This is a genomic window from Billgrantia sp. NRB1 (assembly GCF_056921725.1).
Genome location: NZ_CM167783.1, coordinates 1358984 through 1415352, shown reverse-complemented (window position 1 = coordinate 1415352; position 56369 = coordinate 1358984). Strand labels below are relative to the sequence as shown.

Sequence of the window (56369 nt, the reverse complement as noted above, 5' to 3'; positions counted from 1 at the left end):
GTGGAGGTGCCACTGATGCTGGCCCTGGTGCGCATCGCCAACAAGACCCGGCACCACTTCCCCGAGGCCGCGGCCCAGGCCCCCGCCGAGGCCAGGGGCTAACCCATGGCGAGGGAGCATCCCGAGCAGGCCGCTGCCCTAGGCGCCGAAGGCCTCGCTGAGTGACCCCTGATAGCGCCAGCCCTCCGGCACCCGCAGCTCATGACTCTGGCTACCGGCGAGGCGGCAAATCGCCACGCCGGGCGGCGTGCCGCCGATGCCGATATTCGCCGTCTCAAAGGTCAGCCAGTCGCAAGGGGTGATAAGGCCGCGCTTCTGGTCCGCGAAGGCGATGTCCTCGACATTGCCTTCCCAGTCGAAACGCAAGCCCAGCGCCACCAGGCGCTCTACCAACCACCGCACCTCGGCCGGATCGAACAGGCTAATGCTGACCAGCTCATCGTCGGAGCAGACGCCCTGGGCGGGCAGGCTGGCGCTCAGCGCCTCCCAGCCACCCGGGATTCGCGCTTCCACCGCCGCCGCGCGGACGATCACCGCCGTGGCTTCTACCAGTACCGCCATGCATCTCTCCCCCACGGAGCGGATGGCCATCTCGACGTGTCTCGCCGCCAGACAGCCCCAGTATTGATCCAAAGCAAGTTTTATCGCTTGTCGGGCATCTATTCGACTAAAGATCGTGGCAGCGGCTCCGTCTCTTTGCCAGGCTTCCCTCTAGACATATGGCAATGCACATATAACCATAACAATGATAGCGGACGAATTACCATGCCGCACCGTGACACCTACTCCGATCCTACGCCTAGGCCTCTCACGCCTATGGGGGTCCCACTTGGCTGGGTCGCCACGCGATGCCTGCAGGCGCCGCCGCATCCCTTGGCCTGCACCCGCTGCGTCGACGCCTGTCCAGTCGAGGCTCTCGCCTTTCAAGAAGATAGCCAAGGTGGCACTGCCCTGCTGGCCAGCGACGCCTGCCATGGCTGTGGACAGTGCATCCCGGCCTGCCCCAGCGAAGCCCTAGTCAGCGCCGAGGTCGACGCCCTCCTGTCAGGTCAGGCGGAAGGTGAGCCGCTGCAGCTGGGCTGTCACCGTGCCCAGGATGCCTCCGACTTGGTCCGCCTGCACTGCCTGCGCACCCTGGGCCCCGACCTACTGGCCTGGCTAGCAGCACAGGCAATGCCCAAGGCGGTCACTCTTACCCTGCCCGAGGGCTGCCGAGACTGCACCGCCGCCCCCGAACAGGGCTTCGACCCCTGGCGCCGCGAGGCCGAAACGCGGGCAACGATCAGCGAGGAGCCTGCCGACAAAGATTTCCGGGCCGCACGCCCAGCGGTGAGCCGTCGCGAGCTGCTGCGCGGCCGGCCTGCACCGCGACTGCCGGCCATTCCCGCCGATGATGCGGCTCCCGGGGCGCGACGACCAGAGCGACTGCGGACCGCCTCCGAGAGGCTAGGCACCCAGGGGCTGACACCGCCACTGCCGGGGCTCAGCCTGGATCTCGATGCCTGCCGAGCGCACGGTGTCTGTGCCCGGGTCTGCCCCACCAAGGCCCTGCAGGCGTTACGGGAAGGCGAGCTTGTCTTCGACCCCAGGGCCTGTCTCGACTGCGGCCACTGCCTGAGCACCTGCCCCGAGCAGGCGCTGAGCATGAGCCATGCGCCTGCCCCAGTCACCGTTACCCTGCGCCACGCACAGACACTGGCGTGCTTCGAGTGCCGGCGACCCTTTTCCGCGAGCCGCGACGCCATGGCGTCGGACACCCCGGTCTGCCCCGCCTGCCGTCGGGAGCAGGCCCTGCTCCAGGAGAGTTTTCATGACCTGTTTGGCTGAACTCGGCCGAATCCGGCTGGCGGGTCGGCACGGCAGCGCGCGCTGACCTCATTTTCGACCACTTCAACACGCCCCAAGAGTAGAAGAACAACGCAGTCACCACCCGAAAGCGTAGCGACCCGAGAACAAGACGTGCATCCCGAGGGAGACTCCATGAAACTGTTTCAGTCATTGATCAATCGGCGCCGATTCCTGCAGTCGACCGCGGCAGTGGGTGCCTCGGCCGGCGCCGTGACGGCAGGCATCACCGGGCTGACCGGGCTCACCCCCGTCAAGGAGGCCCGCGCCCAGGCCCCTCGCGGCGAGACAACGATCACCAAGAACATTTGCGCCCAGTGCCCGGCGCGCTGCGGCATCGATGTCTATACCACCGACGGCCGGGTGCATGCGATCTACGGCGACACCGGCAACCCCATCGCCAACGGCAAGCTCTGCCCCAAGGGACACCTGGGCAGCTACTTTCTCTACGACCCGGACCGCTTCAAGGGACCCATGAAGCGCACCAACCCCAATAAGGGGCGCGATGAGGATCCCGGCTTCGTGCCGATCTCCTGGGACGAGGCGCTGGATATGGTCGCCGAGCGGCTCAACGGGCTGCGCGAACGGGGGGAATCCCATCGCTTCGCGCACTTCTACGGGCGCGGCTGGGGGGCCTCCGATGCCGGCCTCTACGGCGACTTCGGCAGGCTCTACGGCACGCCCAACTCGGCCATCGGCCACGCCTCCATGTGTGCCGAGGGCTCCAAGCGGGCCAAGCGCGCCACCGACGGCAACGACTCCTACAACTCCTACGACTACCGCCATACCAACTACCTGCTGATCATGGGCGCGAGCTTCCTCGAGGCCTTCCGCCCCTACAACAACGTGATGCAGATGTGGGGGCATATGCGCAGCAAGAGTCCCAAGACCCGCGTCACCTGTGTCGACGTGCGCATGAACCCCACCATGGCGGCCGCCGATCGGGCGCTCTACATCAAGCCGGGCACCGACGGCGCCTTCGCCCTGGCGGTGGCCCATGTGATCCTCACCGAGGGGCTGTGGGACAAGGAGTTCGTCGGTGACTTCTACCAGGCCTCGCGCCGCTTCATCAGCGGCGAGACGATTCCCGAGGATTCCTTCGAGGAGAACTGGGTCCATGGCCTGACCGAGTGGTGGAACCAGGAGCTCAAGGACCGCACCCCCGAGTGGGCCGAGGACATCACCAGCATCCCCGCCCGTCACATTCGCCAGACCGCCATCGAGTTCGGTTCGACCCGCCCCGCCGTGGCGCTGTTCGAACGCGGTCCTACCGGCCATACCAACGGCACCTACAACGGCATGGCCATTCACGCCCTCAATGCCCTGGTCGGTTCTCTGTTCGCCAAGGGCGGGCTCGGCTACCAGATGGGCGTGCCCTACGGCGACCTGCCGGTGAGCGCCGACGACTATCTCGACGACTATGCCCGCAACGGCGCCTGGCGAGATCAGCCGCGCATCGACATGGCCCGCACCGAGCGCTGGCCGATGACCAGCCACATGATGCAGGAGACGGGCCCCAATCATCTGGCGGGCGCCCCCTACACGCTCGACACCGCCATGTTCTTCTACACCAATCCGATCTGGACGGCACCGGATCCCAAGGTGTGGGAAGAAGCCTTCAAGGATCTGTTCATCATCGACACCTCGCCGTTTCCCGGCGAGACCGCCATGTACGCCGACCTGATCCTGCCGGATTCGACCTACCTGGAGCGGCTCCAGGACTCGCCCACCTACCCCTTCGAGGGCTGGCCGATGACCGCCCTGCGCGTGCCGGCGGTGGACCCGATCTACGACACCCGCCACTTCGGTGACATCCTGATCGGCATCGGCAAGCGCCTCAACGGCCCGGCGGGGGAGTACTACCGGGCACTCGACAGCGTCGAGAACGTGCTGCGCCACCGCGCCGCCGGCTTCGCGCAGAATCCCGGCGACAACGGCGTCAACGACTTCGAGAGCTGGAAGGAGAAAGGCGTCTGGTACAAAAAGCCCTATCACTGGCGGCTGCACCGCGGGCGCTTCTATGAGTGGGACGGTCTCGATTACAGCCTGCAGATGAGTCCCGAGGAGGTGAAGGCCAAGCTGCTCCGGACGCCTTCCGGAAAGTTCGAGTTCAAGTCTGGCTTCCTGGAAGAACACGCCGCCTACATCGAGCGGGAAATGGGCATTCCCCGCGATCGCGCGGGCCTGATCCAGTGGGTCGAGCCGCAGCACAGCGGCGGCGACGGCGACCTCTATTTCGTGACGCCCAAGACTCCGCTGCACGCCGAGGGGCGCGGCGCCAATATCCCTCACAACATCGCCATCCACCAGCCCATCGTCGGCGGCCGCGACACCGTCTATCTGGAGGTGCACCCGCGCACGGCCCGCGAGCGCGGCATCCGCAACGGCGATCGGGTCAGGATCACCTCGGACCTGGGCATCATCGAGGCGGAGTGTCGCTTCGTGGCGGCCCACCGCCCCGACACCCTGGTGCTGCCCTTCGAGTTCGGGCACTGGGCCCAGGGCCGCTGGGCCGCCGGTCGCGGCCCAGGGCACTCCGGCGAGGTGACGGCCAATGTGTCCGATCCGATTTCGGGGCTCGCCAGCTACTACACCGGCAAGGTCAGACTCGAGCGCGCCTGATCCACGGACACAGAACTCTTGAGGAGTCATCACCATGGCAAAATGGGGAATGGTCATCGACCTGGACAAGTGCACCGGCTGTCAGGCCTGCACCACGGCCTGTTCGATGGAAAACAACACCCTGCCGGGCGAAAGCTGGCAGGACGTGCTCTTCTACCACGAGGGCGAATATCCCAGCGCCCAGATGAAGTGGCTGCCGCGGCCCTGCATGCAGTGCGAAAACCCCTCCTGCGTGCACGTCTGCCCGACCCGGGCCACCTACAAGGACCCGGATGCCGGCGGCATCGTCTTCGTCGACTGGAACAAGTGCATCGGCTGCAAATACTGCATGATCGCCTGCCCGTACGGCGTGCGCTTCTACGCCGACGAGAAGCCGCTGATCGAGCCGGACGTCCGTGAGGCCTTCCCCGGCGAGAATGGCCAGCTGTGGAGCCCGCCCTACCAGAGCCCCGAGGAGGACTGGCGGCGCGGTATCGGCATCCAGCCCAAGGGCGTGGTCTCCAAGTGCACCTTCTGCTACCACAAGGTCCGCCATGCCCCCGAGGGGGTGGCCGACCTGGACGAGGACAACCCCGAGCTCAAGGAGTACGTGCCGGCCTGCGTGCGCACCTGTGCCCCCAAGGCGCGCTACTTCGGCGATCTGGACAATCCCGAGAGCCAGGTCAACCAGCTGATCGGTGACAAGCGCGGGGTGCGTCTCAAGGACCATACCGGCAATCGTCCCCAGGTCTACTATCTCGGTGCCGGCGCCGGCGTGCCCGCCTTTACCCCCGCTGACAGGGAGAATGACGCATGAGTGCCTCCATCCAACCCAATGCGCTGCAGGGCAAGCTGGGCTCGCTGCTGCTGCTGGCTGCCTCGCTGGTGTTCCTGGTCAGCCTCGGCTACGGCGTGGCACAGCTGGCAACCCAGGGCCACACCTCCTTCAACACCAGTTCCACCCTGCCCTGGGGCCAGCCCATCGCCACCTATCTCTATTTCGCCCTGGCGTCATCGGGGCTGGGGCTGATCGCCTCGCTGCCGCTGGTCTTCGGCTTCAAGCAGTACTACCCCATCGCCAAGCGCTGCATCTTCCTGGCCTTCATCGTGCTGATCTCGGGGATGGCGGTCCTGGCCCTGGAGCTTGGCAACGTCTTCCGCATGCTGTGGGCCATCCCGCTCAACCTGCAGGTGCAGTCGGCAATGTTCTGGATGGGGGTCTTCTATGCCCTGGACCTGCTGTTTCTGCTGTGGAAGTTCAGCAAGCTGCAGAACGGTGAATGGGACAGCAAGACCAGCAAGCAGGTGGGTATCGCGTCGTTCATCGGCGTGCTGCTGGCCAGCGGCAACCTGGCGCTGATCTTCGGCATGATGAGCATGCGCCCCTTCTGGTTCGATGCCCTGCTGCCGATCTACTTCTACTTCACCGGCGTAACCAGCGGCGTGGCCGCCCTGGTGTTCTTCGTCTACCTGGCCTATGGCTTCCAGCGCGAGCGCATGCCCGCTGCACTGCAGTCGCTGCTCACCGGCGCCCTGCCCAAGCTGTTCGCCGCGCTGATCGGCGGTACGCTGCTGTTTATCGCCGCCCGCGCCATCACCGGGCTGTACAGCAACAACCCGGAAATCAGCCTGGTGTGGTCCGACTACCTGTTCGCCTCGCCGCTGTATAACCTCTCGCTAATCGTCGGCCTGCTGGTGCCCTTCGCCCTGATGCTGAGCGCACAGTGGCGCAGCCGCATGGATATCCAGGTGCTGGTCGCTTGTCTGGTCTTCCTGGGGCTGTTTGCCGAGCGCTTCTACTTCGTGGTGGGCGGCCAGGTGGTGCCGCTCTTCCAGGGCACCTGGGTGCCCAACCTGATCCGCTATACGCCCTCTGCCACCGAGTGGGCGCTGAGCATTGCCGGCTGGTCGCTGTTCTTCGTGCTCTACCTGCTGGGCGAGAAGTTCCTCGACCTGGGCGACATGCCCCGGCAGCTGGCCGACTCACCGACGGCCGCCCCCCAGCCGGCCGGAACCTGATGCCATCGCCAGCTGCCAAGGCCTCACGGCCCGCCCCCAGGGGCGGGCCACTTCCAGGGAGTGACCATGAACCGAGACATCGACCCCTTGGCCTCGGCGGAGCTCTATCTCTGCCTGTCGCAGGCCTTCCTGACCCCGATCAACGGTGTCACCCTGAGGGCGCTGCGCGAGGGTCTGCTGCCCGACCTCGAAGAGCTCGCCGAACGGCTGCCGGCGATCGACGCCGAGTGGCTGGCCGCATTTCGCAGCACCCTCGAGGGCGTTCCCTCCTCCGAGCGACTGCTGGTCGGCTACAGCCGGCTGTTTCTGACGCCGCCGGCACCGGCACCGCTGAACCTGGGCGGCTATCTGGACGGCGGCCTCATGGGCCAAGGCAGCCGGCGGATCGAGGCCCTCTATTATCGCCACCGGCTAGGTCGGGACGCCGGCTTCCACGACCTGCCCGACCACCTGGCCCTCAACCTGCAGTGGTTCGCCTGGGTGCTGAGCCGCTGGGAGCAGGAGCGCTCAGCGCCGTCCACCGATGCCGCGATAGCGGTTACCTGCCTGGCCGATCTGCTACATATGGCCGCCGACATCACCCTGCCCGCCGTCGTCCAGATGCACCAGAAACTTACCGGCATGGCCGATGGGGCCCCGGCCGAACAGCGCCTCTGGCACCTGCTGGTGCAGCTGACCCGCCGGCAGCTGCAGCGGGATCTCGCCGAGTGGGCACCACTCGCCCGGGAATCGAATGCCTCATCGCCGCCACTGTTTCACGAGGCGCACCACCAGTCAGCGCCAGAGGCCCCGACCGTCCAGGCGAACGACCGCACCTACGGCAGGACAAACCTCACATCGACACCGCTGGCCTGCCGAGTCTGCGGGACCCCTTTCACACCGGACGCCACCCTGACGGAAATGCGGCAGCGGCTGGAGACCGCCGGGCTCGACGCCGCTCACCTGGCGGTATGTCCGCCTTGCAGCGAGGTGGACACCTCTCGACACGCCGTGTCGGGAGCGGCGATCACACCGCCAGCCGCAAGGCAACCGGCACGAGGGAGGGAGGGATGAAGATTCATGATCTATGCGAGGTTATCGCCGACTACCGCCTGACCGACGCCGAAGGCGAGCGGATCGCCGAATCGACGCCCGCTAACCCGCTGCACTACGTGCACGGAACCGGGCAGATGCTCCCGGCACTGGAGACACGGCTGATGGGCCGCCAGGAGGGCGACACGCTGACGGTGACCCTGACGCCGGAAGCGGCCTACGGCCCCCACCGTCCCGAACTGGTCTTCGAGGCGGTACGCGAGAACCTGCCGCCGGGCCAGGCACTGCGCGTCGGCATGATCCTGACGCCGGGCGGCCAGCGGGGAAAATTCTCACTCAAGGTGGTGGGCCTCACCGAGCGCGGCGCCATGCTGGATGGCAACCATCCGCTGGCCGGCAAGACAGTCACCTGGCAGCTGCACATCCGCAGCGTTCAAAAGCCACCTGCTGCGACCCAGGCCGGGCTTGATTACCAGCCGATTCGCTGGGTGGAAGCGGAGTAGCAGCCGTTCGAGAGAGAGTCGGTCAGCACATCGCCAGGCGGCGCTCGGGACGGTTGCCCATGCGCGACAGGCGCCGCTGCAGCTCGCCAAGCGGCCTGTCCTGGCCCCGATCGGCGGCAGTCAGCACCTCGAGCACCCAGGCCGGCAGATCGTCCGCCAGGCGATAGTAGACCCACTGGCCGTCGCGGCGGTCACTAAGCAGCCCGCAGGTGCGCAGCTGGGCCAGGTGCCGCGACACCTTGGGCTGCGACGCCTCCAGCGCATGGGTCATTTCACAGACGCACAGCTCTGCCTCACGCTGAATCAGCAGAATCAGCGTGAGGCGAGTCTCGTCGCCCAAGCATTTGAAGAAACGAGCAGGTTCCAGCGTCAAGCGAGCCCCCGGGACAGGCAGCGGAATGTCATGACGATTCTACGGCAAGCAGACGCCACCGCCCAGCGAAGGCGCCTCCCCGGCTCAGCCGTAGCGGCCGGTGATGTAGTCCTCGGTCTGCTTCTTCTCGGGCTCGGTGAAGATCGTGTTGGTCTCACCGAACTCCACCAGATCCCCCAGGTACATGAAGGCCGTGTAGTCGGAGACCCGGGCCGCCTGCTGCATGTTGTGGGTGACGATCAGGATGGTGTACTGCGTCTTGAGCTCGTTGATCAGCTCTTCGATCTTCAGCGTCGAGATGGGGTCCAGCGCCGAGGCGGGCTCATCGAGCAGGATCACCTCGGGCTCGATGGCGATGGCCCGGGCGATCACCAGGCGCTGCTGCTGGCCGCCGGACATGCCGAAGGCGTTGTCGTTCAAGCGATCCTTGACTTCATCCCAGAGGGCGGCGCCGCGCAGCGAGCGCTCCACCACCTCGTCGAGCACCGCCTTGTTGTTGACCCCCTGCAGGCGCAGGCCATAGGCCACGTTCTCGTAGATCGACTTGGGGAAGGGGTTGGGCTTCTGGAACACCATGCCCACCTTGCGACGCAGCTCCGCCACGTCGACGCCGCGGGCGTAGATGTCCTCGCCGTCCAGCAGAATCTGCCCCTCGATGCGGCAGATATCCACCAGGTCGTTCATGCGATTGAAGCAGCGCAGCAGCGTCGACTTGCCGCAGCCTGAGGGGCCGATGAAAGCGGTGACCTGGTGACGCGGGATATCCAGGCTGATGTTCTTGAGCGCCTGGTCCTTGCCGTAGAAGAGGCTCAGGTCGCGCACCTGGAAGGTCAGGTCCTGCATGCCTGTCGGCCGGGCATGGCCGGCAACGGGGCGGGGCGCAGTGGTCATGGAGGTCATGGTCTCGTTCCTGGTGTTCCGGTAAGCGGCGGCCACAGCCGCCGCTCGACGTTCGGTGTAGATCAGTCGGAGGCGGCGCGGTAGCGCTCGCGCAGCCGATTGCGGATGCTGATGGCGGTCAGGTTGAGCACGATGATCAACAGCACCAGCACCAGCGCCGTGGCATAGACCAGCGGGCGGGCGGCCTCGACGTTGGGGCTCTGGAAGCCCACGTCGTAGATATGAAAGCCCAGGTGCATGATCTGCCGATCCAGGTGGATGAACGGGAAGGTGCCGTCGACGGGCAGGGTCGGCGCCAGCTTGACTACCCCCACCAGCATCAGCGGCGCCACCTCGCCCGCGGCGCGGGCAATGGCCAGAATCATGCCGGTCATCATCGCCGGGGTGGCCAGGGGCACCACCACCTTCCACAGGGTCTCGGACTTGGTCGCCCCCAGGGCCAGGGAGCCCTGGCGCACCGCGGAGGGGATCCGTGCCAGGCCCTCCTCGGTGGAGACGATCACCACCGGCAGGGTCAGCAGCGCCAGGGTCAAGGAGGCCCAGATCAGCGCCGGAGAGCCGAAGGTGGGCGACGGCAGCCGCTCCGAGTAGAACAGCTCATCGATGGAGCCACCCAGGGTATAGATGAAGAACCCCAGGCCGAAGACGCCATAGACGATGGAGGGCACCCCGGCGAGGTTATAGACCGAGATACGGATCAGGCGCAGCAGCGGTCCTTGCCGGGCATATTCCCGCAGGTAGATGGCGGCCAGCACGCCGAAGGGACTGACGATCATCGACATCAGCAGCACCATGGTCACGGTGCCGAAGATCGCCGGGAAGATGCCGCCGGCGGTGTTGGCTTCGCGGGGCTCGCCGCTGACGAAGGCCCAGAACTGCTGCACGTACTCGACCATTTTCGCGGGCAGCGAGAGGCTGTTGGGCTGCACGGCGCGCACGATCTCGCCGATGCGAATCTGCACCTCCTGCCCGCCGGCCACCGTGGCCACTAGGGTGTCGCGATGGAGCTCGCGGCGCAGCACATCGATCTCACCACGCAGCGTCTGGAACGCCTCCTGCAGGCTGGCCTGACGCGCCGTGATAGCCTCCAGCTCGACCTGACGCGCCTCGGGGTCGATGTCGGGGTCCCGCTGCAGGGCCCGCTCGCGCAGGCGCAGCTCCTCCATTTCCGCGCTGATCACCCCGACGTCGTTGCGCTCGATCCGGCGCAGCTCACGAAACAGCCTATTGGCACGCTCGACGCGAGCCTGCAGCGCCTCCCACAGGCCTTCGCCTTCGGCGACCACCTCGCCCTCTTGCAGCACGCGCAGCGGATAGCCGTAGAAGTCACCCCATTCGCGGCGCTCCAGACGCATGGCATCCGGGGGCGAGCGCCATTCGGACATCTGCAGCTCGGCATACCAGGCGAAGTCCTGACCGGTCACGTCGCGGTTGCCCTGCTTGATCAGATGACGGGTGACCAGATCCCCCATGCCCAGCTCGGGCGGCACATTGATCCCGGCATCCCGCGCCACGGCCACGGGAATGGTCTCGGAGCGTACATGCTCGCCCATCACCATCTGGCCGATACCCCGCTCAGGATCGCCCACCTGAAATTCGACGATCTCGCTCGGGTAGAAATGGCTGAGGCCGCGGACGGCGATCAGGCCGATCAGCCCCAGCACCATGATGATCGAGATCGCCACCGCGCCGGCATTCAACCAGACCCAGGGGGCACCGCTTTTCCACCAACGTTTCATCGAAGTCTCCCGGAATCAGAGGTTGCCGTAGCGCTTGCGCAGGCGCTGGCGAATGATCTCGGCCAGGGTATTGACCACGAAGGTCATGGCCAGCAGGACAAGGGCGGCGAGGAACAGGACCCGGAAGTGGCTGGAGCCCACGGCGGATTCGGTGAGTTCCACGGCGATATTGGCCGACAGGGTGCGCATGCCCTCGAAGATATTGAAATTCATGATCGGGCTGTTGCCGGTCGCCATCAGCACGATCATGGTCTCCCCTACCGCACGGCCGAAGCCCATCATCACCGCCGAGAACATGCCGATGCTGGCCGTGGGCAGCACCACCCCCACCACGGTCTGCCAGCGGGTGGCACCGAGGGCCAGCGACCCCTGGGTCAGGTGCTTGGGCACGTTGAACACCGCATCCTCGGCGATGGAGAAGATCGTCGGGATCACCGCAAAACCCATGGCGATACCCACCACCAGGGCGTTGCGCTGGTCATAGCTGATGCCGTTGTCGGTAAGCCACTGGCGCAGGCTGCCGTCGAAGAAGGCGATCTCCACGTAGGGGCTCGCCGCGACACAGGCCCAGCCCACCAGAATGACGATCGGCATGAGCAGCACCGCCTCCCAGCCGTCGGGCACCCGGGTCCGCAGCCGTTCGGGCAGGCGACTCCACAGGTAGGCAAAGGCCAGCATGGCGATGGGCATCATCAACAGGACGCTGAACACCGCCGGCAGGCGATTCTCGACGAAAGGGGCGAGCCACAGGCCGGCCAGGAAGCCGAGGATCACCGTGGGCAGCGCCTCCATCACTTCGATGGTGGGCTTGACCTTGCCGCGCAGCTTGGGCGACATGAAATAGGCGGTGTAGATAGCCCCCATCAGCGCCAGCGGGGTGGCGAACAGCATGGCGTAGAAAGCCGCCTTGAGGGTGCCCAGGGTCAGCGGCACCAGGCTCATCTTGGGCTCGAATTCGTCACCGCCCGCCGAAGACTGCCAGACGAAGCGTGGCTGGCTGCTGCCCTCGTACCACACCCGCTGCCACAGCGAGGAGAAGGAGATATCGGGGTGGCGATTGCTGACGCTGGCCACCTGCAGCTGGCGGTTCTCGTCGACAAGCAGCGCCATCGAGTTGACCGGCGAGATGGCGATCCGCGCAAGCGGCCCCTGTGCCATCCGGGCATCGAAGACATCGGCCGAGGCGGTGGCGTGATGGATCCCCAGGTTGCCCTGTGCATCGCCCACCAGAAAGCCCCGCCGCGAATACTCCGCCTCGATATGGGTGATCGGGGCTTGATAGCGGGCGAAGTCGCGAATATGCGTCAGGTCGTGACGGTTCTGGTCATCCCGGACCGGGAAATACTGACGCACCTGGCCATCTGAGGTACCGGCAATGACCGATACCGTACCATTGAGCAGGGCCATATGGGTGACATAGCCGCTGTCGGTGACCGGCACCGCCCCACGGTATTGGGGGGCGCGCAGGTTGCCGATATCGTAGTGATGGATATAGCCGGCGTCGTCGGCGACGTAGAGGTGGCGAAAACGGTTGTCGATGAGGATCTGCCGGGCGCGGCCGTCGAAGCCGGGCAGCTCGGCGGTGGTCTGCTCCACGCTCACTTCCCCGGTCATGATGTTTTCCCGGCGGTCGAAGGAGGTCACCATCAGGGTGCCGTCCTCGAGCTCGGCCGCCGCATAGATGCCGCGGTCGCTCACCTGCAGGCCCAACACCTGGATGGCGCGGCCCTCCTCGTCCAGGGTCAAGGGTGCCTCGTCGAGGGGAAAGCGCAGCTCCGGCTCGATATGGCGCAAGTTATCCGGGTAGGTGATCGCGTATTCGATCTGCCCGAGGCTGATCTCGCCGGTGTCATAGCCATAGGCGAAGGCCCGCGTCGTGGCGAAGCCGGTGGCGAAGGCCGTCGTCTGGGCGGCCTCCGGGCGCGGCATCTCGAAGGCGGCGCGCCCCGCACCATCCTCCAGCTCGAAGAAGGTGATGCGCCCCCTGTCCGTGAAGCTCGCCCCCAGGGTGTCGTAGCGATCAACGGTCAGGTGCTCGAGTGTCTCCCCTTCTTCCAGTCCGGGCGTGGCATAGGTCTGCTGGGTCGATACCTGGGCCGACTGGAAGAGCGGCATGATCTCGGAGAAGAGATAGACGAAGATCATCCCCAGGGCGAGCACCACGCCGATGCCGGCGGCGCCGATGCCGTAGCGGGAGGCACCGTCCCGAAACGCACGCTTGCGCCGCAGGCGCTCGCGCTGTTCGGGGCTGGGCAGCAGCGATCTGCCTTTCGCCGAGGCGGGGAGCTGGGACAGGTCATTCATGATGGCTGGGCAATCCCGACAGGTGGAAAGATAGACAGAGGGTAAGCAGCCACCATGACAGCCATGTGACAGCCCACCCCAAAACGCCAAAAGGGGCGCCGAAGCGCCCCGGTACATCCCTGCATGACGAACGGTCAGTCGATGCCCAGCTCGCCGCGCACCCGGCTGGCCACGCTCTCGGGCAGCGGGATGTAGCCATCGCGGGCGGTCACTTCCTGCCCCTGCTGGGAGAGCACCATGCGCAGGAACTCGGCCTGCTGCGGCGCCAGGTCCTCATTGGGGTGCTTGTTGACGTAGACGAACAGGAAGCGGGAGAGCGGGTAGTTCTCGCTGTCCACCGGGTAGGCCTCCTCGCCCTCGTCGCGGGCCACCGGCACGGCACGCACCTGAGAGGTGATATAGCCGATGCCCGAGTAGCCGATGCCGTTGATCGACTCGCTCACGCCCTGCACCACCGAAGCGGAGCCCGGCTGCTCGTTGATGGTGTCCTTGAAGTCGCCGCCGCACAGCGCGTTCTCGGCGAAGAAGGCGTAGGTGCCGGAAACCGCGTTACGGCTGTAGAGAGTGAAGTCACGATTCTCCCAGGCACCGTCCAGGCCCAGCTGGCCCCAGCGGGTGATGTCCTGGTCATAGCCGCAGCGGCGGGTGTCGGAGAAGATGGCATCGACCTGCGGCAGGGTGATGCTCTCCAGGGGGTTGTCCTGGTTGACGTAGACCGCCAGGGCGTCGATGGCCACCGGCACCATGGTCGGCGGATAGCCGAAGCGATCCTCGAAGGCCTGGATCTCAGAGGTACGCATCTCGCGGCTCATGGGGCCGAACTGGGCGGTGCCCTCGGTCAGGGCAGTGGGGGCGGTACCCGAGCCGGCCCCCTGGATCTGGATGTTGATATTCGGATAGAAACCGGCGAATTCCTCGGCCCACAGGGTCATCAGGTTGTTCAGGGTGTCGGAGCCGATGCTGGTCATGTTGCCGGAGATGCCACTGACGGGCTCATAGGCGGGCAGGTTGGGGTCGACGCGATCCGCCATGGCAGCGGTGGTGACAAACGAGGCACCGATAACGGCAGCAGCGATGAGCTTGAGTTTCATCTTGGTCTCCAGGGTTCGTGCGCTAATGAGTCGCAGCGTTGTGGTCTCGGTCCGCTCTACGTGAACCGATGGCTGCGACTATAGGGAGACCGGATGACACTTCAGTGACATTTGCCGGCGGTTTGATGAACCTTGTGTGACAGTGACCCTAAGGGCTTATATCAATAGCCCCAGTGCCGCCAGGGTGCACAGCGCAAGCGATACTCCCTGCAGCAGGCGCCGGTCGAGGCGGTGAGCAATGCGGTTGGCCAGCGCGGTGCCCAGCAGCACCGCCGGCGAGAGGCTCAGCGCCAAGGCCAGGTGCCACAGGCGGACCTGCCCCGCCAGGGCCAGGGTGGCCAGGGTCATCAGCGAGGTGATGATAAAGAAGGCAGACAGCGTACCGCGCAGCCGATTGGGCGACAGCCCGTGCATCAACAGCACCATCGGCGGCCCGCCGATGGCTGCCACCGTTCCGAAGATCCCGGAGAGCACCCCGGCACCGAAGAGGGTGCCCGAGTTGACCGGCAGCCGAAAACGAAACAGCGTCACCGCCACGGCGAACAGCACGCTGCCGGCGATAAGCGTCTCCAGCACGGCCATGGGAGCGGCCAGCAGCAGCCAGAGGCCCAGGGCGTTGCCGGGCACACGCCCCACCAGCGCCATGCCGATCTCGCCGATGCGTACCTCCTGAAGGTAGTGGCGCACGGTGAGCAGCGACACCGTGAACCCGAACAGCACCAAAATCACCGGCACCAGTCGCGGCTCCAGCATCAGCAGCAGGGGCGCCCCCACCACCGCCAGGCCGAAGCCGGTAGCGCGCTGCACGAAGGCGCCGAGCATCAGCGTCAGCGCGCAGCCGAGCCAGGTCGCCAGCGACAGATCGAACCAGGCAAGCAGGCCGTCAGGCATGAGCCGGCGTACCCGCCAGGCGTCTCAGGCCGGCATTGCCAATCAAGGATGCCGCCAGCATGGTCAGCACCATGGGCCAGAGGCTCTCGATCTCGAAGGCGCCCACCATGACCCCGGCCAGGGCCGCAGCACCGAACTTGATGCCGCCCATCATCGCCGTGGCCGTGGCACTCATATGGCCGAACTGATCGAGCAGCAGCGACATGGCGTTGGGGGTGATCAGGCCGATCATCCCCGAATAGCACATGACCAGCACCACCACCACCGGCAGCGACGCCACCCCCGCCACGGCGGCCAGTACCAGACATAGCGCCATCGTCAGCTGAACGGCAAGCCCCAGCAGCAGGTTTTGCAGCGGCGAGCGCCTGTGCAGCAGCTGGATGTTGAGCTGATTGGAGAGCGCAATGACGATCACGTTGATCCCCAGCACGAAGGGGTAGACCGCCGGCGACAGCCCGAAGTGCTCCAGGTAGACATAGGGCGAGGCGGTCACGAAGGCGAAAAGCCCGCCGAAGGAGGCCGCCACCGCGCAGATATAGCCTACCGCCTCGCGATGACCCAGTACGCTGGCGTAGTTGCGCAACACCTGGCGAAAGGAGGCGGCGGGCTGCCCCGGCGCCCGGGTCTCAGGTAGCCGGGTGCCCATCAGCCACATCAGGAAGGCCGCATAGACCGCCAGGAACACAAAGATCAGCCACCAGTCGGCGAGATAGAGCAGCCCACTGCCCACCAGCGGTGCCACCAGCGGCGCCAGCATCATGATCATCGCCATGGTCGACATGACGCTGGCCGCCTGGCGGCCGCTGAAGCAGTCGCGCACGATGGCGGCCGAATTGACCACGCAGGCCCCGCCCCCGAGCGCCTGCACGAACCGCCAGACCAAAAGCTCGGTCAGCGAGTCGACCGTGGTGATCGCCAGGCTCGCCAGCAAGAAGGCCAGCAGCCCGGCGAGCAGCACCGGCTTGCGGCCCAGACGGTCGGAGAGCGGCCCGAACAGCAGCTGGCCGATGGCAAAGCCGGCCAGGAAGGTGCTGATCGACAGCTCGGTGTGATGAATGCTGGCGCCTACATGGTCGGCCAGCACGCTCATGGCAGGCAGGTAGGCATCGATGGCAAAGGGGGCCAGGGCGGTGTTGGCCGCTACCAGCAGCGCCACGCGACGAGGGTTGAGGCTCAAGGCGGCTCCCGGGTCGAAGAAAGAGGAAAATAGCTAGGCCGCTAATGATAGCCCAGATAACCCCCGCCCGCCTCCCCGCTGGCCTGCCGCTGTCAGCGGGCCGGGCGTCTTGTTAAAGTGGGAAGACGCTTACCACAATGAATTGGAGCCTTCCCATGGCCGACGACCTGCTGTCGCAACTCAAACAGATGACCACCGTGGTGGCAGACACCGGCGACCTGGACGCGATTCGCCGCTTTTCGCCCCATGATGCCACCACCAATCCGTCACTGATCCTGCAGGCCGCCCAGCAGGAGGAGCGGCGCGCCCGCCTGGCCGAGATCGCCCGCCACGCCACCGATATCGACGATGCCCTGGATGCTGTGGCGGTGGAGATCGGCAGCGAGATCGCCGGCCTGGTGCCGGGCTATGTCTCCACCGAGGTCAGCGCCCGACTCTCCTTCGACAGCGATGCCTCCCTGGCCCGCGCCCGCTCGCTGATCGAGCGCTATGACCGCCACGGTGTGGGCCCCGAGCGCATCCTGATCAAGGTGGCCGCCACCTGGGAAGGGATTCGCGCCGCCCGCCAGCTGGAGCGGGAAGGGATTCGCACCAACCTGACCCTGCTGTTCAGCTTCGCCCAGGCCCAGGCCTGCGCCGACGCCGGAGTCACCCTGGTCTCGCCCTTCGTGGGACGCATCCTCGACTGGCACAAGGCGCGCCAGCCCGAGGCCGATTTCTCCGGCGAACGCGACCCCGGCGTGCAGTCGGTGCGGCGAATCTACGAGCATTACAAAGGCCATGGCTACCGGACCATCGTGATGGGCGCCAGCTTCCGCAACAGCGGCGAGATCCTGGCACTGGCCGGCTGCGATCGGCTGACCATTTCCCCGGGGCTGCTCGGTGAGCTGGCCGAGAGCCGCGGCACCCTGAGCCGACGCCTGACCCCGGTGGGCGCCGACACCTCGGCGCCGGAGCCCCACGACGAAGCGGAATTCCGCTGGGCCCTCAACGAGGACGCCATGGCCACCGAGAAGCTCGCCGAGGGCATCCGCAAGTTCACCGACGACCAGCGCAAGCTGGAAGACCTGCTAGGCGAGCTGCGCAAAGGAAAGAGCGCATAAGGGGGCATCCCTTTCCCCTGCCGGGCGACTGGCCGTCACCGGCAGGGGGGAGGCACTCGGATAACAGCCATCGCGCCGAACGGCGAAGAGGAAGGGAGGCGGGATCAGTGGCCCTGGGAGGCCGCCTCCTGGGCTTCGAGCATCTCCACCAGGGGCTGAAACTCCTCGCGGTTGTGCTCGTTCATGCGCATCAGGATGCGGTGTGCCTCGAGAATGCGCCGGCGAGTGGCTTCCATGTCGGCGGGCACCTCGGGCAGGTCGCAGAGCTCGCAGGCCTCGGTGATGGGCGCGTCCACCAGGGTGAAGAACTGGGCAAACCCCATCACCTCGAGCATGCGCTGCACATCGGGATTGTCGGCCACGATGGTGGGCTTGTGCTCGATCTTGTCCCTCACCGCCATGGCCACCTTGGCCAGAAACCCCAGGGCGGTGGAGTCCACGTTGGTGGCCTCGCGCAGGTCGATGATCAGCGCCTTCAGCCCCGGGGTTTCCGAAAGCTGCTCGGCCTGGCTGTCCAGGGTGGCACAGAGGGTCAGTCGCACATCGCCACACAGCTTGAGCACGAAGACACCGGAGTCGAACGCCGCCTTGACGCGGCCTTCATTTATGATCATCGCCAAATCCGCTCAACATCATGATCGTCAGGTCGTCTGGCAGATCCTCGCCGCTGTGGCCCCCTCCAACGTCGATGTCCCGAGGGAGCTCCAGGGCCAGGCTGTCTCGCAGTTCTACCAACGTCGTGCAGTTCAGGACACGTTGCTCGAGTTCCCTGAGCCGCATGTCGAGCGTCTCGCCCGGCAGGCACTCCAATACTCCATCCGAACACAACCATAGCCTGAAGTTCGGCGGGAGACTATGACACAAACGTGGATAGTCGACCTCCGGAAAGAGCCCCACCGGCATGCCATCGCCGGGCAGCTCTTCGACGCGGTCATCGCTGACCAGCAGCGGTCTGGGCAGCTGCGCCCCCAAGGAATAGTGGAGGCAGCGCTCGCGATGGTCAATGACTCCCACGAACAGCGTCATGTGCTTGCCGATACCGGTATCCAGCAGCTCCCGATTCAGCGCCCGAAGCCAGCGTGCGGGCAGCTGGTCCGGCTGTTCGCCGTCCCATTCGTTCAGCCAGCGATTGCACAGGTACTTGAGTAGCACCGTTACGAAGGCCGAGGAGGCCCCGTGGCCCGAGACATCGGCAAAATAGAAGACGCTGAAGCGCTCATCGAAGCGCTGGAAGTCGAGAAAATCGCCGGACAGGTAGAGCGACGGCACGAGCCAGTAGTCGCAGCGAACCCCCCCTAGCGTCTGATCATGCGGCGGCAGCAGCTTGCGCTGGATCTGTCCGCCGGCCTGCTGGTCCAGCCTCAGCAGCGCCAGGTGGGTCTCCAGGCTCTCGTTAAGCTCAGCCAGCCGCTCGCGGTCGCGGTCACGCTCCTCCTCCAGCTGGCGCAGCTCGATAGCCTTGCGAATCATGCGCCGCAGCAGCTGGCCATGGCGCATGGGTTCGACGACATAGTCCACCAGCCCCACGTCCACCGCCGTCAACAGGTCGGCATCCAGACGCGAGTCGCTGACCACCACCGTGGGCAGCCGCTCGGTCAAGCTCGCCCACTCCAGGCTGGGAATCGCCCGGGCATGGGCGACCACCAGCGAGGTGTCCGCCGGCAGGTCCTCGAGCCGCTCGGCAGCCAGCACCGCCAGCCCATCACGGGCGATGGTGTCGGCCAGGGCATCGCGGTAGTCGCCGGGCTCATCGAGTACGCCGATCAACGGCTTGGGGACATCCATGGGCAAGCTGCCTCAGTCAGCGAAGTCTGAATCATCGAAATCCGCATCGTCGAAATCGAAGTCGAAGTCATCGCTGGCGAAGGGGTCGTCGCCCAGTTCGCCATCGCTGACCTCGAAGCGGCGTCGCTGCAGATAGGCATCGCGAATGAAGACATAGCGGTCGCCACGAATCAGCTCCTCCTGATCGAGCAGGCCAGCCCGCATGTCCACCACCCTGAGTGCCGTCAGCCCATAGCGTAGCCTGTCGTCATCCACGTAGGTAAGCGGATAGGTGTAGGTATCCGCCGGCAGACCGGTGGTGTCGCGCAGCGTGCTGGGGCCGAGAAACGGCAGCACCAGGTAGCGCGACTCCTCCCACCCCCAGACCGCCAGGGTCTGGCCGAAATCCTCGTCACGACCGGTGATCTCCATGTGGGTGGCAAAGTCCCACAGCCCGCCGATACCCACGGTGGTATTGATCAAGAACCGTGAGGTGGCGATACCGGCGTTACCCGGCTTGCCTTGCAGCAGGCTGTTGAGGACCGTGCGGATCTCGCCGAGGTTGGAGAAAAAGTTGCCCACCCCGGTCTGCACCGGCTGCGGCGTAACGGTCCGGTAGCCCCGCGACACCGGCTTGAGCACCGCCCGGTCGATGGCGTCGTTGAACACGAACACCTGCCGATTGAAACCCTCCCACGGGTCGTCCGGATGGCGATCCTCGACGGGGATGTTGCCGGCGCAGCCCCCCAGCACGGCCACCAGGGCCAGCGTCATCAGGGTCCGCATGAGTGAACCTGTCCGAGCGTAATCCATTGATACCGCCTCTCTGTCCGGCAGCGCCTGCCGCGACCTCATTGACGACGCACCACGACGCTACCGGCGCTGTAGCCGGCGCCGAAGGAACATACCACGCCCAAGGCGCCCGGGGCCAAATCCTCACGGTGCAGATGGAAGGCGATGATCGAGCCGGCCGAGCTGGTGTTGGCATAGCGGTCGAGGATGATCGGCGCCTGGTCGGGTTCCGGGTCATGGCCCAGCACGCGCCGCGCGATCATGTCGTTCATATGGCGGTTGGCCTGATGCAGCCACAGCCGCGCGAGGTCGCCGCCGGCGAGCTCGAGGCTCGCCAGGTGCTCGCCGATCAGCGCCGCCACCATGGGGCAGACCTCCTTGAACACTCGCCGCCCCTCCTGGACGAATAGCTTGTCGGCCGCCAGCGGGTCGCTGTCGGTCACGCGGTTGAGGAAGCCGGCGTTGTTGCGAATGGCGTTGGAGAAGCGCGTGACCAGCCGGGTGCCGAGCACCGCAAAGCGGGCGTCGGCGGTGGCGACGTCGTCGGCCTCCAGCACGATGGCGGTGCAGGCATCGCCGAAGATGAAGTGGCTGTCGCGGTCGCGAAAATTGAGATGCGCGGAGCAGATCTCGGGGTTCACCACCAGCGCCCGCTTGATGCTGCCGGCGCGGATGGCATTGGCGGCGGTCTCGATGGCGAAGGTGGCCGAAGAGCAGGCCACGTTCATGTCGAAGGCGTAGCCGCCGGCGCCAAGAGCCGCCTGCAGCTCCACGGCCACCGCCGGATAGGGCCGCTCCAGATTGGAGCAGGCAACGATCACCAGGTCGATATCGGCGGCCGCCACCCCGGCGGCGGCCAGGGCGTTGGCGGCCGCGGCCCGGCCCATCTCGCACTGCAGGGAGGGCTCGTCATTGCCCCGCCGCGGCAGGCGCGGGCGCATCCGCTGGGGATCGAGGATACCCTCGGCATCCATCACGTAGCGGCTGTGAATCCCCGAGGCCTTGACGATGAACTCGCTGCTCGAATGGGCCAGGGGGTCGCGCTCACCCGCTGCGATAGCCGCGGCATGGTGGGCATTCTCTTGATCGACCCAGGCATTGAACGCCGCCACCAGGGCATCATTATCGATAGCGTGCGCCGGCGTATAAAGCCCTGTGCCGGTGATCACGACGTCTGTCATGGTGTTCTCCATTAGGCGGCCCGCTGGCCGCATTGCTCACATCGGATATCGACCGATGCGCGTGTTTCCTTAGGCTCTGCCGCGAACGGCGACGCCCCTGGGCGTCAGTCGGTGATCTCGGCCCAGCGCTTCTCCAGCCGCTTGACGGAGACCGGCATCCGGGTACCCAGCTGCTGGGCAAACAGCGAGACCCGCAATTCCTCGATCCACCAGCCGAACTCGACCAGCGCCGGGTCCTCGTAGCCGCCGCGTCGCTGGCATTCGCGCCGCGCGGCCAGGCGGGACTCGAAGTCCTGAACCGCCTGCATGTGCATCTGGTCGCGCATGCGCTCCCGCGGCGCCTTCTCCAGGCGGATCAGCGCGGCCTCCATATAGCGCGGGTACTCCTCGAGCCACTCGCCGGCCTCGGTCACGAAGCCCGGATGCACCAGCCGCTGCATCTGGGCCTTGAGGTCGCTGTAGACCAGCGCCAGGGCCAGGCTGAGGTTGCCCTTGAGCGCCTTGGTGACCGCCAGGTGACCCTCCAGGGCCGCCTGCAGGGTGGCCACCTGGGCCTCGGCATGGGGCACCAGGGTCTCCTCGACCTCGGCCAGGCGCTCCGCCAGCTCATCCTCGGCGCGCGGCAGCGGCGCCTGAGCCACGCGCTGGAGAAAGACCGCCTCGACGAAGTCTTCGTTGAGCTGGCGCTTGCTGCCTACCTTGGCGAACAGCAGCGCGCAGGTATTGAGCCCCTTGAGCCGCTCGATGGCGCGCACCACCTCGGGTCGTCGCGCCATGGCCAGCCGCGCCACGCCGCGCCGGTGAGCCTGCACCGCCTTGCCCGGATGGTCAAACAGTTCGATACGAAACGCCTCGCCCTCGGGCACCAGCGCCGGGTAGGCCTCGACACGAATGCCCGCCTGGGTGGTCACCCGCGACTCGGGCAGCGGCGTCTCGGGCAGCGAGGTCACGTCGGGCTCGCCGCCGGCCTCGGCGGCCAACGCCCTAGCGCCCTCCCCGGCCGCTGCCTCGAAGCGGCGCTCTAGCTCGCGGGCATCGCGCCCCTGCCCCAGCACCTTGCCGTGATGGTCCACCACCTTCAGGTTCATCACCAGGTGGGGCTCGAGCTGCTCGGTATGCCAGTCGTCGGGATGCAGGCGCACCCCGGTCTTGACCCGCAGAAACTCGCCAAGCGCCTCGGTCAGGGGCACGTCTTCGGGTACCAATGCCTCGAGGGCGGCATCCACCCAGTCGGGAATCGGCACCACCTGGCGGCGAATCGACTTGGGCAGCGACTTGAGCAGGGCGATGCACTTGTCGCGCAGCAGGCCCGGCACCAGCCACTCCAGGCGCGCCAGGGGCAGCTGCGGCAGCATAGCGGCGGGCACCGTCAGGGTCACACCATCGTCCGGCGCGCCGGGCTCGAAGCGATAGGCGAGCGGATAGCGCACGCCATCGAGCACCAGCGCGTCGGGATACTGGGCCTGGGTGACCTCCTCCGCCTCCCGGGCCAGCAGCTCGGCGCGATCGAACTTGAGCACCTCGGGGTCGTCGCGCTCGGCCTGCTTGCGCCACTGCTCGAAGCCCTTGCCGGTGGTGATCCCCTCGGGAATCCGCGCGTCGTAGAAGGCGAACAGCGCCTCTTCGTCCACCAGGATATCGCGCTTGCGGGCGCGATCCTCCAGATCCTCGACCTCTTCGATCAGCGCCCGGTTGTGGGCGAAGAACTCACCGCGGGTGCGAAACTCACCCTCGACCAGGGCGCGACGGATAAACAGCTCCCGCGCCTCGACGGGGTCGACGGGACCGTAGTGCACCTTGCGCCCGGCGACGATGGGCAGCCCGAAGAGGGTCACCTGCTCCTTCGCCACCACCTGGGCACGCTTCATCTCCCAGTGCGGCTCGCTGTAGCTACGCTTCACCAGGTGGCCGGCCAGCGGCTCGATCCACTGCGGATCGATCCTGGCCACGGTGCGGGCGAAGAGCCGTGAGGTCTCCACCAGCTCGAAGGCCATGACCCACTTGGGCGGTTTCTTGGCCAGGCCGGAGCCGGGATGGATCATGAACTTGCGGTTGCGCGCCCCCAGGTACTCGCGATTCTCGGTGAGCAGGCCCAGGTGCGAGAGCAGCCCCGGCAGCAGCGCCCGGTGCAGCGTGGCGGCCTGGCGGCGGCGCGCCTCCTGAAGCGCCTTCTCCGCACCGCCCTCCTCGGGGACGGGTCGTGGCGCCGGCGGCGGCACCTCGATCTGCATCTCGCGCAACAGCTGGCGCAGCTGGCGGAAGGTATCGTGCCACTCGCGCAGGCGCAGGTAGTTGAGATAGTGCTCCTTGCACCAGCGCCGCAGCCGGTTGCCGGAGAGCTCGCCGCGGGCGGCCTCGAAGCCGTCCCACAGGTTGAGCAGCGCCACGAAATCGGAGTCGGGATCGCGCCAGCGCCGGTGCGCCTGGTCGGCGGCCTCGCGCTTGTCCGCCGGACGGTCGCGAGGGTCCTGCACCGCCAGCGCCGACACCACGATCAGCACCTCACGCAGCCCGCCCTGCTCGGCCCCGGCCAGCACCATGCGTGCCAGGCGCGGGTCGATGGGCAGCCGCGCCAGCTGGCGTCCGGTCGGGGTCAGGCGATTGCCGGCGTCCACGGCGCCCAGCTCGAAGAGCAGCCGAAAGCCATCCTTGATGAAGCGCGCATCGGGCGGGTCGACGAAGGGAAACGCCTCGATGCTGCCCAGCTTCAGCGACAGCATGGAGAGGATCACCGAGGCCAGGTTGGTGCGGCGGATCTCGGGGTCGGTGAATTCGGGCCGGGCCAGGAAATCCTCCTCGTCATAGAGGCGGATGCAGACCCCTTCGGCCACCCGGCCGCAGCGGCCCTTGCGCTGGTCGGCACTGGCCTGGCTGATCGGCTCCACCGGCAGGCGCTGGATCTTGGCCTTGTAGCTGTAGCGGCTGATGCGCACCAGCCCCGGGTCGATCACGTAGCGGATACCGGGCACGGTGAGCGAGGTCTCGGCCACGTTGGTGGCCAGCACGATGCGACGACCGGCATGGGGAGCGAAGACCCGGTTCTGCTCGGCGTTGGAGAGCCGGGCATAGAGCGGCAGCACCTCGGTGCTCTTGAGGTCGGCGCGGCGCAGGGTGTCGGCGGCCTCACGGATCTCGCGCTCGCCGGGCAGGAAGATCAGGATGTCGCGGGGGCCGTGAAACCAGCGCTTCTCCCGCTCGATGGCCTCGATTTCCTCCACCGCATGGAGGATGCCCTCCTGCAGGGTGCGGTCGGCCTCATCCTCGGCGTCGCGCACCAGCGGGCGGTAGCGGACCTCCACCGGGTAGGTGCGGCCCGAGACCTCCACCACCGGGGCGGGCGTGGGGTCGCCCTGCGCTTCCCCCTTGCGCTCCCCGGGCAGGGCGAAGTGCTCGGCGAAGCGCGCCACGTCGATGGTCGCGGACGTGATGATCACCTTGAGGTCGGGGCGGCGCGGCAGCAGGCGCTTGAGGTAGCCGAGCAGGAAATCGATGTTGAGGCTACGCTCATGGGCCTCGTCGATGATGATCGCCTCGTAGCGCATCAGATCCGGGTCGTGGCGGGTCTCCGCCAGCAGGATACCATCGGTCATCAGCTTGACCAGGGTGGCCTCGTCGGTCTGGTCGGTAAAGCGCACCTGATAGCCGACCTGCTCGCCCAGCGGGACCGCCATCTCCTCGGCCAGGCGCGCGGCCACCGAGCGCGCGGCGAGGCGCCGCGGCTGGGTATGGCCAATCAGCCCGCGACGCCCCAGGCCGAGCTCCAGGCACAGCTTGGGCAGCTGGGTGGTCTTGCCGGAGCCGGTCTCGCCGGCCACCACGACCACCTGATGATCGCGCAGCGCGGCCAGGATATCCTCGCGACGCTCGGCCACCGGCAGCGCCTCGGGATAGGCCAGGGTGACGGGGCGAGCGGCGCGCCGCTCGACCTGGGCCGCCGAGCGTGCCACTGCCTGGGCCACCTCCGCCAGGCCGCGGTCCACGGGCTTGTCCTGGGCCATCCGCCGGGCAAGCCCGCCCAGCCGCCGGCTGAGCTTGGCACGGTCATGCAGCATCACGCCGTCGAGCGCCTGACGCAGGCGCTCGAGCTCGGTGGAGGCGTCACGGAGGGGGGCGGAGTCAGGGCGAGTGGCGGTGGTCACGACATCCTCGAGCAGTGGAACAAAACCTGCCCGCCCCGGCTAAGCCGGGACGGGCAGGATATTGTAACGCCGGCAAAGCAGCGGCGGCTAATTCTGACGATTGCGGCTCGCTATCGCGCGGCAAGGCCGCCGCTATGGCGTCACGCCTGCTCGGCTTGCTGATCCTTCTGGATTTCCTCGTCGCGAAGCTGGCGGCGCAGCACCTTGCCGACGTTGGTCTTGGGGAGCTCGTCGCGGAACTCGATGACCTTGGGCACCTTGTAGGCGGTCAGCTCCTTCTTGCACCAGTCGCGAAGGGTCTCGGCGTCGAGGCTCTCATCCTTGGCCACCACGAACAGCTTGATCACTTCGCCGCTGTTCTCGTCGGGGATCCCCACCGCCGCGGACTCCAGCACCCCGGAGTGGGCCGCCACGACATCCTCGATCTCGTTGGGATAGACGTTGAAGCCGGAGACCAGAATCATGTCCTTCTTGCGATCGACGATACGGATATAGCCGTCTTCCTGCAGCACGGCGATATCACCAGTGTGGAACCAGCCGTCTTCGGTCATCACCTTGGCGGTTTCCTCGTCGCGGTTCCAGTAGCCCTTCATGACCTGAGGCCCCTTGACGCAGAGTTCACCCGGCTCGCCGAACGGCAAGGCATTGTCATCGGCGTCCACCACCTTGACCGCCGTATCGGCCACCGGCTTGCCGATGGTGCCCAGTTGGATGGCATCGATGGGGTTGAAGCTGACGATGGGCGAGGTCTCGGTGAGACCATAGCCCTCGGCGATGGGGCAGCCGGTGATCTCTTCCCAGCGCTGTGCCGCCGCCTTGGTCAAGGCCATGCCACCGGAGATCGTCAGGTGCAGCTTGGAGAAGTCGAGCTGGCGGAAATCCTCGCGGTTGCACATGGCGTTGAACAGGGTGTTCAGGCCGATAAACCCGGTGAACTGCAGTCCCTTGAGCTCCTTGACGAAGTTGTCGAGGTCGCGGGGATTGGTGATGAGCACCGAATGATTGCCGGTTTCCATCAAGAACAGACAGTTCACCGTAAAGGTATAGATGTGGTAGACGGGCAGCGGCGCGATCACCACCTCCTTGCCCTCGTCGAGGCCAGGACCGATGGCTTGACGGGCCTGTAGCATGTTGGCCACCAGGTTGCGGTGGGTCAGCATGGTGCCCTTGGGCAGGCCGGTGGTCCCGCCCGTGTACTGCAGCGCGGCGATGTCATCCAGCTCGCGCTCGACCTCGCGGTGCTGGCGCGCGGCGCCCGCCTTGAGGGCCTGACGAAACGGCACCGCCATGGGCAGCGAATAGGCCGGTACCATCTTCTTGACGTACTTGACCACGGCGTTGATCAGCAGCCGCTTGGGGAAGCCGTGCAGGTCGCCCAGCTCGGTGACCAGCACATGCTCGATATCGGTACGATCGAGTACCTTCTCCAGCTTGTCGGCCATGTTGGCCAGGATGAGAATGGCCCTAGCCCCGGAGTCCTTGAACTGGTGAGCCATCTCGCGCTCGGTATAGAGCGGGTTGGTGTTGACCACCACCAGCCCCGCGCGCATGGCGCCGAACACCGCCACCGGGAACTGCAGCACATTGGGCAGCTGGATGGCGATACGGTCGCCCGGCTGGAGGCCGGTCTCATGCTGCAGCCAGGCGGCGAAATCGGCGGATAGCCGATCCAGATCCGCGAAGCTCAGGGTCTGGCCCATGCAGCTAAAGGCCGGGTTGTCGGCGAAGCGCTTGACGGCGGCATGGAAGACCTCCATGACCGAGCGGTAATCCTCCATGCCCTCCAGTTGAGGACCGTTCAGGATCGGAGCGCTGGCGTGTTCACTCATAAGCAGTTTCTCCACGGCATCGTCGATGTCGTGGGCCACCCCCGAGCATCGACAGTTGTTGTTCTGCAATGAACCCCTACGATATACCAAGCGCCGGCGGACTGTAAAACGACCGATTGAAACAGTCGTTCACGGGCCATTGCATTCGATTCCCAACAGCCGCTGTCGCCTTCAACGTGGGCAATACGGCGGCGAAAGGCAAGCCGCCCCCTCCACGCTGACACAACCCTCAGGGAGTGGCATAGCGCGCCAGGATCCTGCCTTGTCGCCACACCAGCAGCTCACCCGGCAGCATGCGCACCCACTCCTCGTTGCTGGTCAGGGGTTCGGTGGCCACCACCGACACGATGTCGTCGGGCGTAGTGTGTTCGGCGAAGTTCACGGTCAGTTCGGCATCGGAGAGCTCCGCCTTGCCGAACGGCGCGCGGCGGGTGATGTGTGCCAGCTTGGTCGAGCAGTAGGTATAGAGGTAGTCGCCATCCGCCAGCAGCAGATTGAAGACCCCCAGGCCACGCAGTCGTTCGCAGAGCCGATGCAGCAGGCACCACAGCGCCTCCCGCTCGCCCTCCTCGGGGGCCTTGGGAAAGTGCTGGCGCAACTCGCCCATCAGCCAGCAGAAGGCGTGCTCGCTATCGGTATCACCCACCGGGCGGTAGAAGGAGAGCGGCAGCGATGCCCAGTCCGCCAGCTGGCCGTTATGAGCATAGCACCAGGTCTGCCCCCACATTTCGCGGGTGAAGGGGTGGGTATTGGCGAGCCGCACCTCGCCCACGTTGGCCTGGCGAATATGGCTGATGACGATATGCGACTTGATCGGGTAGTCACAGATCAGCCGGGCGATCGGCGAACGCACCGACGGGTGGGGGTCGCGAAAATCGCGGTAGCCGCCCGCTTCGTAGAAGGCGATTCCCCAGCCGTCGCGGTGAGGTCCAGTGCCACCGCCACGATGCAAGAAGCCGGTAAAACTGAAACAGATATCGGTGGGCACATTGGCACTCATGCCCAGTAGCTCACACATACGGCTCCTCCCGGTGATAACCCCTCGTCGCCCGGCGCCGGCGGCGCCACCGCCACCCCAGCAGAACCGCCCCGAACACCACCAAGAGCGCCGCCCAGAGCCGAGGATCACCGCCATAGGTGTCCCATAGCCGCTGCCGCGGCGCCGCCGTGCCGTGCCACTGACGCCAGGCCCGCTGCCAGAGCCCATCGATCAGGTCGACGACGCGGTCCGCCGCACTGAGGGGCGCGACCGGCTCGGGTTCCCGGACCGGCGCCAGCTCCTCATGAAAGCGCTCCACCACCACGGCCGGGGCGGTATCGGCCCGATCGATGCCGGTCGGCCCATCCGGAAACAGCATCAGGCGCGGCAGGCGAAGCTCGCGAGAGCGCCCCTCGAGGGTAATCTGTGCCCGCAGCATCAGCGGCTGACTGAGCTCGGTGTCCAGGTCGGGCAGCCGCATGGCCCAGCGCCGCCTCTCCACCGCTTCAGCCGCCAGACGCTCGCCCTGCAGCTCCCCGTGCAAACGGGTGTTGTCGCGGTGCAGCAGGGGGTGCTCGGCCCTAAGCAAGACGCGATGGGCCGCCACCTCATGGTGCGCCGTGATGGCCGGCTGGACATTCACCGGCTGAAGGCGCTGACGGCGTAGCCCCTGCGCCTCTGCACGCACCACCAGCTGCGCCGTACCGGTCAGGGCCGGCGCGGGCAGCACGCCAACGAAGCGGCCCCCATCGGGCTGCAGCACCTTCGCCGACTGGATCCGCCCCGCCTCGTCACGCAGCTCGGCCGTCACCTGCAGGTGGGGCGGCAGCGCTTCGCCGGTGAGCCGCTCGCCCTCCCGCGCCAGCCAGGCCTGAACCGGCACGTCGAAACCGAGATACAGGGTGCCCGGCAACCCGGCGGTCTGCAGGCTCAGCGGCGACACCACGGTGATGCGGCTCTCATGCCCAACGTCACCCTCGATCTGCCACTGCCCCGGCATCGGGTCAGGTACCTGGATCAGGTCATAGCGAGGCTCGCTGCGCCAGCGCCAGCCGTCCGGCGGGGCAGCGGCTTGGTGACGGCTGCCGTCCGGGGCGACCAGTACCGGCGGCGTCGCCTGGTGAAACAGCAGCGCCGAGAAGCTCTCCAGCCCGGGCTCGATCAGGAAACGATCGTCGCTCAGCGGCACTCGGTCCGCGGGGAAGATTCGATCGACGATATTCAGGAAGGCGCCAAGCAGCGCCTCGGGCGTATTGACCGGCGCCGAGAGCCCCCCGGTCTGCCGGGCGAGCCGCTCCACCAGCGCCAGGTCGGCCTCCTCGGAGAAGGCGATGCCATGGACGACCACGCCCTGCTCGGCCAGCCGCGGGACCAGCTCATCCAGCAGGGCCTGGCGCGAGGCGGCGTCGATGTCCGGCTTGGCGCCTCGCCAAGGCGGCAAGTCGATCATGCCGTCGGTCAACAGCACCAAGTGTCGCCAGCCTTCGGCCTCGGCCCGGGCGGCTTCACGCACCGCCGCCTCGATATCGGTGAACGGCTGGTAGTCCACCAGCCGTGGCCTCAAGGCCAGCGCCCGCTGGCGCCACTCGGCATCCACCTGCCCCAGCGGCAGCGGATTGGCCACCCTTTCACCGAAGGTCCAGACACCCGCGGAGACGCCGCTCGGCAGCAGGGCGACCAGCAGCTCCAGAGCATCGGCCGCCAGCTGCTCGGGGTCGTTGTGACGCATGCTCCCCGAGACATCGACGATCAACCGAACATCCGGCGCCTCCTGCAACGGTGACGCCATCAGGCTCCCCGTCAGCAGGGTCGCCGCAACGAGCGCTGCCAGCCGCCGACATCGGCGTCTCCCGTACCCGCCCATGGGGGCTCCCTAGCCGATTACCGGCTCCCGGCGCTCGCGCGGCTCGCGGGATCGTCCGCCGTCACGGCCATCGCGCCCTTCATCATCCATATCACGATAGGTATCCTCCGGGCGAAAGGCCCACCACTGGGCCAGCCCCAACGCCACGCCCAGCAACGCCCCGGCGGCGACCAGCAGGCCCGAGGTGGTCAGTACCGGGGTGTTGCGCTCGAGAAAGGCGACAGAGGCCACCACCAGGGCCGGCGCCATGCCGGTGTAGAACTCCCCCTCTTCCACCAGCGGCAGGCGAAAGCGCGTGGGCACCCAGAGCATGCCCGCCACGGCCCAGGTAATCGGCAGCCGTAGCAGACGCGGCATGAAGGCCAGGCCCAGGTAGCCGGTCAGCAGCACAATCAGCGACAAACCCAGATAGGTCAGCCATAGTAGGGACATCGAATCAGAAGTCAGCATCGACACCTTCGGTAACACCTCCCGGTAGCATCACGCCGGCCATCCGGCCGGTTCGCGACGAATGGAAACCCTTGTCTATTATGGTACACGCCACCCAATGAAAGCACAGCCGCCGAGTGAGACTGCCCCGACACCTCAGCCAAGCGAGACACCGGTCGAGCGCTTCCGGCGCCCCGATGACCCGGCATGGCACTGGCTGGAACACCGCGAGGATCCCGAGGTCGCCGCCTTCCTCGAGGCCGCCAACGACGAATCCCGCGACTGGCTGCATCCCCTGGCCGATCTAGTGGAGCGCCTTTACCACGGCCACCTGGCCCGCCGGGATCTTGCCGTCCATGGCCTGCGCAGCGCACTGGACCATTACACCTACTGGAGTGAAACCGCCGTTGAGGCGGACTATCCGGTCTGGTGGCGTCACCCTAATGGCGCGCCCGATGCGCCCGAACGAATCCTCGACCTGCAGGGGCGAGCCGCCGGGCATGCCTTCCTCGACGCCGGCGACATGGCGCTCTCGCCGGATGAGCGCTGGCTGGCGTGGACCGAGGATACCAGCGGCGATGAGCGCTTCTCGCTCTACCTCAAGCGGCTGCCCGATGGCGAGGCCGTCCGACTGCTGGAGGAGATCGGCCCCGAGCTGACCTGGGCCGAAGACAACGCCACCCTGCTGTTCACCCGCTTCGATGACACCCAGCGCCCCGACAGCGTCTGGCGCCTGCGCCTACATGAGGGCAGGTGCTGCGAGGAGGCCCTGGTCCTGCGTGAGCAAGACCCGGAATTCTGGCTGGGGCTAGGCAAGACCCGCTCCCGTGAGTGGCTGATCGTAGAGAGCGCCTCCAAGGATACCAGCGAGTGCCACCTGCTCCCCGCACGCGCCCCAGACACGGCGCCGCGCTGCTTTCGCCCCCGGGAAAGCGGGGTCGAATACGGTATCGATCATCGCCCCGGGCACTTCTATGTGCTGCACAACCGGCACGCCGTCCATTTCCGCCTCGACACGGTACGGGAGAACGCCCCCGATGCCGACTGGCGCCCGCTGATCGACCACTGCAGCGAGGTCACCCTGGAAAGTGTGGATGCCTTCGCCTGGGGGCTGGTGGTCGGCGAGCGCGACCATCGGCAGGCCCAGGTGCATGTGCGCATTCTCGAGCTGGATGCCGAGCACAGCGTCACCCGCGACCAGCGGCTGGCGCTACCGGAGGTTCCCTGCAGCCTCGCCCTGGGGGATATGCCGCACTTCGACAGCCGGCGGCTGCGACTGCGCGAGGAGTCTTTCGTTCTGCCACCGCGCTGGCAGGAGCACGACCTGGACAGCGGCGAGCAGCGGCTGATCAAGGCGCAGCGTATCTACGGTGACCTGCCCCCCGAATCGCTGTGCTGCGAGCGCCTCTGGGCCCAGGCCCATGACGGCGAACGCATTCCCGTCTCGGTGGTGATGCGCGCCGACCTGGCAGGCCACCCGCTACCCACGCTGCTCTATGGCTACGGCGCCTACGGGGAGGTGCTCGACCCCTGGTTCTCGGTCGCCCGCCTGGAGCTGCTGAATCGCGGCGTGGCCTTCGCCGTGGCCCATGTGCGCGGCGGCGGCGACCGGGGCGAGCCCTGGTACCTGGCCGGCAAGCTGGAGCACAAGCAGAATAGCTTTCGCGACTTCCTCGCCGCTCGAGATGCCCTGGTGGAACAGGGCATCAGCGACGGTGAACGGATCGCCGCCTACGGCGCCAGCGCCGGCGGGCTGCTGGTCGGCGCCAGCCTCAACCTGTCGCCTCAGGCTTTCTGCGCCGCGGTGCTGGACGTGCCCTTCGTCGACGTACTGCGCACCATGGAAAATCCCGATCTGCCGCTGACCACCGCCGAATACAGCGAGTGGGGCAACCCGGGCGACCCCGCGGCGCATCGACACATCCGCAGCTATTCACCGCTGGACAACCTCTCGCCTCAGCCCTACCCCACGGTCTTCCTGCAGGGGAGCTGGCACGACACCCGGGTGCCCTACTGGGAGCCGGCCAAGCTGTACGCAAGACTGACCGAGCTGGGTACCGCGCGAGGGCCGGTGCTGCTGCATACCGACATGGAAGCCGGGCACGGCGGCGCCTCGGGGCGGTTCAAGGCGTGGCATGAGAATGCCCGCCAGGACGCCTTTATCCTCTGGGCCTTGGGGGTTGAGCCGCGGCAGAGCTGACAAGCCCCCACGAGAAAGCGGGCTCGACCTTGGCCGAGCCCGCTTGACGCTATCCGAACAGCGTCTTAACGCTCTGGCAAAGCTCAGACACTGCCTCCGCCAGCACCCCCTCCAGGGCCACCGCCAGCGCCGCCACCAGAGCTACCTGAGCCCCCGGCACCACTGCCTCCTGCGGAGCCACCGCTGCCAGAACCACCACCGCTTGAGCCGCCGTTACCGGAACCGCCCCCGCTGGAACCTCCGCTGCCGGAACCTCCGCCAGCACCGCCACCACCGGCACCACCACCGGCACCGCCGCCTCCGGCGCCACCGCCTCCGGCACCACCGCCGCCACCGGCACCACCTTCTCCACCACCGCCGATGCCGTTACCGTTGTCGCCGTTGTCGCCGTTGTCGCCGTTATCGCCGTTATCGCCATTGTCGCCGTTGTCGCCGTTGTCGCCGTTATCGCCGTTGTCGCCGTTGTCGCCGTTATCGCCGTTGTCGCCGTTATCGCCGTTGTCGCCGTTATCGCCGTTATCGCCGTTGTCGCCGTTATCGCCGTTATCGCCGTTATCGCCGTTATCGCCGTTATCGCCGTTGTCGCCGTTGTCGCCGTTATCGCCGTTGTCGCCGTTACCGTTGTCGCCGTTGTCGCCAGGCCCGGGATCCACTGCGCCGACCGTAATGGCCTCGCCATCGCCTCCACCAAAACTGCCAACACCGCCGATGGCCCCACCGGCACCAGTAGGCGGCAGTCGACGCAGCAGCAGATCCAGCTCTTCGTCGGTCAGCACCTCGCCCTCGTTGATCAGCCGATTGAACATCTCGGCCAGTTCTTCATCGCTGACTGTGCTCTCCCAAGACGGCTGCGTCTCCGCCAAGGCCCCCATCGATGTCAGGGTCCCGAATGCCACCGCAAGGCTTAGCACCTTGTATCGCTTCATCGCTCGTCCCTCCATGATATCCCCCACCGCACCACGGGCGCCGCCAAGTGCCCATGTAATATGCAATCACTGAAACCAACAAACTGTTACAGTAGTCACAAGCATCGCAATGAAACAAAGAAGCCGCCATCAGAAGGTTGGATGAAAGTGATGGCCCAGAGTATTAAGCTGAAGCGGCAGGGACGAGATGAAAAAACTGCTACTCGCTGCGGTACCGGTAGCAGTCGCGGAGAGGCCCTACAGGTGGCCTAATGAAAGTCCGTTAGTCCTCGACGGGTAGAATGGCAATGATGTGCTCTTCCAAGCGCTCCTCGGAAACGTCGCGCCTGGACACGGCGAAGCTACGCACGCTGATGCCCTTGCGGTGGACCCGCTCGGGGTCGCCCGAGAGCAGCGGATGCCAGCGGGCCAGCTTGCGCCCTTCGGCGACCCGGCGATAGGCGCAGGAGTGCGGCAACCAGCGGAAGTCGTCGATACGCTCAGGCGTCAGCTGGGTGCAGTCCGGCACCCGCGAAAAGCGGTTGGCGTAGTCGCCGCAGCGGCAGCTGGAAATGTCCAGCAGTTCGCAGGCCACGTTGAGCACCGCCAGCTCGCCGGTGTCATCGTCCTGGAACTTGAGCAGGCAACACTGGCCGCAGCCGTCGCACAGCGCTTCCCACTCCTCGATGGTGAGCTCCTCGAGGGGATAGTGCTCCCAGAAGCGTTCTCTCATGACGTCTCCCATTTATCCTGCCATCTTGCAGAAGCGACGACGGGGCTGTTCCGGGGACAAGCCTGCGAGAGAGGCGCTGTGAATACCTCCCTGTACGCTACCGATGCCCTACTGCGCTCTCGCGTCCCGCTCCACTTGCAGGTCCGGTGCTGGCCATCCATGGCCAGCCCGTTCGAAGCAATGCTTCTCCCCCCTGGCATAGGACCTCCTCTTCGGCTTGCCCCCGGCGCCCCTTACCACCGGCAGTAACTGCCAAGCTCAGCCAGTTCAATAGCGCGCCTCGGTGGGAGTGCGATAGAGGTCCAGCAGGTACTCCTCCTTGGCGGGGGGCATCTGCAGGTAAAATCCCTTGTCGCGGATCGCCGCCATGACATCGGCGGCCTTGGCGCGGCCCAGGCGCTTGTCGGCGGTCAGGATCAGCGTCATCGTGGAGAGCGGCTTGCCGAAGCGCTCCAACAGCGCCTCGGGGACCTCGGCGAGCCCCTGGCGCTTGTCCACGTAGAGATACATCTCCTCCTTGCGCGCACTCTTGAAGACTTCGCACAGCAGCTTGTCACCCTGCATCCGATCGTCACTCATGCCGACACCTCTTCCAGAGCCTGGGTCAGGCCCGCATTCAGTCGTTCACCACGCCAGCCACCGGGCAGCGGCAGCGGCTCGCCCTCCAGCTCGGCGATCACCAGCGCCTCCAGGTCGCGGCGACGCAGCAGCACCTCGGCGGCCACGCCCAGGCGTTCCGCCTCGGCGGCCACCACCCGCTTGAGCGCCTTGAGCCGCTTCTTGAACTCGGGCTCCATGGGTGACGGCAGGGGCGCCGGCAGCGCTGCCGCATCACATTGCCGGGCCTGCTCGACCAGCGCCAGTAGCGTATCGCCGTCGCGCTTGATCAGGCTCGGCTTGATGTCGTCGACGCCGGAAAGCGCATAGCGACTCTCCGGCATACGCTCGGCAATGCCGTAAAGCACGCGATCATTGACCAGCCAGCCCCGCGGCAGATTGCGCCGACGCGCCTCACCTTCCCGCCAGGTGGTCAGCCTGCGATAGGCCTCGATCTGGACAGGAGTGAGCCGCCATAGCTGACGATGGCGACGGTACCACTGGCCGTCGGCCTCGGCGCTGCGCAGCGCCTGGGCAACCAGCTCACGGCAGTCCGCCTCGAGCCACGCCATGCGCCCCAGCCGCTCCAGCGCCTCGCGCTGGCACTGCCATACCTTCAGCAGAAAGACCACGTCCAGCGCCGCGTATAGGCGCTGGGAGTCGGAGAGCGGCCGTACCAGCCAGTCGGAGCGGGTCTCGTCCTTGGGCAGGGTCTCCCCGGTCCAGTGGGCCACCAGGCGCTGGTAGCCCATTGCCGGGTCGTCGCCCAGCAGCGCCTGGGCGATCTGGGTATCCACCAGCGGCGCCAGCGGCACGCCGGCCCAATGGGCGAACACCTCCAGGTCCTCGCTGCTGGCGTGCAGCAGCTTGAGCGGCCCTTCGCCGAGCAGGCGCCGAAACGCCTCGGTGCACGCCAGCGCCTGGGGGTCGACCAGGTAGGCGGTCTCATCGGCGGCAAACTGGATCAGCGCCGGCACCGGATGAAAGGTCTTCTCGCGGAAGAACTCGGTGTCCACGGCCAGCACGTCGGCGTCGGCCACTTCAGCGCAGGCGGCATCCAGGGCCTCGGGGGTATCGATCCAGCGTATCTCGGGGGTCAGGGTCATGCGGTTATCCGGCTAGGGGCGTCAGTCGCCGCGAAAGGGCAGGCGACCATTGAAGGCGCGGCTGAGCGTACCGCCGTCGACGTATTCCAGCTCGCCGCCCATGGGCACGCCGTAGGCCAGACGGGACAGCGTAATGCCCTGGGGAGCCAGCTGGGCGGCGATGTAGTGGGCGGTGGCCTCTCCCTCCACCGTGGGATTGGTGGCGAGGATCACCTCTGTCACGCCGCCCTCGGCGACCCGCGATTCGAGCAGATCGAGGCCGATATCCTCCGGCCCGATGCCGTCCAGCGGCGAGAGGTGGCCGTGGAGCACGAAGTAGCGGCCGTGAAAACCGCCGGCCTCCTCGATGGCCAGCTGGTCGGCCGGCGACTCCACCACGCAGAGCAGCGAGTCGTCGCGGCGGGCACTGGTACACAGCGCGCAAACCTCCTCTTCGGTGAGGGTGCGGCAGCGCCGGCAGTAGCCGACCTGCTCGAGCGCCAGCCCCAGCACCTCGGTGAGGCGTCGGCCACCGTCGCGATCACGCTCCAGCAGATGCATGGCCATGCGCTGGGCGGTCTTGGGCCCAACGCCCGGCAGCACCCGCAGGGCCTCCATCAGTCGCTCGACCAGGGGGGAAAAACTCATTGGCAGCCTGTTTCAGCCGTGTCAGAAGGGCATCTTGAAGCCCGGCGGCAGGTTAAGCCCGGCCGTCGCTTCTTCCATCTTGGCCTTGGAGTTGACCTCGACCTTGCGCACGGCGTCGTTTACCGCGGCGGCCAGCAGGTCCTCGAGCAGCTCCTTGTCCTCTTCCATCACGCTCGGGTCGATATCGACCTTGCTGACGTCATGGCGACCGTTCATGGTGACCTTGACCATGCCGGCACCGGCTTCGCCGGTCACTTCGGCCTTGGCCACCTCCTCCTGGGCGCGCTGCATCTTTTCCTGCATTTCCTGGGCCTGCTTCATCAGGTTGCCCATTCCACCTTTCATCATGGGAATATCCTCTCGGCTGTGGATTCGTCGCTGTGGTCATCAGGCCGGCGGCGCAACGTCCGCTGGCTTGACGGTAGATGTGATCAGGCGCGCCCCGAAGGCTTCCTGAAGCTGACGTACATGAGGGTCGCGCTCGAGGGCCGCGACCGCCAAGGCGTGGCGCTCGGCGGCGATGCGCTCGGCGAGCTGCCGGGGCGTCTCCACCTCCTCGGGCAGCGGCCCCACGTTGATCTGCAGCTGGCGGGGCACGTCGATCGCCGCCAGGGCCTCGCGGATGCGCCGCTCGTGCACCTCGGCATTCATGGCGGCCTGGGAGGGGTCCAGGCGCAGCGTCAGCCGGCTGCCGTCATCGGCTTCGACCACGCAGTGGGCCGCCAGGTTGCGGGTGAGCCCGCCGAGGCCCAGCGCCTCGAACCGCGCCAGCCAGTCGGCGTGGGTAAAGCGGCCGGCGGGGGCGTCACCGCGCTCCGACGGCGCCTCCGGCGCCGGACGAACCGGCTCAGAGGCGGTCACCGTCGACGCAGGAGCGGATGGCGGCGCCGGGTGTTCGGGAACGGTCGGCAAGGCAGCGGCCTCGGGCGACGCAGCGGGCGCCATGGCGCCAGGCGAAGGTTCACTCTGGGCGTGCACAGCGGCCACCTTCGGCGCGGGTGAAGGTTCGGGGGCGGATGCCGCTTCAGGGGGCGCAGGGGGGCAGCCTCCTGCTGCGGCGAGGCCTCCCATGGCGGTGGCGCATCGTCCTCAGCCTCGGCGGGGGCTGGCGTGGCCGGTCCGGCGCCGGTCGCGGGCGAGGGTGTCGCCGCGGGTGGGGGCGCCGGATCGCCGGCGGCCGTGCCGCCTTGCTCGGCCGGCGTCGCGCCCCCCTGGCCCTCAGGCGCCCGGCCGCGCAGCGGCAGCGGTGTCTTGGCCGGCTGCGGCACGCCCTGGGGGCGAAATGCCAGCATGCGCAGCAGGGTCATTTCCAGCGCCGTGCGCAGATCCGGGGCGTTGGCCATGTCGCCGCGCCCCTGAATACCGATCTGGTAGTAGAGCTGCACGTCCTCGGCGGTGAAGCGCGCGGCGAGCGCCAGCAGCGCCTCGCGATCCCCGTGGCCGTTGTCCACCGCATCCGGAACCATCTGGGCCACCGCCAGGCGGTGCATAACGCCGGTGATATCATCCAGCACGGCGGCGAAGTCGGGCCCCTGCTCGGCGAGCTGGGCGACCTCGGCCAGCACCCGGGGGGCGTCCACCTCGGCCAGCGCCTCGATGAGCGCCAGCACGTGGCGATGGTCCAGGGTGCCGAGCATGGCGGCCACGTCGAGGTGGCGCACCTGGCCCTGGCCGAAGGCGATGGCCTGGTCGGTGAGGCTCATGGCATCGCGCATGGAGCCGTCGGCGGCCTTGCCGAGCAGCCACAGGGCGCTCTCCTCGAAGCCCACCTCCTCGGCCTCGAGCACCCTGGCCAGGTGGTCGACGATGCGCTCCGGCGGCATGTTCTTGAGGGTGAACTGCAGGCAGCGCGACAGCACCGTGGCGGGCAGCTTCTGGGGATCGGTGGTGGCCAGCAGGAACTTCACATGGGGCGGCGGCTCTTCCAGGGTCTTCAGCAGCGCGTTGAAGCTGCTGGTGGAGAGCATGTGCACCTCATCGATGAGGTACACCTTGTAGCGCCCCTGGGTCGGGGCGTACTGCACGTTGTCGAGCAGCTCGCGGGTATCCTCCACCTTGGTGCGCGAGGCGGCGTCCACCTCGATCAAGTCGACGAAGCGCCCCTCGTCGATGGCCCGGCAGCTGTCGCACTCGCCGCAGGGCGTCGAAGTCACCGCCTCGTCGCCGTCGCCCTTGGCCGTGCAGTTCAGGCACTTGGCGAGAATCCGCGCCAGGGTGGTCTTGCCGACGCCGCGGGTGCCGGTGAACAGATAGGCATGGTGCAGGCGCCCCTGGTCCAGGGCGTTGACCAGCGCGCGCTGGACATGCTCCTGGCCAACCAGCTCATGGAAGGTGCGCGGCCGCCACTTGCGGGCCAGTACCTGATAGCTCATGCAGCGCGGAATCCTTGCAGCGGTGATGGAGGGACCTTGGCGTCCGGGCGTGCCCCACGCACCGGCCGACGGCAAACCCCCATTCTAGCGACTGGGGACAGCCGCGGAAAGCACGCCGGGGCCAATGGCAGGGTTATCGCAGTCACGGAAAGCGAGGGGCGCTGGGGGCAAGCCGAAGAGGAGGTCCTGCGCCAGGGGTGAGGAGCACTGCTCCGAACGGGCTGGCCATGGATGGCCAGCACCGGACCTGCGAGCGAAGCAGGACGCGAGAGCGAAGCAGGGCGCCGGTAGCGCCCAGGGAGGGGTTCACAGCGCCTCCACGCAGGCTTGCCGACAGTCAGCCCGGAGCGATGCAAGCTATCTGCAATAGCCCTGGGACCAATGGCATCAGGCTTCACCGCTCTCCGGGACATAGTCGGCCAGCAGTGCCCTGCCCCGCCGACGAATGAACTCCAGCGCCCGCGCCTGTTTCCAGTCGTCACGGTAGACCAGGCCGAAGCTGAACGTCATGGCCGGCGAGAAGGGCCTAATCACCACTCCGTCGCGGGGCGCGAGCTGATCCCGGGCGGTGACGGGGTTCATCACCGTGATCCCCACTCGATTGGCCACCAGCGCGGCAATGGTGCCGATATTGGCCTCGGTCTTGCCGGCAATATGGACGCCGTGCCGGGCGACGAGATCGAGCAGAGGGTTCGTACCGAGACTCGGCTGGTTGCTGATCACCAGGTGCTGGTCGCGCAGATCCTCGACCTCGACCCGCTGGCGCTCGGTCAGGGCATGCCCCTGTGGCAGCAGGCACACCGCCTGGGTGGTCAGCCACGGCTCGACCTGCAGCAGGCGCGAGGTCACCGGCAGCGTGACGAAGCCGATATCGGCATGGCTCGACTCCACCGCCAGCTGCACCTCGTGGCTGGACATCATGTCGAGGCTGATGCTGAAGCGCGGATTCTCCTCCAGCAGGGCTGCCACCAGGCGCGGTACGAAGCCGAACGACAGGCCGGGAATGGCGGCAATCCGCAGCCGCGAAGTGCCGAACTCCTTGAGCGCCAGCACGCTGTGGCGCAGCTCCTCGATATTGCCCATCAGCCGCAGGATCTCGTCATAGAGCTCGCGGGCCTCGGGGGTGGCGATCAGGCGATTCTTCTCGCGCAGGAACAGCGGAATGCCCAGGTTGCGCTCCAGCTGGGCCAGCGAGCGGCTGACCCCGGACTGGGTGATCCCCAGGGTGCGCGCCGCCTGGGAGGCACTGCCCGCCTCGAACAGCGACTTGAAGATCGCCAGCGCCTTGAGCGAGTGAATGGTCACATCAGCCATGACTTTTACTCATCGAATTCCGTAAAAACATCATATATTGAAATATGTTGTCGCCGCTACCTAGACTGCAACGAGTCTCCCAACGCCCATAACGACAAACGGAAGCCTCGATGACCGACTCCCCGCTGTTCTACCAGGCCGGCCCGGCCCTGCCGGAAGTCAGCCACGCCGACGGCGTCACCCTCTGGGACACCCAGGGCAAGGCCTACCTGGACGGCTGCTCCGGCGCCATCGCCTGCAACCTCGGCCACGGCCGGCTGGACATTCGCAACGCCATGCTCGACCAGCTCGACCGCGTCGCCTTCACCTACCGCACCCAGTTCGAGAGCGCCCCCGCCCTGGCCCTGGGCGAGGCCCTGGTCGCGATCACCGACAATGCCCTGGAGAAGGTGTTCTTCGTCTCCAGCGGCTCCGAGGCGGTGGAATCGGCGCTCAAGCTGGCCCGTCAGTACGTCGTGGCCGCCGGCGAGCCCCAGCGGCGCCGCTTCGTCTCCCTGCGTCCCTCCTACCACGGCAGCACCCTGGGGGCCCTGGGGGTCACCGGCTACCGGCCCCTGGAGGCGCCCTTCGCCGAGATCACCCAGGCCTCGCTCAAGGTGCCGGGGCCGGACTTCTATCGCCACGCCGACGCCGACGACGACGCCCACGTGGACCGGGTGCTGGCCGAGACCCGCGCGACCCTCGAGGCCGCCGGGCCCGAGTCGATCATCGCCGTCGTGCTGGAGCCGGTGGGCGGCGCCAGCACCGGCGCCCGGCTGCTCGGCGAGCGCTACCTCAAGGGCATCCGCGCGCTGTGCGACGAGTTCGGCTGCCTGCTGATCCTCGACGAGGTGCTCACCGGGGTGGGCCGCACCGGCAGCTGGTTCGCCTACCAGCACTATGGCATCACCCCCGACCTGCTGGTCACCGCCAAGGGGCTGGGCGCCGGCTACTACCCGGTAGGGGCGCTGCTGGCCCGGGCCGACATCGTCGAGGCCGTGATGGCGTCGGGCGGCTTCCAGCACGGCCACACCTATGCGGGTAACCCGCTGGCCTGCGCCACAGGCCTGGCCGTCATCGAGGCGATCCGCCGCGAAGGGCTGCTGGCCAACGCCCGGGCGCGCGGTGAGCAGCTCGGCGCCGGCCTGCAGGCGCTGGCCGAGCGGTACGCCTGGGTCGGCCAGGCGCGCGGCCTCGGCCTGCTGTGGGGCCTGGAGCTGGTGGCGGACCCCGACACCCGGGAAGCCTTCCCCGCCGAGCAGAACCGCTTCGCCCAGATCACCGCCCTGGCCAGGGAGGGGGGCCTGCTGATCTACCCCCGCCGCACCCTGGACGGCGTGGCCGGCGACCACTTCCTGGTCTCTCCGCCGCTGACCATTCGCGCCGACGAGGTGGAGGTCCTGCTCGAGCGGCTGGGCCGCGCCATGGCGCACTTCGACCGGGCGCTGGCCGACGAGGCGACCGTCTCGGCACCGCGCCCCCAGGAGGTACGCGCCTCATGACCCTGCTTACCGAAAAGGTCTGTCATCTGGAGGCGGCCATCGCCGCCATCCCCGAGGGAGCGACGATCATGGTCGGGGGCTTCGGCTCGCCGGGCACGCCCTTCGCCCTGCTCGACGCCCTGCTCGAGTCCGGCCAGAGCGGGCTCACCCTGATCAAAAACGATGCCAACGAGCCCGGCATCGGCATCGGACGGCTGATCGAGGCGGGCCGGGTCAAGCGGCTGATCACCTCCCACCTGGGGCTCAACCGCACCGCCATCGAGGCCATGAACGCGGGACGGCTCGAGGTGAGGTTCCACCCCCAGGGCCTGCTGGCGGAGAAGATCCGCTGCGCCGGCGCCGGCCACGCCGGCTTTCTCACCGATATCGGCCAGGGCACCGAAATCGCCGAGGACCGCCAGGAGGTGGAAGTCGACGGCCACACCTGGGGCATTGAGCCGGCCCTGCATGCCGACGTCGCCCTGGTCCATGCCGAGCGGGCCGACCGCTACGGCAACCTGATCTATCGTGCCACCGCCAGCAACTTCAACCCGCTGATGGCCATGGCCGCCGACACCGTCATCGCCCAGACCTACCGCCTCGACGCCCCGGGCGAGCTGCCCATCGACGCCATCCACACCCCCTGCGCCTTCGTCAGCCGGGTGGTGCCGGTCGACCGGGCCACCAGTGAACAGGGAGTCCGCCCCCATGGCCTCTGATACCCAGCGCATCCTGGCCCGGGCCGCCCGGGAGGTGATCCCCGGCCAGATCGTCAACCTCGGCATCGGCCTGCCGACCCGCCTCTTCCACTACCTGCCCGATGAAATGGAGGTGCTGGTGCACTCGGAGAACGGCGTGCTGGGCTGCCGCCCGCACCGCGACGGCGAGGCGCCGGACCACGACATGATCGACTCGGGCGGGACCTATATCACCACCCGCCCCGGGGCCAGCGTCTTCGACAGCGCCACCTCCTTCGCCATGATCCGGCGCAGCCGGGTCGACATCACCTTCATGGGCGCCTTCGAGGTGGACGCCGCGGGCAACCTGGCCAACTGGAAGATCCCCGGCAAATTCTCGCCGGGCATCGGCGGTGCCATGGAGCTGGCCCAGAAGGTCAGGCGGCTGGTGATCCTCTGCTCCCACAACGACAAGCACGGCCACCCCAAGGTGCTCGAGCGCTGCCGCCTGCCGCTGACCGCCAGCGGCTGCGTGTCGCGGATCATCACCGACAAGGCGGTGCTGGACGTAACCCCCGAAGGCCTGCAGGCGGTGGAGATCGCCGAAGGGCTGAGCGTTGCCGAACTGCGCGACGCCACCGCCGCCAGGCTGATCATCGACGAATCACGGCTGGGGAGATTCTGATGCTGGACACCACCGAAAAGCGCATCGTGGCCGCCTGCGATGCGCTGATGGACGACACCCTGGAACTGACCCGGGATCTGGTACGCGGCTACAGCGTGCTGGGTCAGGAGCACGGGGCCCTGGACACCATGGAGGCCTGGCTCGAGCGGCTCGGCCTGCCGGCGACCCGGGTGCCGCTGGACGCCCCGGGCCTGGCCGACCACCCCCGCCGGGCACCCACCGAGTGGGCGAGCGCCGGGCGCTACAACCTGGTCGCGCGGCTCAACCCAGAGGCCCGCGGCCCGCACCTGGTGTTCAACGGCCACCTGGACGTGGTGCCCGCCGAACCCGTCGACATGTGGACCCGCCCACCCTGGGAGCCCTGGCAGCAGGACGGCTGGCTCTACGGCCGCGGTGCCGGCGACATGAAGGCGGGCATCGCCGCCATGGTGATGGCGGTGGCGGCGGTGCGCCGTGCCGGGGTTGCCATCGACTTCCCGCTGACCCTGCAGACGGTGATCGAGGAGGAGTGCACCGGCAACGGCGCCCTGGCCTGCCTGCACCAGGGCTACGGCGGCGACTTCGTGCTGATCCCCGAGCCCTTCGGCGCCCGAATCCTGAGCGGCCAGGTGGGCGTGCTATGGTTTCGCATGCGCCTGGACGGCGTCCCGGCCCACGTGCTGGACACCGCCGCCGGTCGCAACGCCATCGAGACCCTGCAGCACTACCTGCCGGCACTCAAGGCGCTGGAGGAGGAGATCAACGCCCTGCCCCGCCCGGCGCCCTACGCGGATCACCCCCACCCCTTCAACCTCAGCATCGGCCGGGTGGAGGGCGGCAACTGGGCCTCCAACGTGCCGGCCCATGCCGTTCTCGAGGGGCGCGTCGGCTTCCCGCCGGGCATGACGCCAGATGCGGTCATGCAGCGGGTGCGCGAGGCCATCGCCGCCCGCCACGCCGAACTCGACGACGCCACGCCGCCGCCCCGGGTCAGCTTCCACGGCTTCCGCTCCGAGGGGCACCTGGTCGACCTGGACACCCCCGGCATTCGGCTGCTCTCGGCCTGTCACGAGGCGCTGCTCGGCGAGCCGCCGGCCCACTACCTGGCCACCTGCACCACCGACTTGCGCGCCTTCCACGTTGCCGGGGGGATCAACGGCACCTGCTACGGCCCGGTGGCAGAGCGCATCCACGGTGTCGACGAGTGCGTGGAGATCGACTCCATCCGCCACGTGCTGACCACCTACGCGCTGTTCCTCCACCGCTGGGGACAGCAGGCCACGCCACAGGAGCCGAGCACATGAGAGACGCCTATCTCGTCGACTACGCCCGCAGCGCCTTCAGCCGCGCCCACCCCCGCAAGCCGGAGGTGGACGCCTGGGCCGATACCCGCAGCGACGCCCTGCTGGCCGCCGTGATCGACGCCCTGCTCGAGCGGGGCGACCTCGACGGCGCCGCCGTGGAGGAGCTGAGCGTCGGCTGCGCCCTGCCGGTGAAGGAGCAGTGGAGCTTCGGCGGCCGCTACCCGCTGTGGCTCGCCGAACGCCTGGGCGAGCGGGGGCGCGGCTGCGCCAGCCGCCAGATCGACCAGCAGTGCGGCTCGGGGCTCGCCGCCCTGCGCAGCACCGCCCGGGAGATCCAGGCCGGCGCCATCGAGGTCAGCCTCGCCGGCGGCGTCGAGAACATGACTCGCGTCCCCATGGGTCCGGCACTCTTCAAGGAGGGGGTACTCACCAGCCCCGCCGCACTGCGCCAGGCACCCTGGCTCGAGCTCGACGTGGCGCTGAACATGGGCCTGACCGCCGAGCGCCTGGCCGAGGCCGCGGGCATCGAGCGCGAGGCCATGGACGCCTTCGCCCTGGCCTCCCACCAGCGGGCCGGCGCCGCCGACGCCGCAGGGCACTTCGACGGCGAGCGCCTGACGCTGGCCAACGCCGAGGGCGAGCGCATCGCGCGAGACGCCACTATCCGTGCCGACACCGGCGCCGAGCGACTCGCCGGCCTCGACCCGGTGTTTCTCGAAGGCGGCCGGGTCACCGCCGGTAACAGCTCGCCGCTCACCTCCGGGGCCGCCGCCGCCCTGCTGATGTCCGGGGAGGCCCTGGCCCGCCATGGCGCTACGCCCCTGGCCCGAGTGGTGGGCATCGCCGACTGCGGGGTCGAACCCGAGCGGATGGGCGCCGGGGCGGCCGCCGCCATTCGGCGCGTGCTGGCCCAGGCGGGCCTCGCCGCGGCCGACATCGACGCCTGGGAGATCAACGAGGCCTTCGCCGCGGTGCCGCTGCACGCCATGGGCGAGCTGGGATTGGACCCGGCGCGGGTCAACGTCTGGGGCGGCGCCCTGGCGCTGGGCCACCCGCTGGGCGCCACCGGCATCCGCCTGGCCGGCACCCTGGCACGCCTTCTCCAGGCGCACCGAGGGCGCTACGGCTGTGCGGCCGCCTGCATCGGCGGCGGCCAGGGCGTTGCGATGATCCTCGAGCGCTGCTGACGCTTCCGCCGCTTCATACGACCCCTACAAGGAATCCAACAATGACGTCGTTTCTTCAGGACTTCTTCAACACCTATCCCGCCTTCCTCCAGGCGGCCTGGATGACCCTGCGCATCACCGGCATCTCGCTGGGGCTCGCCCTGGTGATCGGCCTGGTGTTCGCCCTGATGAAGGTCTCCGGCATCAAGGCGCTGAGCATCCTCTACAACGGCTACGTGGGCATCATCCGCGGCACCCCGCTGATCGTGCAGATCATGTGGCTCTACTTCGGCATCACCCACTTCGTGGTGCTCTCCGCCTTCTGGGCCGGCACCATCGCCCTGGCCATCCACAGCGGCGCCTATATCGCCGAGATCTTCCGCGGCGCCATCCAGTCGGTGGATCGCGGCCAGATGGAGGCCGCCCAGTCGCTGGGCATGAAGCGGGGCCTGGCGATGCGCCGCATCATCCTGCCCCAGGCCTTCAAGCGGGCGATTCCGCCCATGGGCAACCAGTTCATCATCGGGCTCAAGGACTCCTCGCTGGTGGCCTTCATCGGTATCACCGAGATCTTCAGCCTCTCCATGGACAACGCCGCCGTGACCTTCAAGCAGCTCGAGTTCTACACCATCGCCGGCCTTTACTACCTGGCCATGGTGGCGCTCTTCACCTATATCCTCAGCCGCCTCGAGAACCGCATGGATACCGCCAAATGATCAACGTGACGAACCTGCACAAGTACTTCGGCGAGCTCCACGTGCTCAAGGGCGTGGACCTCACGATCGAGCCCCAGGAGGTGGTGGTGATGATCGGCGCCAGCGGCTCCGGCAAGAGCACCCTGCTGCGCTGTCTCAACTTCCTGGAGGTCAAGGACGAGGGCCGCATCGTCTTCGACGGCCGCGACATCGACCCGGCGACCACGCCGCTCAACGCCTACCGCGAGCACGTGGGCATGGTCTTCCAGCACTTCAACCTCTTCCCCCATATGACGGTGCTGGAGAACGTCATCGAGGCCCCGGTCCACGTCAAACGCACCCCCAGGGCCCAGGCCATCGAGCAGGGCCAGGCGCTGCTCGCCAAGGTGGGGCTGGCCGACAAGGGCGACGTCTATCCCGAGAAGCTCTCCGGCGGGCAGAAGCAGCGCGTGGCCATCGCCCGGGCGCTGGCCATGGAGCCCACCGTGATGCTGTTCGACGAGCCCACCTCGGCGCTGGACCCGGAGCTGGTCGGCGAGGTGCTGGACGTCATGAAGGGCCTGGCCGCCGACGGCATGACCATGGTGGTGGTGACCCACGAGATGGGCTTCGCCCGCGAGGTGGCCGACCGGGTGGTGTTCCTCGACGGCGGCACCATCGCCGAGCAGGACGACCCCGAGACCTTCTTCAAGAACCCGCAGCACCCCAAGGCCAGGCAGTTCCTCAGCCGCGTGCTGTAAGTCAACCAGGCCATACGGCCTATCACCAGCAACACCACACGATCAGGAGAGATAACAATGACAACCCACGATGCCACCCAAGGCGCCTTCGCCACGCCGCTGGCCACCCTCTTGGCCGCCGCCGGCACCCTGGCGGTAGCCGCCGGCCTGACTCTTTTCCCGGCCGGCGAGGCACGGGCGGAACAGGAGACCTTCACCTACGCCATGACCGGGCTCTACCCGCCCTTCAGCTATCGCGAGAACGGCGAGCTGGCCGGCTTCGACGTGGAGATCGGCCAGGCGCTGGCCGACGAAATGGGCATGCGCGCCGAGCCGGTGGGCAACCCCTGGCAGACGCTGATCGCCGCCCTGCGCTCCGACCGCTTCGACGCCATCATCGGCAGCATGGCGATCACCGAGCAGCGCCTGGAGCAGGTGGACTTCACCGCCCCCTACTACCGCTCCGGCGCCCAGGTATTCATCTCGGCAGACAACGAGGCACTCACCGAGGTCGAGGATATTCGCGGCAAGACCCTCGGCGTGCTGGTGGCCAGCAGCTTCGCCGATGCCGCACGGGAGTACAGCGACGACCTGACCACCTACACCGACGACGTCACGGCGCTACGCGACCTCACCGTCCGCGGCCGGGTGGATGCGGTGATCACCGACCAATTGATCGGCGAGAACGCCATCCTCAACGCCAACCTGGCGGTGCAGCCGCTGGGTGAGCCGATCTATGTCGACAACATCGGCATTGCCGTGAACAAGGGCAACGACGAGATGCTAGCGCGCCTCAATGAGGCCCTCGCCACGATCCAGGAAAACGGCACCTACGCCGAGATCAGCGAGCACTACTTCGGCCGCGATATCTCGCAGTAAGCCAAGAGGGACGGAAACAGCGCGGGGAGGCCACTGGCCTCCCCGCTGTCGTCGTCCGGCTCGCGCAGCATCGCTCCATCAGGCGCAGTCCGCGGCACCCTCGCCGAACATGTCGAAGAGCAGTTCGCGGCCCAGACGGGTCAGCACGAAGCGATCATACTCGTTGAAGGAGGCCGCCTCGCTGTGCTCGAGCACCTGCTGGCAGGTGCGCCAGTCGTCCGAGGCCTGACCCAGCTGCCGCAGGGCGCTGCGGTCGAGACCGCGATGGGGGATCGTCACCGTCTCCAGGACATGGCCGTGATGGTAGAGCAGCACCGCTACGTTCGAGAGGCACTGGCGAAGGCTGCGCTGGATACCGGCCGTGGTGGATGTATCGATGGTCATGGTCCGCCTTTCCCCTTTCGCAAGCATTTGCTGCGGCGCATTATACACCAAGGTCTATATGCGACCAAGGTCGATAGCCGCGACCGGGTGTCGCAAGCCTGCCCACTTCGCCATGACAGGCCATTGGCATCGAGGCTTGATCTTTATCATTAACGCACTCCCAAGGCGTCACCAAGACGGCGATGGCCTTCAAGCTGATCATCCTGATGGTCGACGAGGGCAAGACCGAACAGGCCATACCCGTCTCTCGAAAAGCGGGCGCGACGGGGGCCACCATCATCGGCAACACCCAGGGCCAGGGCCTCGAGCAGCATTTCGGCCTATTCGGGCTGGAGATCCTCAGCCCACGCAACGTGGTGCTGATCCTGGTCGAATCGCGGCGCTGCGACAGCGTCATGCAGGCCATCGTAAAAGCCAGCGGGTGGACGACAGCCTCGAGACCGGCATTGCCCTCGAGCTGGACGTCTGTCGCGCCCTGGGGCTCAAGGAGCATATCAAGAAGCTGTCAGAGCAGCGTCCCCTGGCATGACTTGACGGAGCCAATCTGCCCATAAGGCCTGCTGCTCGGAGGTCTTGGCGTTGGGGAAGTGGCACGATGAACCCGCTTCGCCAAACGCGTCCTGACGGCGCCCCGATCCGTGAATATCATCGACCGTTCGAGAGCCGGTGCGACCATCAGACTGCAGACGCCGAGAGCGAGGCTGCTCAGCAGTCACGGCAATAGCCCAAGGCGCTGCAGCTGTTCGAGGAAACGCCCCTTGCGCCGATGCTCGGCCACTATCCTGTCCAGGCGCTCCTCGAAGGCGGACTGCTCGCCGCGTTCGATGGCCAGCTCATGCAGGTCCGCAAGCAACCCGGCGGCTATCTCGTAACCCTTGGGCTGCCGACGGCCGATCTGGCTCAGCGCTTCCTGCCAGGCTCGCTCGCCCAGCCTGGCCACCTGGGCCATTCGCTCCCGACGCTGCTGCTCTTCTGCCGCTGCCTGCTCCGCTTCCCGGCACGCCTTCTCCGCCAGATAGGCCTGGCGATGTCGCTCGTGAGAGGCATCGGCCTGTATCTTCAGCTCGGCCACGCTGCGACGCGGCGGCTGATCCGCCTGACCCTGCTGGCGAAGACGACGCTGCAGCTCGGCGGCCACACTGCCATCGCCCTCCAGCAGGCGCCGCAACAGCGAATCCTTTTCCTGCAGGGGAAGGGAGGCGACAAAGCCCTCGACCTCACTGCCGGCAGGCGCCTTCTCGCCGGACTCGGCCGCGGCCTCCACCAGCATGGGATCGAGCGCCATGAACTCGGCCAGCGCCTGCTGGCCGGGGGTCAGGGGACCGATGCCCGGCAGCGGCTCCAGGGCCTCTTCGCGGATATAGCCGAGCTGCACGGCCCACAGCCAACAGAGGTAGAACAGCCGCAGGTCACCGGAGAGCAGCTCCTGGCGTACCCCCGCCAGCGCCCCCATCCAGCCGCTGCCATCGTCGAATTCGTCCCAAGCGGCCTCTTCATCGACTTCGGCATTGATATCGATCAGCCAACCTTCGGGCGTCTGACGAACCTCCAGCAGATCACACTCATCCAGCTGGAAGGCGTCCAGCTCCGTCAGGGAGAGTGCCGTCCTGGGCAGTCGAATCAGCAGGCGTCTTGATCCCCAGATCGCCACATAGACATGCAGGTCGAAGTAGCGCTGCAGCAGCCGGGTGGGGTCGGCCTTCAGATTGCCCCACTCGTAGTGGTTGGTGAAGCCGGTTGCCGTGATGCGCGCCCGGCTGGAAATCGCTCTCAGCGCCCGCTGGTCATCTACGCTCAATGGCCGGTCCACGGCCAGGAATTCGTAGTACTGGTACTCACTCATAGTTTGCTGTAGAGGCTCCTGGCAACGAGTTCGGGATTATCTACCCAACCAGTCGAAGCGATAATCGGTCATGACCATCTCGGCGGCACGATCTTCCTTGAGCGTATCGCCAGGCAGGGCCTCACCGCAGAACGGGCAGTGGCTGATGCCGATGGCTGCGCACCAGAGGGTATCGCCCTCCTGCTCCAGCATATGGTAGGTATTTAGATCTTCTTCCGTCGCCGTGCGCTCGAAGTACAGGCACCAGCGCCAGTGCCGACTCTCTTCGAGAAAGTTGGCGGCCAGGCAGACATGCACGCCTTCTGCCGGCATGTTGTCGCACGAGTGTTGGCGGCCCACGCTCATTTCCGATTCTTTTCCCTCTCGGCCTGCAGCGCCTGCATCAACTCCTCCTGGATGACCTCGTGCAGGCGGTGCAGGTTGATCTGCTCCGGCACCAGTACGCAGCGCCAGACCAGGGGATCGGTGTCGAGCAGTTCGATACGCAGGCGAATATCAGGCATGGTGAAGGGGGTTAATCAGGCTCTAGGCGGAAATGCCGAAGATGTCATGAGTTTCCGGACCATGTCGATGGTCGGGGCAATGTTGGCCGCAGAGTATCTCATGGACGCGGTGACGCCAGCCATTGGCGCGCTAGATCCTTGGGTTTGAGAGGGAGACAAGAGTGCTGGCCAGCTCTACAGGTATTATTCAAGCGGGTAAACTGGCTAGGTTCCATCCCATGACCACTGGTGGTGCCCCATGGCGACGATGAATTTCAATACGGCCAACCAGACCCTGCGCCAGCTGCTGGGCAACGGACTGACCTACCGGGTACCCCCCTTTCAGCGCGACTACTCCTGGGGAGAAGATGAGTGGGACGACCTCTGGCAGGATGTGCTCGGCCTGTTCGAGGAGGACGGTGAGCCGGCCCACTACATGGGCTATCTGGTGCTGCAATCTGCCGACAGCAAGCACTTCGACATCATCGACGGTCAGCAGCGCATCACCACCCTGAGCGTGATGCTCCTGGGCGGGCTGGGACTCCTGCAGTCGCTGGTCGAGGCGGGCCAGGATGCCGAGGACAACCGTCGTCGCCAGGAACAGTTGCGCAACAGCTATATCGGCTACTTGGATCCGGTTTCGCTAATTCCGCGATCCAAGCTGACCCTGAACCGCCACAATGACCGCTTCTACCAAACCTACCTGGTCCCCCTGGAACGGCTGCCCCAGCGCGGCCTGCATGCATCGGAGCACCAGTTGCGCAAGGCGTATGACTGGTTCAAGGACCGCCTCCGGGTGTACGTCGGCGACGAAGCGGGAGGCGGTCAGCGGTTGGCAGCCTTCATCGACACCCTGGTCGACAAGTTGTTCTTCACGGTGATCACGGTCACCGACGAACTCAACGCCTTCAAGGTGTTCGAGACGCTAAACGCCCGCGGCGTTCGCCTCTCCTCCACCGACCTGCTGAAGAATTACCTCTTCTCGCTGGTCAGTTCCGCCTCGACTCACGAGGCCGAGTTGAAGGCCCTGGAGGACCGCTGGGAACGCATTGTGGGGCTGCTGGGCAGCGAGAGCTTCCCGGAGTTCCTGCGCGTCTACTGGAACAGCCGGCATCGGCTGGTGCGCAAGGCCGAGCTGTTCAAGACCATCCGTCGCCGCATCGGCGACCGAGAGGGCGCCTTTGGCCTGATTCGCGAGCTCGATCACCAGGCGGGACTCTATGCGGCCCTGCGGGACCCTCAGGATCCAGGCTGGAGCGAGCCGGAGCAGCGTGCCCTGGAGCAGCTGCAGATGTTCAACGTGCGCCAGCCGCTGGCCATGCTGCTGGCCTGCCACCGGCGTTTCTTCGAGCGGGAGCGCGAGGTGTTCACCCGCATCCTGCGCGCGGTGGCCATTATCGCGTTTCGCTACAACGTGATCTGCAGCCTGCCGACCCACGAGCAGGAGCGCACCTACAACGAAGTGGCCTGGAAACTCGCCGAAGGCGAGATCGGTAACCTCGGACAGGTGCTGGCGGCGCTGCGTAGCGTCTATCCCGATGATCGCCGGTTCAAGGCCGCCTTCACCGAGAAGGCAATGCGCACCACCAGCAGTCGCAACCGCAAGGTGGTGCGCTACATGCTGTTCGAAATCGAGCGCCAGCGCAGTGGCCAGTCTATGGATTTCGAGAGCCCCACCTATAACCTGGAGCACGTGCTGCCAGAACATCCGGCAGAGGCCTGGGCGCATATCCCGGACGGAAAGCTGGAGGGGCTGATCTATCGACTCGGCAACATGACGCCCCTGGAAAGCCGAGCCAACCGGGATATCGGTAACGCCGACTTCGATGAGAAACGCCACGCCTACGCTACCAGCGACTTCCAGATCACTCGAGCCATTGCCGAGCAGAATGACCACTGGAACGAGAGACGAATAGAAGCCCGTCAGAAACGGCTGGCCGAAATCGCCGCCGGGATCTGGAAGGTCGATTTTATCGAGAACTGACCCGGGCAACCGCCGTGACGTGATACCGATCACCCAGGCTTTTCACCGCGAATCAGTCCTCGCTGCGCCCCGGCCGGGCGCCCTGGCCACCCGAGGCGGCTGAGCCGAGAGCCTGCCGTCAGCCGTCGCGCTCCAGGTGGGCGACCCACGACTCGAAGCCCGGCAGTCCGGCGGTGCCGGGCTCGAAGTCGGGCCCCATGTCGGGCAGTTCGTGGGCGATGCCCTTGTGGCAGTCGATGCAGGTCGCCTCCCCTTCCGCCAGGGTGGTGGAGTGGGCGCGGGCCGCCCGCGAGCTCTGCTGGGTGAAGTCCATGTGCTCGAACTCATGGCAGTTTCGGCACTCCAGGGAGTCGTTGGCACGCAGCCGCGCCCACTCCCGCTCGGCCAGCTCACGGCGCTTCTCCTCGAACTGCTCCTCGGTGCGAATGGTGCCAAAGACCCAGCCCCACACCTCCTTGGAGGCCTCCATCTTGCGCGCCATCTTATGGGTCCAGTCGTGGGGCACGTGGCAGTCGGCGCACTGGGCACGCACCCCGGAGCGGTTGTTGTAGTGGATCGTGTCCTGCATTTCCCGCAGCGGATTGCGCTCCATCTCATGACAGGAGACGCAGAACTGCTGGGTATTGGTGGCTTCCACCGCGGTATTGAACCCGCCCCAGAAGAAAACCCCGGCGATGAAGCCGCCCAGGGTCAGAAAGCCCAGGCTGAAGTGCATGCTGGGGCTGGTCAGGATGTGCCAGTAGCGTTGCAGCCAGCGTTTCATGGTTGCTCCCCCCGCTCATGCAGTATCTCGAGCAGCACCTCGTCCACCGTCAGAAAGGTGTTGCTGACGATCGGCCGGGCATCGGTCTGGGGGACATGGCACTGGGTGCAGAAGTAGCGATCCGGGGACACGGCCGCCAGCACCTGCTGGTGGCGATCACGGAAGTGGCTGATGCTGACCATGGGCGCACCGGCCTGCACCGCCTCGCTGCGGCTATGGCAGGTCAGGCAGCGGTTGGTCCGGGTATCGACCTGATAGTCGCGGATGCCGTGGGGAATGACCGGCGGCTGCTCGGGGTAGTTGAGTACCTGCCGACCGAGCTCCCGGGGCTCGCCGGCCAGCGGTGGCGCCGGCAGCGACTGGCCGAGGGTGCCCCCGGGACGCAGGCCGTCGGGGGCGGAATCGTCCCGGCGCTCTTCGGCCAGCGCCAGGCCGGCCACCACCAGGAGGATCGAGAGACAAAGCGTGCTGAGCCATTTCATCGTCGTTCTCCTTGCGTCTCGGCCTCAGGCCAGGCTGATCAGTTCCAGGCGGACCGCGCACTTCTTGAAGTCCGTCTGCTTGGAGATCGGGTCCGTGGCATCCAGGACCACGTTGTTGATCAGTCGATTGGCATCGAAGAAGGGCACATAGACCAGCCCCCTGGGCGGCCTGACCCGCCCCCGGGTCTCCACCCGCAGGCGCACCTCGCCCCGCCGGCTGACCACCCTCACCTCGCTGCCACGGCGCATGCCCTCCTCCCGCGCATCCTCGGGGTGCATGTAGAGCAGCGCCGCCGGCACCGCCCGATGCAGCTCCGGCACCCGCCGGGTCATCGAACCGGTGTGCCAGTGCTCCAGCACCCGCCCGGTGGAGAGCCAGTAGGGATACTCCTCGTCCGGCGACTCGGGGGGCGGCTCGTCGGGAACGGCGAAGATCAGCGCCCGGTCGTCGGGCCTGGCGTAGAACTGCACGCCCTTGCCCTCTTCCACGTAGGGGTCGTAGCCCTCGCGGTAGCGCCACAGGGTCTCCTCGCCATCGACCACCGGCCAGCGCTTGCCGCGGTTCTGGTGGTAGTGGTCGAAGGCGTCCAGGTCCTTGCCCTTGCCGCGGCCGAAGCGGGCGTACTCCTCGAATAGCCCCTTCTGGAGGTAGAACCCCAGCGCCTCGGCCTCCTGGTTGGCGTAGCCCTCCTCCATGTCCGAGAGCGGGTAGCGATCCACCTGGCCATTGGCGTAGAGCAGCTCGAACAGGGTCTTGTCCCGATACTCGGGCGCCTTGTCGAGCAGCTCGCTCGGCCACACGTCCGCCACGTCGATGCGCTTGGCAAGCTCCACCAGCTGCCAGAGATCGGAGCGCGCCTCCCCCGGGGGTGAGACGAGCTGATGGAAGAACTGGGTGCGCCGCTCGGCGTTGCCGAAGGCGCCCTCCTTCTCGACCCAGGAGGCGGCCGGCAGGATCAGGTCGGCGGCCTGGGCCGAGGCCGTGGGGTAGATATCGGAGACGATGACGAAGGCCTCGTCATGGCGCCAGCCCGGCAGGATCTCCTGCTGGGTGTTGGGGCCGGCCTGCATGTTGTTGCTGGCCTGGGTCCAGTAAACCTTGATCGCGCCGTCCTTGAGCTTGCGGCTCTGCTCCACGGCGTGAAAGCCGACCCGCTCGGGCACGGCGCCCTCGGGCAGCTTCCAGATCGCCTCCGCCTCGCGGCGATGCTCGGGGTTGGTAACCACCCGGTCCGCCGGCAGGCGGTGGGAGAAGGTGCCCACCTCCCGCGCGGTGCCGCAGGCCGAGGGCTGGCCGGTCAGCGAGAAGGGACTGTTGCCGGGCTCGGAGATCTTGCCGGTCAGCAGGTGGAGATTGTAGATCAGGTTGTTCACCCAGACGCCGCGGGTGTGCTGGTTGACCCCCATGGTCCAGAAGCTCATCACCTTGGTGTCGGGGTCGGCGTAGAGTTCGGCGAGCTGCTCCAGGCGGCTCTCGGAGACGCCGGACTCCCGGGCGGCGCGCTCCAGGGTGAAGGGCGCCACATGCTCGGCGAACTCCTCGAAGCTCATCGCCGACCAGCGGTTGGGATCCTCGGCGTTGGCGGCCGCCTGCTCGAGCGGATGCTCATCGCGCAGCCCGTAGCCGATGTCGTCCACCGCCCGCACGAAATTGGTGTGTTTCTCGACGAAGTCGCGATCCACGCGGTCGGTCTGAATGATGTGGTTGGCGATATAGTTGAGAATCACCACGTCGGCGTTGGGCTTCATCACCATGGGGATGTCGGCCAGATCGAAGCTGCGGTGCTCGAAGGTGGAGAGCACCGCCACCCGGGTATCCGGGTAGGAGAGCCGGCGGTCGGTGACCCGGGTCCAGAGGATCGGATGCATCTCCGCCATGTTGGAGCCCCACAGCACGAAGGCGTTGGCGGCTTCGATGTCGTCATACACGCCCATCGGCTCGTCGGAGCCGAAGGCGCGCATGAAGGCGAACACCGCCGAGGCCATGCAGTGCCGCGCGTTGGGGTCGATGTTGTTGGAGCGCAGCCCGGCCTTGAACAGCTTGCTGGCGGCGTAGCCCTCCCAGATCGTCCACTGGCCGGAGCCGAACATCGCCACGCTCTCCGGCCCGTGGTCGCGAATGGCCTCCTTGAACTTCTCCGCCATCAGATCCAGCGCCTCGTCCCAGGAGACCGGCTCGAAATCGCCGCGCTTGTCGTAGACCCCGTTGCGCTTGCGCAGCATCGGCCGGGTCAGCCGGTCCTCGCCGTAGAGGATCTTGGAGAGGAAGTAGCCCTTGACGCAGTTGAGGCCGCGATTGACCTCCGAGTGGATGTCACCGTGGGTGGCCACGATGCGATCGTTCTGGGTCGCCACCATCACGCTGCAGCCCACCCCGCAGAAGCGACAAGGCGCCTTGTTCCAGTTCAACTGGGTCAGCTCGGCGTTGGTGATCAGGTTGCTGGCGCCGGCTGGGATG

At 66.9% G+C, this 56369-nt stretch carries 50 protein-coding genes and 1 pseudogene (2 of these 51 running past the window's edge); 19 read left to right on the top strand and 32 right to left on the bottom strand.

Going from position 1 to position 56369, the window contains the following annotated elements; genetic code table 11:
• A protein-coding gene (arsB, locus tag ACZIYR_RS06420) for an ACR3 family arsenite efflux transporter (RefSeq protein ID WP_483528615.1) crosses the window boundary here: on the top strand, positions 1–102 show its end. Its footprint begins 999 nt before the window's first position; only the last 102 of its 1101 coding nucleotides appear in the window; its start codon lies off the left edge, out of view; the stop codon is at positions 100–102.
• Positions 103–138: 36 nt separating this feature from the next.
• On the opposite strand, the gene ACZIYR_RS06415 is transcribed toward arsB, so the two are convergent.
• The gene (locus ACZIYR_RS06415; protein ID WP_483528614.1) at positions 139–561 is read right to left on the bottom strand and encodes a hypothetical protein; all 423 of its coding nucleotides are present in this window, start codon (positions 559–561) and stop codon (positions 139–141) included.
• A gap of 255 nt (positions 562–816) precedes the next feature.
• On the opposite strand from ACZIYR_RS06415, the gene ACZIYR_RS06410 reads away from it, so the two are divergent.
• The 6 genes from ACZIYR_RS06410 to ACZIYR_RS06385 all read left to right on the top strand — a co-directional run bounded on the left by ACZIYR_RS06410 (position 817) and on the right by ACZIYR_RS06385 (position 8000).
• Complete coding sequence (locus ACZIYR_RS06410; RefSeq protein WP_483528613.1) at positions 817–1827, top strand: 4Fe-4S dicluster domain-containing protein; 1011 nt, start codon at positions 817–819, stop codon at positions 1825–1827.
• A 153-nt stretch (positions 1828–1980) separates the two neighbouring features.
• Positions 1981–4467 carry a molybdopterin-dependent oxidoreductase gene (locus tag ACZIYR_RS06405; protein ID WP_483528612.1) on the top strand — a complete coding sequence of 829 codons (2487 nt, stop codon included), beginning with the start codon at positions 1981–1983 and terminating at the stop codon, positions 4465–4467.
• Positions 4468–4501: 34 nt separating this feature from the next.
• Positions 4502–5263, top strand: a complete 762-nt coding sequence (locus tag ACZIYR_RS06400; protein ID WP_483528611.1) for a 4Fe-4S dicluster domain-containing protein — start codon at positions 4502–4504, stop codon at positions 5261–5263.
• The gene (nrfD, locus tag ACZIYR_RS06395; RefSeq protein WP_483528610.1) at positions 5260–6465 is read left to right on the top strand and encodes an NrfD/PsrC family molybdoenzyme membrane anchor subunit; all 1206 of its coding nucleotides are present in this window, start codon (positions 5260–5262) and stop codon (positions 6463–6465) included. The genes ACZIYR_RS06400 and nrfD overlap by 4 nt, the downstream gene beginning before the upstream one ends.
• A 66-nt stretch (positions 6466–6531) precedes the next feature.
• A complete protein-coding gene (locus tag ACZIYR_RS06390) occupies positions 6532–7518 on the top strand; it encodes a molecular chaperone TorD family protein (RefSeq protein WP_483528609.1) in 987 nt (328 codons plus the stop codon).
• The gene (locus tag ACZIYR_RS06385; protein ID WP_483528608.1) at positions 7515–8000 is read left to right on the top strand and encodes an FKBP-type peptidyl-prolyl cis-trans isomerase; all 486 of its coding nucleotides are present in this window, start codon (positions 7515–7517) and stop codon (positions 7998–8000) included. Before ACZIYR_RS06390 ends, ACZIYR_RS06385 begins: the two co-directional genes overlap by 4 nt.
• Before the next feature lie 22 nt (positions 8001–8022).
• Here ACZIYR_RS06385 and ACZIYR_RS06380 read toward each other — a convergent pair whose 3' ends face one another.
• The 7 genes from ACZIYR_RS06380 to ACZIYR_RS06350 form a co-directional block, all read right to left on the bottom strand.
• The gene (locus ACZIYR_RS06380; RefSeq protein WP_483529053.1) at positions 8023–8367 is read right to left on the bottom strand and encodes a metalloregulator ArsR/SmtB family transcription factor; all 345 of its coding nucleotides are present in this window, start codon (positions 8365–8367) and stop codon (positions 8023–8025) included.
• Between the two features lie 90 nt (positions 8368–8457).
• Positions 8458–9273, bottom strand: a complete 816-nt coding sequence (gene pstB / locus ACZIYR_RS06375; RefSeq protein WP_473032920.1) for a phosphate ABC transporter ATP-binding protein PstB — start codon at positions 9271–9273, stop codon at positions 8458–8460.
• A 62-nt stretch (positions 9274–9335) separates the two neighbouring features.
• Positions 9336–11012: a phosphate ABC transporter permease PstA gene (gene pstA / locus ACZIYR_RS06370; RefSeq protein ID WP_483528607.1), complete on the bottom strand. Its 1677-nt coding sequence runs from the start codon at positions 11010–11012 to the stop codon at positions 9336–9338.
• Between the two features lie 15 nt (positions 11013–11027).
• Positions 11028–13316 (bottom strand): ABC transporter permease subunit, encoded by a 2289-nt coding sequence (locus tag ACZIYR_RS06365; protein ID WP_473032919.1) that lies wholly within the window; start codon positions 13314–13316, stop codon positions 11028–11030.
• A 134-nt stretch (positions 13317–13450) separates the two neighbouring features.
• Entirely contained in the window at positions 13451–14407 is a 957-nt protein-coding gene (locus ACZIYR_RS06360; RefSeq protein ID WP_483528606.1) for a PstS family phosphate ABC transporter substrate-binding protein, read from the bottom strand.
• A 156-nt stretch (positions 14408–14563) separates the two neighbouring features.
• A complete protein-coding gene (locus tag ACZIYR_RS06355) occupies positions 14564–15298 on the bottom strand; it encodes a TSUP family transporter (RefSeq protein ID WP_483528605.1) in 735 nt (244 codons plus the stop codon).
• On the bottom strand, positions 15291–16475 hold the full coding sequence (locus ACZIYR_RS06350; RefSeq protein WP_473032917.1) for a multidrug effflux MFS transporter: 1185 nt from the start codon (positions 16473–16475) through the stop codon (positions 15291–15293). Before ACZIYR_RS06350 ends, ACZIYR_RS06355 begins: the two co-directional genes overlap by 8 nt.
• Positions 16476–16630: 155 nt before the next feature.
• On the opposite strand from ACZIYR_RS06350, the gene tal reads away from it, so the two are divergent.
• Positions 16631–17578 (top strand): transaldolase, encoded by a 948-nt coding sequence (gene tal, locus ACZIYR_RS06345; protein WP_473032916.1) that lies wholly within the window; start codon positions 16631–16633, stop codon positions 17576–17578.
• A gap of 104 nt (positions 17579–17682) precedes the next feature.
• On the opposite strand, the gene ACZIYR_RS06340 is transcribed toward tal, so the two are convergent.
• The 9 genes from ACZIYR_RS06340 to ACZIYR_RS06300 all read right to left on the bottom strand — a co-directional run bounded on the left by ACZIYR_RS06340 (position 17683) and on the right by ACZIYR_RS06300 (position 30576).
• Entirely contained in the window at positions 17683–18192 is a 510-nt protein-coding gene (locus ACZIYR_RS06340) for an STAS domain-containing protein (protein WP_473032915.1), read from the bottom strand.
• A complete protein-coding gene (locus ACZIYR_RS06335; protein WP_483528604.1) occupies positions 18179–19363 on the bottom strand; it encodes a PP2C family protein-serine/threonine phosphatase in 1185 nt (394 codons plus the stop codon). Before ACZIYR_RS06335 ends, ACZIYR_RS06340 begins: the two co-directional genes overlap by 14 nt.
• A gap of 12 nt (positions 19364–19375) precedes the next feature.
• On the bottom strand, positions 19376–20128 hold the full coding sequence (locus ACZIYR_RS06330) for an MlaA family lipoprotein (RefSeq protein WP_473032914.1): 753 nt from the start codon (positions 20126–20128) through the stop codon (positions 19376–19378).
• 65 nt (positions 20129–20193) lie between these two features.
• Positions 20194–21315, bottom strand: a complete 1122-nt coding sequence (locus ACZIYR_RS06325; RefSeq protein WP_483528603.1) for a beta-ketoacyl-ACP synthase III — start codon at positions 21313–21315, stop codon at positions 20194–20196.
• A gap of 104 nt (positions 21316–21419) precedes the next feature.
• Positions 21420–25367: an ATP-dependent RNA helicase HrpA gene (gene hrpA / locus ACZIYR_RS06320; RefSeq protein ID WP_483529052.1), complete on the bottom strand. Its 3948-nt coding sequence runs from the start codon at positions 25365–25367 to the stop codon at positions 21420–21422.
• Between the two features lie 227 nt (positions 25368–25594).
• On the bottom strand, positions 25595–27283 hold the full coding sequence (locus tag ACZIYR_RS06315) for an AMP-binding protein (protein ID WP_483528602.1): 1689 nt from the start codon (positions 27281–27283) through the stop codon (positions 25595–25597).
• Positions 27284–27512: 229 nt separating this feature from the next.
• Positions 27513–28301, bottom strand: coding sequence for a class II glutamine amidotransferase (locus ACZIYR_RS06310; protein ID WP_473032913.1), 789 nt, complete (start codon positions 28299–28301; stop codon positions 27513–27515).
• Positions 28294–30051, bottom strand: coding sequence for a vWA domain-containing protein (locus ACZIYR_RS06305; RefSeq protein WP_483528601.1), 1758 nt, complete (start codon positions 30049–30051; stop codon positions 28294–28296). The genes ACZIYR_RS06310 and ACZIYR_RS06305 overlap by 8 nt, the downstream gene beginning before the upstream one ends.
• 84 nt (positions 30052–30135) lie before the next feature.
• Positions 30136–30576, bottom strand: coding sequence for a hypothetical protein (locus ACZIYR_RS06300; RefSeq protein WP_483528600.1), 441 nt, complete (start codon positions 30574–30576; stop codon positions 30136–30138).
• 97 nt (positions 30577–30673) lie between these two features.
• Between ACZIYR_RS06300 and ACZIYR_RS06295 the strand changes: the two genes are divergently transcribed.
• Complete coding sequence (locus ACZIYR_RS06295) at positions 30674–32755, top strand: S9 family peptidase (RefSeq protein ID WP_483528599.1); 2082 nt, start codon at positions 30674–30676, stop codon at positions 32753–32755.
• A gap of 83 nt (positions 32756–32838) precedes the next feature.
• Here ACZIYR_RS06295 and ACZIYR_RS06290 read toward each other — a convergent pair whose 3' ends face one another.
• From ACZIYR_RS06290 to ACZIYR_RS06255, 8 genes and pseudogenes are all read right to left on the bottom strand, one after another.
• Positions 32839–33681 (bottom strand): hypothetical protein, encoded by an 843-nt coding sequence (locus ACZIYR_RS06290; protein ID WP_483528598.1) that lies wholly within the window; start codon positions 33679–33681, stop codon positions 32839–32841.
• Positions 33682–33943: 262 nt separating this feature from the next.
• Entirely contained in the window at positions 33944–34405 is a 462-nt protein-coding gene (locus ACZIYR_RS06285) for a YcgN family cysteine cluster protein (protein WP_483528597.1), read from the bottom strand.
• A gap of 255 nt (positions 34406–34660) precedes the next feature.
• On the bottom strand, positions 34661–34972 hold the full coding sequence (locus tag ACZIYR_RS06280; RefSeq protein WP_483528596.1) for a YcgL domain-containing protein: 312 nt from the start codon (positions 34970–34972) through the stop codon (positions 34661–34663).
• Entirely contained in the window at positions 34969–36096 is a 1128-nt protein-coding gene (gene rnd, locus ACZIYR_RS06275; RefSeq protein ID WP_483528595.1) for a ribonuclease D, read from the bottom strand. The genes ACZIYR_RS06280 and rnd overlap by 4 nt, the downstream gene beginning before the upstream one ends.
• A 21-nt stretch (positions 36097–36117) precedes the next feature.
• A complete protein-coding gene (recR, locus tag ACZIYR_RS06270; RefSeq protein ID WP_483528594.1) occupies positions 36118–36723 on the bottom strand; it encodes a recombination mediator RecR in 606 nt (201 codons plus the stop codon).
• Positions 36724–36744: 21 nt separating this feature from the next.
• The gene (locus ACZIYR_RS06265; RefSeq protein WP_473032906.1) at positions 36745–37071 is read right to left on the bottom strand and encodes a YbaB/EbfC family nucleoid-associated protein; all 327 of its coding nucleotides are present in this window, start codon (positions 37069–37071) and stop codon (positions 36745–36747) included.
• Positions 37072–37110: 39 nt separating this feature from the next.
• Positions 37111–39095: pseudogene (gene dnaX, locus ACZIYR_RS06260) on the bottom strand (DNA polymerase III subunit gamma/tau).
• A gap of 387 nt (positions 39096–39482) precedes the next feature.
• A complete protein-coding gene (locus ACZIYR_RS06255; RefSeq protein ID WP_483528593.1) occupies positions 39483–40409 on the bottom strand; it encodes a LysR family transcriptional regulator in 927 nt (308 codons plus the stop codon).
• A gap of 110 nt (positions 40410–40519) precedes the next feature.
• Between ACZIYR_RS06255 and ACZIYR_RS06250 the strand changes: the two genes are divergently transcribed.
• The 8 genes from ACZIYR_RS06250 to ACZIYR_RS06215 are packed head-to-tail and all read left to right on the top strand — an operon-like array spanning position 40520 to position 47973.
• Entirely contained in the window at positions 40520–41890 is a 1371-nt protein-coding gene (locus tag ACZIYR_RS06250) for an aminotransferase family protein (protein WP_483528592.1), read from the top strand.
• Positions 41887–42588, top strand: a complete 702-nt coding sequence (locus ACZIYR_RS06245; protein WP_473032902.1) for a CoA transferase subunit A — start codon at positions 41887–41889, stop codon at positions 42586–42588. The genes ACZIYR_RS06250 and ACZIYR_RS06245 overlap by 4 nt, the downstream gene beginning before the upstream one ends.
• Positions 42578–43231, top strand: coding sequence for a 3-oxoacid CoA-transferase subunit B (locus ACZIYR_RS06240; RefSeq protein ID WP_473032901.1), 654 nt, complete (start codon positions 42578–42580; stop codon positions 43229–43231). Before ACZIYR_RS06245 ends, ACZIYR_RS06240 begins: the two co-directional genes overlap by 11 nt.
• Positions 43231–44514, top strand: a complete 1284-nt coding sequence (locus ACZIYR_RS06235) for an ArgE/DapE family deacylase (RefSeq protein ID WP_483528591.1) — start codon at positions 43231–43233, stop codon at positions 44512–44514. Before ACZIYR_RS06240 ends, ACZIYR_RS06235 begins: the two co-directional genes overlap by 1 nt.
• Entirely contained in the window at positions 44511–45701 is a 1191-nt protein-coding gene (locus ACZIYR_RS06230) for an acetyl-CoA C-acyltransferase (protein ID WP_483528590.1), read from the top strand. Before ACZIYR_RS06235 ends, ACZIYR_RS06230 begins: the two co-directional genes overlap by 4 nt.
• Before the next feature lie 41 nt (positions 45702–45742).
• Positions 45743–46396, top strand: coding sequence for an amino acid ABC transporter permease (locus ACZIYR_RS06225; protein WP_483528589.1), 654 nt, complete (start codon positions 45743–45745; stop codon positions 46394–46396).
• On the top strand, positions 46393–47115 hold the full coding sequence (locus tag ACZIYR_RS06220) for an amino acid ABC transporter ATP-binding protein (RefSeq protein WP_483528588.1): 723 nt from the start codon (positions 46393–46395) through the stop codon (positions 47113–47115). The genes ACZIYR_RS06225 and ACZIYR_RS06220 overlap by 4 nt, the downstream gene beginning before the upstream one ends.
• Positions 47116–47172: 57 nt before the next feature.
• Positions 47173–47973: a transporter substrate-binding domain-containing protein gene (locus ACZIYR_RS06215; protein ID WP_483528587.1), complete on the top strand. Its 801-nt coding sequence runs from the start codon at positions 47173–47175 to the stop codon at positions 47971–47973.
• Between the two features lie 78 nt (positions 47974–48051).
• Here the strand turns inward: ACZIYR_RS06215 and ACZIYR_RS06210 are convergent, their stop codons facing one another.
• Positions 48052–48357 carry a hypothetical protein gene (locus ACZIYR_RS06210; protein ID WP_473032894.1) on the bottom strand — a complete coding sequence of 102 codons (306 nt, stop codon included), beginning with the start codon at positions 48355–48357 and terminating at the stop codon, positions 48052–48054.
• Between the two features lie 182 nt (positions 48358–48539).
• Between ACZIYR_RS06210 and ACZIYR_RS06205 the strand changes: the two genes are divergently transcribed.
• A complete protein-coding gene (locus ACZIYR_RS06205) occupies positions 48540–48911 on the top strand; it encodes a P-II family nitrogen regulator (protein WP_483528586.1) in 372 nt (123 codons plus the stop codon).
• 158 nt (positions 48912–49069) lie between these two features.
• Here the strand turns inward: ACZIYR_RS06205 and ACZIYR_RS06200 are convergent, their stop codons facing one another.
• From ACZIYR_RS06200 to ACZIYR_RS06190, 3 genes are read right to left on the bottom strand one after another with little or no spacing between them, the layout of a single operon-like run.
• Positions 49070–50200 carry a hypothetical protein gene (locus ACZIYR_RS06200; RefSeq protein WP_483528585.1) on the bottom strand — a complete coding sequence of 377 codons (1131 nt, stop codon included), beginning with the start codon at positions 50198–50200 and terminating at the stop codon, positions 49070–49072.
• Positions 50201–50236: 36 nt separating this feature from the next.
• Positions 50237–50539, bottom strand: a complete 303-nt coding sequence (locus tag ACZIYR_RS06195; protein ID WP_483528584.1) for a hypothetical protein — start codon at positions 50537–50539, stop codon at positions 50237–50239.
• A 2-nt stretch (positions 50540–50541) separates the two neighbouring features.
• Positions 50542–50703 (bottom strand): IS1096 element passenger TnpR family protein, encoded by a 162-nt coding sequence (locus ACZIYR_RS06190; protein ID WP_483528583.1) that lies wholly within the window; start codon positions 50701–50703, stop codon positions 50542–50544.
• A gap of 238 nt (positions 50704–50941) precedes the next feature.
• On the opposite strand from ACZIYR_RS06190, the gene ACZIYR_RS06185 reads away from it, so the two are divergent.
• Entirely contained in the window at positions 50942–52666 is a 1725-nt protein-coding gene (locus ACZIYR_RS06185; RefSeq protein WP_483528582.1) for a DUF262 domain-containing protein, read from the top strand.
• Positions 52667–52784: 118 nt separating this feature from the next.
• On the opposite strand, the gene ACZIYR_RS06180 is transcribed toward ACZIYR_RS06185, so the two are convergent.
• The 3 genes in view from ACZIYR_RS06180 to napA are tightly spaced (at most 24 nt apart) and all read right to left on the bottom strand, a layout consistent with a single transcriptional unit that may run on beyond the window.
• Positions 52785–53429: a NapC/NirT family cytochrome c gene (locus ACZIYR_RS06180; protein ID WP_483528581.1), complete on the bottom strand. Its 645-nt coding sequence runs from the start codon at positions 53427–53429 to the stop codon at positions 52785–52787.
• Positions 53426–53911 carry a nitrate reductase cytochrome c-type subunit gene (locus tag ACZIYR_RS06175; protein WP_483528580.1) on the bottom strand — a complete coding sequence of 162 codons (486 nt, stop codon included), beginning with the start codon at positions 53909–53911 and terminating at the stop codon, positions 53426–53428. The genes ACZIYR_RS06180 and ACZIYR_RS06175 overlap by 4 nt, the downstream gene beginning before the upstream one ends.
• A 24-nt stretch (positions 53912–53935) precedes the next feature.
• Positions 53936–56369, bottom strand: partial view of a nitrate reductase catalytic subunit NapA gene (napA, locus tag ACZIYR_RS06170; protein ID WP_483528579.1) — the 3' portion only. Its footprint extends 71 nt past the window's final position; 2434 of the gene's 2505 nt are visible here — the last part of the coding sequence; its start codon lies off the right edge, out of view — the gene reads right to left on this strand; its stop codon occupies positions 53936–53938.

Bases quoted from the DNA above. Each gene is read 5' to 3' on its own strand.
- ACZIYR_RS06415 (WP_483528614.1), bottom strand. From the start codon at position 561: ATGGCGGTACTGGTAGAAGCCACGGCGGTGATCGTCCGCGCGGCGGCG.
- ACZIYR_RS06410 (WP_483528613.1), top strand. From the start codon at position 817: ATGGGGGTCCCACTTGGCTGGGTCGCCACGCGATGCCTGCAGGCGCCG.
- ACZIYR_RS06405 (WP_483528612.1), top strand. From the start codon at position 1,981: ATGAAACTGTTTCAGTCATTGATCAATCGGCGCCGATTCCTGCAGTCG.
- ACZIYR_RS06400 (WP_483528611.1), top strand. From the start codon at position 4,502: ATGGCAAAATGGGGAATGGTCATCGACCTGGACAAGTGCACCGGCTGT.
- nrfD (WP_483528610.1), top strand. From the start codon at position 5,260: ATGAGTGCCTCCATCCAACCCAATGCGCTGCAGGGCAAGCTGGGCTCG.
- ACZIYR_RS06390 (WP_483528609.1), top strand. From the start codon at position 6,532: ATGAACCGAGACATCGACCCCTTGGCCTCGGCGGAGCTCTATCTCTGC.
- ACZIYR_RS06385 (WP_483528608.1), top strand. From the start codon at position 7,515: ATGAAGATTCATGATCTATGCGAGGTTATCGCCGACTACCGCCTGACC.
- pstB (WP_473032920.1), bottom strand. From the start codon at position 9,273: ATGACCTCCATGACCACTGCGCCCCGCCCCGTTGCCGGCCATGCCCGG.
- pstA (WP_483528607.1), bottom strand. From the start codon at position 11,012: ATGAAACGTTGGTGGAAAAGCGGTGCCCCCTGGGTCTGGTTGAATGCC.
- ACZIYR_RS06365 (WP_473032919.1), bottom strand. From the start codon at position 13,316: ATGAATGACCTGTCCCAGCTCCCCGCCTCGGCGAAAGGCAGATCGCTG.
- ACZIYR_RS06360 (WP_483528606.1), bottom strand. From the start codon at position 14,407: ATGAAACTCAAGCTCATCGCTGCTGCCGTTATCGGTGCCTCGTTTGTC.
- ACZIYR_RS06355 (WP_483528605.1), bottom strand. From the start codon at position 15,298: ATGCCTGACGGCCTGCTTGCCTGGTTCGATCTGTCGCTGGCGACCTGG.
- tal (WP_473032916.1), top strand. From the start codon at position 16,631: ATGGCCGACGACCTGCTGTCGCAACTCAAACAGATGACCACCGTGGTG.
- ACZIYR_RS06340 (WP_473032915.1), bottom strand. From the start codon at position 18,192: ATGATCATAAATGAAGGCCGCGTCAAGGCGGCGTTCGACTCCGGTGTC.
- ACZIYR_RS06335 (WP_483528604.1), bottom strand. From the start codon at position 19,363: ATGGATGTCCCCAAGCCGTTGATCGGCGTACTCGATGAGCCCGGCGAC.
- ACZIYR_RS06330 (WP_473032914.1), bottom strand. From the start codon at position 20,128: ATGCGGACCCTGATGACGCTGGCCCTGGTGGCCGTGCTGGGGGGCTGC.
- ACZIYR_RS06325 (WP_483528603.1), bottom strand. From the start codon at position 21,315: ATGACAGACGTCGTGATCACCGGCACAGGGCTTTATACGCCGGCGCAC.
- hrpA (WP_483529052.1), bottom strand. From the start codon at position 25,367: ATGCTGCATGACCGTGCCAAGCTCAGCCGGCGGCTGGGCGGGCTTGCC.
- ACZIYR_RS06315 (WP_483528602.1), bottom strand. From the start codon at position 27,283: ATGAGTGAACACGCCAGCGCTCCGATCCTGAACGGTCCTCAACTGGAG.
- ACZIYR_RS06310 (WP_473032913.1), bottom strand. From the start codon at position 28,301: ATGTGTGAGCTACTGGGCATGAGTGCCAATGTGCCCACCGATATCTGT.
- ACZIYR_RS06305 (WP_483528601.1), bottom strand. From the start codon at position 30,051: ATGGCGTCACCGTTGCAGGAGGCGCCGGATGTTCGGTTGATCGTCGAT.
- ACZIYR_RS06300 (WP_483528600.1), bottom strand. From the start codon at position 30,576: ATGCTGACTTCTGATTCGATGTCCCTACTATGGCTGACCTATCTGGGT.
- ACZIYR_RS06295 (WP_483528599.1), top strand. From the start codon at position 30,674: ATGAAAGCACAGCCGCCGAGTGAGACTGCCCCGACACCTCAGCCAAGC.
- ACZIYR_RS06290 (WP_483528598.1), bottom strand. From the start codon at position 33,681: ATGAAGCGATACAAGGTGCTAAGCCTTGCGGTGGCATTCGGGACCCTG.
- ACZIYR_RS06285 (WP_483528597.1), bottom strand. From the start codon at position 34,405: ATGGGAGACGTCATGAGAGAACGCTTCTGGGAGCACTATCCCCTCGAG.
- ACZIYR_RS06280 (WP_483528596.1), bottom strand. From the start codon at position 34,972: ATGAGTGACGATCGGATGCAGGGTGACAAGCTGCTGTGCGAAGTCTTC.
- rnd (WP_483528595.1), bottom strand. From the start codon at position 36,096: ATGACCCTGACCCCCGAGATACGCTGGATCGATACCCCCGAGGCCCTG.
- recR (WP_483528594.1), bottom strand. From the start codon at position 36,723: ATGAGTTTTTCCCCCCTGGTCGAGCGACTGATGGAGGCCCTGCGGGTG.
- ACZIYR_RS06265 (WP_473032906.1), bottom strand. From the start codon at position 37,071: ATGATGAAAGGTGGAATGGGCAACCTGATGAAGCAGGCCCAGGAAATG.
- ACZIYR_RS06255 (WP_483528593.1), bottom strand. From the start codon at position 40,409: ATGGCTGATGTGACCATTCACTCGCTCAAGGCGCTGGCGATCTTCAAG.
- ACZIYR_RS06250 (WP_483528592.1), top strand. From the start codon at position 40,520: ATGACCGACTCCCCGCTGTTCTACCAGGCCGGCCCGGCCCTGCCGGAA.
- ACZIYR_RS06245 (WP_473032902.1), top strand. From the start codon at position 41,887: ATGACCCTGCTTACCGAAAAGGTCTGTCATCTGGAGGCGGCCATCGCC.
- ACZIYR_RS06240 (WP_473032901.1), top strand. From the start codon at position 42,578: ATGGCCTCTGATACCCAGCGCATCCTGGCCCGGGCCGCCCGGGAGGTG.
- ACZIYR_RS06235 (WP_483528591.1), top strand. From the start codon at position 43,231: ATGCTGGACACCACCGAAAAGCGCATCGTGGCCGCCTGCGATGCGCTG.
- ACZIYR_RS06230 (WP_483528590.1), top strand. From the start codon at position 44,511: ATGAGAGACGCCTATCTCGTCGACTACGCCCGCAGCGCCTTCAGCCGC.
- ACZIYR_RS06225 (WP_483528589.1), top strand. From the start codon at position 45,743: ATGACGTCGTTTCTTCAGGACTTCTTCAACACCTATCCCGCCTTCCTC.
- ACZIYR_RS06220 (WP_483528588.1), top strand. From the start codon at position 46,393: ATGATCAACGTGACGAACCTGCACAAGTACTTCGGCGAGCTCCACGTG.
- ACZIYR_RS06215 (WP_483528587.1), top strand. From the start codon at position 47,173: ATGACAACCCACGATGCCACCCAAGGCGCCTTCGCCACGCCGCTGGCC.
- ACZIYR_RS06210 (WP_473032894.1), bottom strand. From the start codon at position 48,357: ATGACCATCGATACATCCACCACGGCCGGTATCCAGCGCAGCCTTCGC.
- ACZIYR_RS06205 (WP_483528586.1), top strand. From the start codon at position 48,540: ATGGCCTTCAAGCTGATCATCCTGATGGTCGACGAGGGCAAGACCGAA.
- ACZIYR_RS06200 (WP_483528585.1), bottom strand. From the start codon at position 50,200: ATGAGTGAGTACCAGTACTACGAATTCCTGGCCGTGGACCGGCCATTG.
- ACZIYR_RS06190 (WP_483528583.1), bottom strand. From the start codon at position 50,703: ATGCCTGATATTCGCCTGCGTATCGAACTGCTCGACACCGATCCCCTG.
- ACZIYR_RS06185 (WP_483528582.1), top strand. From the start codon at position 50,942: ATGGCGACGATGAATTTCAATACGGCCAACCAGACCCTGCGCCAGCTG.
- ACZIYR_RS06180 (WP_483528581.1), bottom strand. From the start codon at position 53,429: ATGAAACGCTGGCTGCAACGCTACTGGCACATCCTGACCAGCCCCAGC.
- ACZIYR_RS06175 (WP_483528580.1), bottom strand. From the start codon at position 53,911: ATGAAATGGCTCAGCACGCTTTGTCTCTCGATCCTCCTGGTGGTGGCC.